The organism is Xanthomonas cissicola (genome assembly GCF_008801575.1).
GTDB classification, from domain to species: domain Bacteria; phylum Pseudomonadota; class Gammaproteobacteria; order Xanthomonadales; family Xanthomonadaceae; genus Xanthomonas; species Xanthomonas cissicola.
In genome coordinates, this window is the sequence record NZ_VZPL01000004.1 from 57,672 (window position 1) to 115,342 (window position 57,671).

49 protein-coding genes and 1 riboswitch (2 of these 50 cut by a window edge) are annotated in these 57,671 nt (G+C 64.5%); of the genes, 37 read left to right on the forward strand and 12 right to left on the reverse strand.

Features of this window, described 5'->3' with window-relative positions; all coding sequences use genetic code 11:
* Together crcB and F7R02_RS02930 are read right to left on the reverse strand one after the other, a co-directional pair.
* Positions 1–157, reverse strand: partial view of a fluoride efflux transporter CrcB gene (gene crcB / locus F7R02_RS02925; RefSeq protein WP_003482896.1) — the beginning only. 245 nt of this gene lie to the left of the window's left edge; only the first 157 of its 402 coding nucleotides appear in the window; it begins with the start codon at positions 155–157; its stop codon lies off the left edge, out of view.
* A gap of 108 nt (positions 158–265) precedes the next feature.
* Positions 266–333, reverse strand: a riboswitch (Fluoride riboswitch).
* A 2-nt stretch (positions 334–335) separates the two neighbouring features.
* Positions 336–1,709, reverse strand: coding sequence for a replication-associated recombination protein A (locus tag F7R02_RS02930; protein WP_078590965.1), 1,374 nt, complete (start codon positions 1,707–1,709; stop codon positions 336–338).
* Positions 1,710–1,878: 169 nt separating this feature from the next.
* Between F7R02_RS02930 and xopZ the strand changes: the two genes are divergently transcribed.
* On the forward strand, positions 1,879–6,114 hold the full coding sequence (gene xopZ, locus F7R02_RS02935) for a XopZ family type III secretion system effector (protein ID WP_167520954.1): 4,236 nt from the start codon (positions 1,879–1,881) through the stop codon (positions 6,112–6,114).
* Positions 6,115–6,229: 115 nt separating this feature from the next.
* Here the strand turns inward: xopZ and lolA are convergent, their stop codons facing one another.
* The 3 genes from lolA to F7R02_RS02950 all read right to left on the reverse strand — a co-directional run bounded on the left by lolA (position 6,230) and on the right by F7R02_RS02950 (position 11,402).
* Entirely contained in the window at positions 6,230–6,901 is a 672-nt protein-coding gene (gene lolA / locus F7R02_RS02940; RefSeq protein WP_039417145.1) for an outer membrane lipoprotein periplasmic chaperone LolA, read from the reverse strand.
* A 64-nt stretch (positions 6,902–6,965) separates the two neighbouring features.
* Complete coding sequence (locus F7R02_RS02945) at positions 6,966–8,873, reverse strand: DUF3857 domain-containing transglutaminase family protein (protein WP_033478956.1); 1,908 nt, start codon at positions 8,871–8,873, stop codon at positions 6,966–6,968.
* A 171-nt stretch (positions 8,874–9,044) separates the two neighbouring features.
* Positions 9,045–11,402: a DNA translocase FtsK gene (locus tag F7R02_RS02950; RefSeq protein WP_078590966.1), complete on the reverse strand. Its 2,358-nt coding sequence runs from the start codon at positions 11,400–11,402 to the stop codon at positions 9,045–9,047.
* Between the two features lie 283 nt (positions 11,403–11,685).
* On the opposite strand from F7R02_RS02950, the gene trxB reads away from it, so the two are divergent.
* The 5 genes from trxB to infA all read left to right on the forward strand — a co-directional run bounded on the left by trxB (position 11,686) and on the right by infA (position 16,327).
* The gene (gene trxB, locus F7R02_RS02955; protein ID WP_014090139.1) at positions 11,686–12,654 is read left to right on the forward strand and encodes a thioredoxin-disulfide reductase; all 969 of its coding nucleotides are present in this window, start codon (positions 11,686–11,688) and stop codon (positions 12,652–12,654) included.
* A gap of 57 nt (positions 12,655–12,711) precedes the next feature.
* Positions 12,712–13,833, forward strand: coding sequence for a GNAT family N-acetyltransferase (locus F7R02_RS02960; protein ID WP_011347302.1), 1,122 nt, complete (start codon positions 12,712–12,714; stop codon positions 13,831–13,833).
* Positions 13,834–14,101: 268 nt separating this feature from the next.
* On the forward strand, positions 14,102–15,145 hold the full coding sequence (locus F7R02_RS02965; RefSeq protein ID WP_078590967.1) for an NAD-dependent epimerase/dehydratase family protein: 1,044 nt from the start codon (positions 14,102–14,104) through the stop codon (positions 15,143–15,145).
* 130 nt (positions 15,146–15,275) lie between these two features.
* Positions 15,276–16,028, forward strand: coding sequence for a leucyl/phenylalanyl-tRNA--protein transferase (gene aat / locus F7R02_RS02970; protein WP_011347300.1), 753 nt, complete (start codon positions 15,276–15,278; stop codon positions 16,026–16,028).
* 80 nt (positions 16,029–16,108) lie between these two features.
* Positions 16,109–16,327: a translation initiation factor IF-1 gene (gene infA, locus F7R02_RS02975; protein ID WP_002813418.1), complete on the forward strand. Its 219-nt coding sequence runs from the start codon at positions 16,109–16,111 to the stop codon at positions 16,325–16,327.
* 276 nt (positions 16,328–16,603) lie between these two features.
* On the opposite strand, the gene clpA is transcribed toward infA, so the two are convergent.
* Positions 16,604–18,886, reverse strand: coding sequence for an ATP-dependent Clp protease ATP-binding subunit ClpA (clpA, locus tag F7R02_RS02980; RefSeq protein ID WP_003482920.1), 2,283 nt, complete (start codon positions 18,884–18,886; stop codon positions 16,604–16,606).
* Positions 18,887–19,028: 142 nt separating this feature from the next.
* Positions 19,029–19,355: an ATP-dependent Clp protease adapter ClpS gene (clpS, locus tag F7R02_RS02985; protein WP_039417147.1), complete on the reverse strand. Its 327-nt coding sequence runs from the start codon at positions 19,353–19,355 to the stop codon at positions 19,029–19,031.
* Between the two features lie 250 nt (positions 19,356–19,605).
* On the opposite strand from clpS, the gene F7R02_RS02990 reads away from it, so the two are divergent.
* The 5 genes from F7R02_RS02990 to F7R02_RS03010 all read left to right on the forward strand — a co-directional run bounded on the left by F7R02_RS02990 (position 19,606) and on the right by F7R02_RS03010 (position 23,519).
* Entirely contained in the window at positions 19,606–20,064 is a 459-nt protein-coding gene (locus F7R02_RS02990) for an NUDIX hydrolase (RefSeq protein ID WP_003482927.1), read from the forward strand.
* Positions 20,061–21,197 (forward strand): tRNA 2-thiouridine(34) synthase MnmA, encoded by a 1,137-nt coding sequence (gene mnmA / locus F7R02_RS02995; RefSeq protein WP_078590968.1) that lies wholly within the window; start codon positions 20,061–20,063, stop codon positions 21,195–21,197. Before F7R02_RS02990 ends, mnmA begins: the two co-directional genes overlap by 4 nt.
* Positions 21,197–21,811: a high frequency lysogenization protein HflD gene (hflD, locus tag F7R02_RS03000; RefSeq protein WP_007964280.1), complete on the forward strand. Its 615-nt coding sequence runs from the start codon at positions 21,197–21,199 to the stop codon at positions 21,809–21,811. Before mnmA ends, hflD begins: the two co-directional genes overlap by 1 nt.
* A gap of 60 nt (positions 21,812–21,871) precedes the next feature.
* On the forward strand, positions 21,872–23,149 hold the full coding sequence (locus tag F7R02_RS03005; protein ID WP_014090132.1) for a methyl-accepting chemotaxis protein: 1,278 nt from the start codon (positions 21,872–21,874) through the stop codon (positions 23,147–23,149).
* Positions 23,150–23,234: 85 nt separating this feature from the next.
* Positions 23,235–23,519 carry a hypothetical protein gene (locus tag F7R02_RS03010; RefSeq protein ID WP_003482934.1) on the forward strand — a complete coding sequence of 95 codons (285 nt, stop codon included), beginning with the start codon at positions 23,235–23,237 and terminating at the stop codon, positions 23,517–23,519.
* Positions 23,520–24,482: 963 nt separating this feature from the next.
* Here the strand turns inward: F7R02_RS03010 and F7R02_RS03015 are convergent.
* A complete protein-coding gene (locus tag F7R02_RS03015; RefSeq protein WP_170914522.1) occupies positions 24,483–27,269 on the reverse strand; it encodes a sensor domain-containing protein in 2,787 nt (928 codons plus the stop codon).
* Between the two features lie 120 nt (positions 27,270–27,389).
* On the opposite strand from F7R02_RS03015, the gene F7R02_RS03020 reads away from it, so the two are divergent.
* Positions 27,390–29,522, forward strand: coding sequence for a sensor histidine kinase (locus tag F7R02_RS03020; RefSeq protein ID WP_003482939.1), 2,133 nt, complete (start codon positions 27,390–27,392; stop codon positions 29,520–29,522).
* Positions 29,523–29,525: 3 nt separating this feature from the next.
* Positions 29,526–31,247 carry an EAL domain-containing protein gene (locus tag F7R02_RS03025; protein ID WP_003482940.1) on the forward strand — a complete coding sequence of 574 codons (1,722 nt, stop codon included), beginning with the start codon at positions 29,526–29,528 and terminating at the stop codon, positions 31,245–31,247.
* Positions 31,248–31,396: 149 nt separating this feature from the next.
* On the opposite strand, the gene F7R02_RS03030 is transcribed toward F7R02_RS03025, so the two are convergent.
* The 4 genes from F7R02_RS03030 to flgA form a co-directional block, all read right to left on the reverse strand.
* Positions 31,397–32,623, reverse strand: a complete 1,227-nt coding sequence (locus F7R02_RS03030; RefSeq protein WP_078590969.1) for an ATP-binding protein — start codon at positions 32,621–32,623, stop codon at positions 31,397–31,399.
* A 166-nt stretch (positions 32,624–32,789) separates the two neighbouring features.
* Positions 32,790–33,122, reverse strand: coding sequence for a flagella protein (locus tag F7R02_RS03035; protein WP_003482942.1), 333 nt, complete (start codon positions 33,120–33,122; stop codon positions 32,790–32,792).
* A 15-nt stretch (positions 33,123–33,137) separates the two neighbouring features.
* Entirely contained in the window at positions 33,138–33,449 is a 312-nt protein-coding gene (flgM, locus tag F7R02_RS03040) for a flagellar biosynthesis anti-sigma factor FlgM (RefSeq protein ID WP_003482943.1), read from the reverse strand.
* Positions 33,450–33,515: 66 nt separating this feature from the next.
* Positions 33,516–34,160 carry a flagellar basal body P-ring formation chaperone FlgA gene (gene flgA, locus F7R02_RS03045; protein WP_005914452.1) on the reverse strand — a complete coding sequence of 215 codons (645 nt, stop codon included), beginning with the start codon at positions 34,158–34,160 and terminating at the stop codon, positions 33,516–33,518.
* Positions 34,161–34,510: 350 nt separating this feature from the next.
* On the opposite strand from flgA, the gene F7R02_RS03050 reads away from it, so the two are divergent.
* The 24 genes from F7R02_RS03050 to F7R02_RS03170 form a co-directional block, all read left to right on the forward strand.
* Positions 34,511–35,455 carry a chemotaxis protein CheV gene (locus F7R02_RS03050; RefSeq protein WP_003482947.1) on the forward strand — a complete coding sequence of 315 codons (945 nt, stop codon included), beginning with the start codon at positions 34,511–34,513 and terminating at the stop codon, positions 35,453–35,455.
* 335 nt (positions 35,456–35,790) lie between these two features.
* Complete coding sequence (flgB, locus tag F7R02_RS03055; RefSeq protein ID WP_003482950.1) at positions 35,791–36,192, forward strand: flagellar basal body rod protein FlgB; 402 nt, start codon at positions 35,791–35,793, stop codon at positions 36,190–36,192.
* 3 nt (positions 36,193–36,195) lie between these two features.
* A complete protein-coding gene (flgC, locus tag F7R02_RS03060; RefSeq protein WP_003482953.1) occupies positions 36,196–36,603 on the forward strand; it encodes a flagellar basal body rod protein FlgC in 408 nt (135 codons plus the stop codon).
* A gap of 37 nt (positions 36,604–36,640) precedes the next feature.
* Positions 36,641–37,306, forward strand: coding sequence for a flagellar hook assembly protein FlgD (locus F7R02_RS03065; RefSeq protein WP_078590970.1), 666 nt, complete (start codon positions 36,641–36,643; stop codon positions 37,304–37,306).
* Between the two features lie 31 nt (positions 37,307–37,337).
* Positions 37,338–38,561 (forward strand): flagellar hook protein FlgE, encoded by a 1,224-nt coding sequence (gene flgE, locus F7R02_RS03070; RefSeq protein ID WP_003482957.1) that lies wholly within the window; start codon positions 37,338–37,340, stop codon positions 38,559–38,561.
* A 143-nt stretch (positions 38,562–38,704) separates the two neighbouring features.
* Positions 38,705–39,460: a flagellar basal-body rod protein FlgF gene (gene flgF, locus F7R02_RS03075; protein WP_019300290.1), complete on the forward strand. Its 756-nt coding sequence runs from the start codon at positions 38,705–38,707 to the stop codon at positions 39,458–39,460.
* Between the two features lie 775 nt (positions 39,461–40,235).
* Positions 40,236–41,021 carry a flagellar basal-body rod protein FlgG gene (gene flgG, locus F7R02_RS03085; protein ID WP_003482961.1) on the forward strand — a complete coding sequence of 262 codons (786 nt, stop codon included), beginning with the start codon at positions 40,236–40,238 and terminating at the stop codon, positions 41,019–41,021.
* A 38-nt stretch (positions 41,022–41,059) separates the two neighbouring features.
* Entirely contained in the window at positions 41,060–41,752 is a 693-nt protein-coding gene (flgH, locus tag F7R02_RS03090) for a flagellar basal body L-ring protein FlgH (RefSeq protein ID WP_003482963.1), read from the forward strand.
* 10 nt (positions 41,753–41,762) lie between these two features.
* Positions 41,763–42,881 carry a flagellar basal body P-ring protein FlgI gene (locus tag F7R02_RS03095; RefSeq protein WP_078590971.1) on the forward strand — a complete coding sequence of 373 codons (1,119 nt, stop codon included), beginning with the start codon at positions 41,763–41,765 and terminating at the stop codon, positions 42,879–42,881.
* Position 42,882: 1 nt separating this feature from the next.
* Entirely contained in the window at positions 42,883–44,061 is a 1,179-nt protein-coding gene (gene flgJ / locus F7R02_RS03100; protein WP_078517241.1) for a flagellar assembly peptidoglycan hydrolase FlgJ, read from the forward strand.
* An 11-nt stretch (positions 44,062–44,072) separates the two neighbouring features.
* The gene (flgK, locus tag F7R02_RS03105) at positions 44,073–45,947 is read left to right on the forward strand and encodes a flagellar hook-associated protein FlgK (protein WP_078590972.1); all 1,875 of its coding nucleotides are present in this window, start codon (positions 44,073–44,075) and stop codon (positions 45,945–45,947) included.
* Positions 45,947–47,152: a flagellar hook-associated protein FlgL gene (gene flgL / locus F7R02_RS03110; protein ID WP_078590973.1), complete on the forward strand. Its 1,206-nt coding sequence runs from the start codon at positions 45,947–45,949 to the stop codon at positions 47,150–47,152. Before flgK ends, flgL begins: the two co-directional genes overlap by 1 nt.
* A gap of 318 nt (positions 47,153–47,470) precedes the next feature.
* Entirely contained in the window at positions 47,471–48,670 is a 1,200-nt protein-coding gene (locus F7R02_RS03115) for a flagellin (RefSeq protein WP_039407711.1), read from the forward strand.
* Positions 48,671–48,943: 273 nt separating this feature from the next.
* On the forward strand, positions 48,944–50,269 hold the full coding sequence (fliD, locus tag F7R02_RS03120) for a flagellar filament capping protein FliD (RefSeq protein WP_039407713.1): 1,326 nt from the start codon (positions 48,944–48,946) through the stop codon (positions 50,267–50,269).
* Between the two features lie 150 nt (positions 50,270–50,419).
* A complete protein-coding gene (fliS, locus tag F7R02_RS03125; protein ID WP_014090121.1) occupies positions 50,420–50,833 on the forward strand; it encodes a flagellar export chaperone FliS in 414 nt (137 codons plus the stop codon).
* Positions 50,834–50,841: 8 nt separating this feature from the next.
* Complete coding sequence (locus F7R02_RS03130; RefSeq protein WP_008575949.1) at positions 50,842–51,135, forward strand: hypothetical protein; 294 nt, start codon at positions 50,842–50,844, stop codon at positions 51,133–51,135.
* Entirely contained in the window at positions 51,135–51,701 is a 567-nt protein-coding gene (locus tag F7R02_RS03135; protein ID WP_008575948.1) for a PilZ domain-containing protein, read from the forward strand. Before F7R02_RS03130 ends, F7R02_RS03135 begins: the two co-directional genes overlap by 1 nt.
* 68 nt (positions 51,702–51,769) lie before the next feature.
* A complete protein-coding gene (locus F7R02_RS03140) occupies positions 51,770–52,402 on the forward strand; it encodes a response regulator transcription factor (protein WP_003482986.1) in 633 nt (210 codons plus the stop codon).
* A 216-nt stretch (positions 52,403–52,618) separates the two neighbouring features.
* Positions 52,619–54,022, forward strand: coding sequence for an RNA polymerase factor sigma-54 (rpoN, locus tag F7R02_RS03145; protein WP_078590974.1), 1,404 nt, complete (start codon positions 52,619–52,621; stop codon positions 54,020–54,022).
* Between the two features lie 8 nt (positions 54,023–54,030).
* Positions 54,031–54,414 carry a response regulator gene (locus F7R02_RS03150; RefSeq protein ID WP_003482992.1) on the forward strand — a complete coding sequence of 128 codons (384 nt, stop codon included), beginning with the start codon at positions 54,031–54,033 and terminating at the stop codon, positions 54,412–54,414.
* A complete protein-coding gene (locus F7R02_RS03155; RefSeq protein ID WP_078590975.1) occupies positions 54,407–55,891 on the forward strand; it encodes a sigma-54 dependent transcriptional regulator in 1,485 nt (494 codons plus the stop codon). Before F7R02_RS03150 ends, F7R02_RS03155 begins: the two co-directional genes overlap by 8 nt.
* 118 nt (positions 55,892–56,009) lie before the next feature.
* Positions 56,010–57,119, forward strand: coding sequence for a DegT/DnrJ/EryC1/StrS family aminotransferase (locus tag F7R02_RS03160; RefSeq protein ID WP_078590976.1), 1,110 nt, complete (start codon positions 56,010–56,012; stop codon positions 57,117–57,119).
* 64 nt (positions 57,120–57,183) lie between these two features.
* On the forward strand, positions 57,184–57,405 hold the full coding sequence (locus F7R02_RS03165) for an acyl carrier protein (RefSeq protein WP_003482998.1): 222 nt from the start codon (positions 57,184–57,186) through the stop codon (positions 57,403–57,405).
* A gap of 4 nt (positions 57,406–57,409) precedes the next feature.
* Positions 57,410–57,671, forward strand: partial view of a ketoacyl-ACP synthase III gene (locus F7R02_RS03170; protein WP_033483627.1) — the 5' end (the start) only. 776 nt of this gene lie beyond the right edge of the window; 262 of the gene's 1,038 nt are visible here — the first part of the coding sequence; the start codon lies at positions 57,410–57,412; its stop codon lies beyond the right edge, outside the window.

The following is a 57,671-nucleotide window of genomic DNA, read 5'->3' on the forward strand; positions in this document are numbered from 1 at the left end:
CGAACGACCCGAGCAGGTTCACCGTCAGCGTTCCCCACGGGAAGACGGTACCGAAGCGCTGGATCAACGAGGCACCGATCGCAAAACGCAAACCGGATCCCAGCGCACCACCGGTCATCGCCAGCAACAGCTGTTGCCACCACACCGGTGCATTCATGCGCACACCCCGCGACCGGAGCGTGCTTTCGAAAAAATAGTGTGCGACATCGGCGTCATCCTTCCTGAGTCAAGAGCGATGCCGGGGCACAGACCTGCCGCCCCGGCGGGGTGGGCAGGCATCATCAGCGCGCGGGTGCGTGCGGTTCGAGGAGGAATGCCATCTCCTGTGCGGCCGATTATGCCGTGGGCTTGCCGGCCTTGTCAGCCCGTGCCTGCGCGCGCGCCTCGCGCAGCCGATCGAGCTTTTCCTTCAGCTTGATCTCCATCCCGCGCGGCACCGGGTTGTAGTACACGCGCTCGCCCATCGCATCCGGGAATCCGGTCTGATCCAGCGCGATACCGCCCTCGGCATGATGGTCGTACTGATAATCCTGGCCGTAACCCAGCGTCTTCATCAGCTTGGTCGGTGCGTTGCGTAGATGCAGCGGCACCTCCTGCGTGCCGGTGGCGCGCACTTCGGCCTTGGCCTGATTGAAGGCAGCATAGCCGGCGTTGGATTTGGCAGTGCAGGCCAGATACAGCACCAGCTGTGCGAATGCCAACTCGCCCTCCGGGCTGCCGAGGCGCTCGTAGATGTCCCAGGCTTCCAGCGCCATGCTCTGCGCGCGCGGATCGGCCAGGCCAATGTCCTCGATCGCCATGCGGGTCAAGCGACGCGCCAGATACGCCGGGTCGCACCCGCCATCGAGCATGCGCGTCAGCCAGTACAGCGCTGCATCCGGGTTGGAGCTGCGCACGGACTTGTGCAACGCCGAAATCTGGTCGTAGAACTGCTCGCCGTTCTTGTCGAAGCGGCGCGTACGGTCGGCCAGCACCTGCAGCAACGTCTGCGGCGTAATCTCGCCACCCTCGCCTGCCGCCAGTTCCGCACCAATTTCCAACAGCGTCAGGGCCCGACGCACATCGCCGTCGGCGGCGCTGGCGATTTCCAGCAGCGATGCTTCGCTGACCTGGATCGTCTCGGCCCCCAAGCCGCGCTCGGCATCGCGCAAGGCACGCTGCAAGGCTTCGACGATGTCCTGTGGCGACACGCCTTCCAGCACATGCACGCGGCAGCGCGACAACAACGCTGAGTTCAACTCGAAGGACGGGTTTTCAGTGGTCGCACCGACGAACAGAATCGTGCCGCGTTCGATATGCGGCAAGAACGCATCCTGTTGCGCCTTGTTGAAGCGATGCACCTCATCGACGAACAACACGGTGCGGCGGCCACCGGCAAAACGCTGCGCCGCCTCTGCCAGCACCTGCCGCACGTCCGGCAGGCCGGACAGCACGGCAGAGATCGCCTTGAATTCGGCGTCTGCGTAGTGCGCCAGCAACAAGGCCAATGTGGTCTTGCCGCATCCCGGCGGACCCCACAGGATCATCGAGTGCACGCGCCCGGATTCGACCGCGCGCCGCAAGGCGCTGTCGGGAGCCAGCAATCGTTTCTGCCCCACCATCTCGTCAAGCGTGCGCGGCCGCATCCGCTCTGCCAGGGGCCCCATGGCGCTGCGATCGACATGCAGCAGATCGGGTGTGATCGAGTCGGGACGTTTGGCTTTGCTCACCCGTTTATTCTACCGCCTGCGCCTGATGGACGTTCCACAACGCAGTGTTCGGCCGTCGCTGGCAGGGACGCCGACGTTCTCTTTCCAAGCGACCACTTCGCGCAGGTGCACCGCATCGACTGCGCAGCGCAATACTGTTACTGAGTAACGAGTGATCGCATGTCATCGCTTGCCTGCATCTCGCATCGGCCACGAGCTGCGCCAGCGCAAGCGGCACGTTCAGCGTACGGATTTCACCATGCCCCGCATTCCGCTTCGCCCCTCTGCCATCACCGCTTGCCTTCCAGGGATGGCCGAGACCATCTCGCATCCATCCAAGCCTTCTGCGCGGCGGCAGACGCACAACAAATTGGCGACTCCGGACCCATGCGCGTTCGAGGCGGAACTGATCCAGGCCCAGGACGATCCGCTGGGTTGGTCCGCGACGCTACTTGAGCAAGCAAGACAGCCAAGCGTCGTCGATCCCGGACTGAAGGCCGCTCCCAAACGCAAACACGCCCTCCCGCGTCCCTGCAGGAAGGCCGCAGAACGCTTGGGGCTCAGTAGCGGTTCGCCAGAACCACATACGAGCCTGCTGCGCTATTCCTCGGTGCAGTACGCGCGGGACACACCAGCCGGCCCATCGGATCGCAACGCCGATGCCGCCCGTGATCTGCGAGCAGCCCCGCTGCTGTCCAATGCCACCCAGCATCTCAATGAAGCCCTGATCGCCCGCCTGGAACAATCCAACAACGACCTGGCCGCACGCATCTGGCGGCGTCGCCAGGACGAGCTGTGCTACGCACATGCACAAACGCTACAGGCTGCGCGCGAGCAGTTGGCCCTCAGAGCCCGGCGCGCCGCCAACCTCAGCGACAGCATCAACGCGCTGACGCACGAACGTGCCGAACTGCTGCAACAGCTGCATGGATGCAATGCGCAGACTGATGCAGTGGCGGCCGCGATCCACGATCTCGAGTCGGACATCCTCTCCGCACGCGCCGCATTGAACGCGCTACCGCACGATCAGCCGTCGCGCGGTGTCGCAGCGCACGCGGGCCCATCCTCGGCCGACGCGCAGCAGGGCGTTGATCGCTTACAGCTGCAGCGCGCCTGCACTCGGCTCGAGCACGCAGTGCAGCAGGCGCGCGCACGCGGCGATGCGCTGGCCAAAGCGGTCTTTTTCGGCCGCGGCTCGGCACAGGCAGCACAAGCAGAGCAAGCACTTGCGGAAGCTAACGCGGAAATCGATCGATTGCGAAGTGCGTATGCGCAAGCACGCGATGCGTTGCAGTCGGATCAAGCAGGCAACTCTGCCAACAGGCCGGCTTCGCGCACGCTCGGCTCGCACCTTGCTGCAGAGCGAAACCGAGAAGTCGAGGCACTGCGCACACGGCTGGGACGCAACGAGAACATGCTGACCCTGCAACGCACGCATGCCGAGCGCTGTCGGCGGCATGCGCGGCGCCTACAGCAGCGCCTCGACCAGGTCGAGGCAAAACTGCAGCAGGCGCGGCATTCGTCGCGGATCAACACCGAGGAGGTGTGGCAGCACGAACAGACGGTCAACGCGCTGGAAGCTGCGAACGGCGACATGCAGCGCGTGGCGGAACATGCAGCCGCGCAGCCGCCGGCCGATGAGGCCCGGCCCGTCGCTGCCGAGATCGTCGCCGACACCATGGACGCACTGCTTGGCGCCCTGCCCGGCTTTCGCGAGGAAACCATCGACCCCGTGAGTCGACAGGTTCTGCGCGCCTGGGCTGACGGTCTGCATGGCCGCAGCGCTGCGTTCGGGGGCGACGCCTTGCAGCCGGTCGACGCCTTGCGCATCGCCCTGCAGGCCTTGGCGATCGCCAGCGAAGGCGATGCTGCCGCAGCGGCCGACGTGCTGCGACGCCTGGGCATGGTGCGGTTGCGTGAGCTGATTCCGCCGCCACAGGTCTCCATCGCTGCCGAGGCGGCCCAGCCAATGGAGATCGTCACCGCCTGCGTCGGCCTGTTGGCCAGCGTTCCGCGCGGCATGCAGGTTCTTTCGCACATGCTGCGCGAAGAAGCCACGCCCCCCTCCAGGGAATGGTTGGAGGCGGCGCAGGTCCATCTGCGTGCCAGCCACCGGCTTGCACTGACGCCGGACGCAGAACAGGCTGAACGCAGCTGGCTGGGCGATGCGCAGATGGGAGCGCGCCATGCCGTGCATGGAGACTCGCCGCTGCAGGGCCTGCAGTCTGCAACCGATGCCCAGCGCAGCGCATTTCACGCATTCCGCAATGGCTACGAAACCACCCGGGCAGGTTCACCCTATGCGCGCGTCAACGCATGCCTGCAGATGTTTGCGCAATGGGCGGTCGCAGGCAGTGGGCGGCGCGGCAGGCGCGCCCTCAATCCCTTCAACGCACTTGAGCTGGGAATGAAGGTTGGCGCCTCCGAAGCGCTTCCCACCGCCGTGCGGCGTGCCAACGACGCTTTTCGCGAAGCGGCCGGCCACCTGACCAGCTGGCTCGTCGCGCGCCGCCAGATCCAGCTGGCTGGCGGGCGAATGCCGTCGCAGGACGAGCTGGCAATGCAGGCACTGTTGGAATACGTGCAATGGCTCCCACACGAGCAGAACGCAACCGACCTGACCTTCACCGCCAAGGTGTTGGGCACGATCGAACGGCGTGCCCAGGAGCTTCAGCGCTCGGTGGCTGCCTCCGTGAACGAGACCGACGACCTGCAGCCGGCGGCGTGCCATCCGGCCATCGCATCCGCATGGGGTGCATTACGCGCCGGCCGCATGCGTCTGCCCGAAACGCTGCGTCTGATCCAGCGTGGCCTGCTCGACCACGCCGGACAGCCGAGCGACCTGCCGGTCGGTGCAGCAACCCTGGATGAAGAACTGGCGTCGGACGCGCGCACTCACTTTCATCAGGCCATCGGTCATGCAAGTCGCCTTCTGCACGAGGGCGACACCTCCCGCGTCAGATCGCCACGTGCGCTGTTCGAATGCCTGCGCAACCTGTTGGAACGGCTGGAATGGCGCGACAAGCTGCGTCTTACCGAGCAACGGGTGATCGGACTCAATACGACGCCGCTGTCGGCCGCGCTGGCGATCATCCCCAGCGGCCTGGGACTGAAACTCTCCGCGGGCGGCCAGACCAGTTCCGATCGCTCGGTGGAGATTTACATGGGGCGGACCGGGTTGTCGCTGCAGATCGGGCGGCAGAAGGCGCGGCAGTTCAACGCCAGTACCGGCATTAGCGCGGGCGTGCTGCTGCCGGGCACCGAACACGCACCGGTGGGTATCACGGGCGCAGCCGAATGGCGCATGAAAAAGGAATCGGGCATCGAGCATGGCGTGCAAATCCGCGTACCACGGCGGGGTAAGGGCCAGGAGCTGGAGCAGCGCGCGCAATTCCTGGCCATGTTCGAACACTTGCTGCAACTGGCCGAGCAATCCGGCGACGATGCAGGCCAGTTGAGCGAGCGCGACTTCCTGGGGGAGCTGCTGGCGCACCACCCCAGCATTACCGTTGGCTTGATCGGCCAGGCCGAACGCAACACTTCGGCCACCGAATCCAGCCTCAGCGTCGCTGCCGGCGTGCGCGTGGGAAACATGGATGGCCAACCGCGTCGCGCCACCCTGGGCGCGTCGCTCGGCGTGAAAGCGCGGCGCGAAACCTCCCGGTCGCAGACGCCGATCGAAGGCTACATGACCATGGTGCTGAAGGATTCGAGCGCGCAATCCAGGGTAGAGATCGCAGGGCGCGCATCGGCAAGTGTCGTCGCCCGGCAGTGGACGGACCCAGGCACCGGCAATGCGCCGCCCACACCAGTGGCGCGGCTGTCCATGGCCACGCTTGATCTCGGCTACAGCAGGGAACTGCGCTCGGCCGGCAGCACGACGTTCTCCACCTTGTGGATGTTCAACAACGAAATCGATCCCGTGCGCACCGATCGTGGCTTCGAATTCTTCAATTTCGCCTCATTCGAACGCGAAGTGAAGCGCAACTGGCAGTTATGGACCCACTACGGAATCTCCAAACTGCAGGGCAAGGTCGATGACCAGCGGCTCTATATGGTGGCCGAGCGCCAGTTGCAGGACTTCATCGACCGGGTCCGCCTCCACATGCAAGACAACAAGTTCGCCTCGCTGATCGTGGACTGGGTGTTGCAGGCAGAGGCTGCACCACGCCTGGACGCGCTGCGCGCGCAGGCCCAGCTATTGCGGGTCGCCGGATGCGAAGCGCAAGCGGCAGAAGCCGATCGCGCGTTCGATGAGCTGATCAGCCACCCAAGCATTTGGGAACCGACCATTTTGATCCTGCGCGAAAAGGGCAAACGCCAGCGCGAACGTGGCCTCGATTTCTTCATCAAACGCCAGACCAACCAGGCAGCGGAGGCGAGTCGGACGGTTGGTCAGTGGATCCCGTACGAGCCAGTCCCGTAGCGTGGTGGCATCGCTCCTGTGCGGGTGCATCTGTCAGGTCACGACAACTGCTGCGCACTCGCAGGCACAGCCGCTCGCTGCGCCATGCGTTCATCCCGAGAGCCCCGCAGACGCTTTACTGCGCGTCGCCCACCACATCCACGCCCTTGGCCGGCGTATAGCGGAAGGTGTCTGCAGCAAACGCCGGGTTGCGCTTCCAGCCGCTAAAGCTGATCGCGGTGCGTTGGCCGACTGCGTCCACCACTTCCATCCTGGCCAGGCCATCCTTGCTGAACCCCAGCGAGGCGATCTGGAAGCTGGCGTCGGTGTCCACCTTGGGCGTCAGCGACAACCATTGCAGGCCGTCGCGTGGCGCGGCTTCTTCGCTGACATCGTACTTCTTGTCCAGAAGCGCCGGGTCGATCAATGCAACCAGCGGGCTGTTCTGTTCTTCGCTGCCCTGTGCGCGCACGGTGACCTGCTCCAGATCCGGATCCAATACCCAGACCTTCTTGCCGTCGGCCACGATCAGCTGCTTATAGGGCTTGGCGTATTCCCAACGGAACTGACGCGGTGTCGCCAGTGCGACCCGCCCGCTCGAAGTTTCCTTGACCCGGCCTTTCGCGTCGGTCACCCGCTGACTGAACTGCCCATCCAGTCCCTTCAACCCTCGCGTGAAGGTGTCCAGCTCCTGGCGCGCACCGGCAAAGGCGGTACTGGCGAACAGAGCAGTGGCAAGGACGGCATAACGGAGCTGGCGATGCATCGCGGTCTTCCAGAAGGACATGCGTAGATTCTGATACTTCATAGATGAATGGGCGAGCGCTATCGCACGGCATGTTCAGATGGCGGCGTGTGCGCGGCAATTCGCCTCATCGTGCCGTCTGCACCCTGGACAGATCGCCATAGACGATCTGCCCGCGAAACCCGCGCCGCACCTGTTGGTAGAGCTCGCGAAACGCACGGTAATCCTGCGGCTGGCACAACGCCTGTGGCCCGCGCACGGCGGCACGCTGCAGGCGATGCACGGCGGTGACCGTCTGCCCCTGCCGTGTCCACTCAACCACGTATTCGCCGGCGGCATTGCGAAAGGTGCTGCTGCGCGGAATGGCGATGATCGGCACCGTCTCGGGAAAGCTCACCACGTAGGTTTCTTCGCGCACGCTGTCGTTGCAGTAAAACGGGGTCAGATTGTTTTCGGCCGAGGTGGTGGTGTAGATGGCGCGCGTTGACTCGGCACCTGGCATATCCGGCAAGGTCATGCCGCCGACCACCGAGAAATCCACCGCGTCCTTGGCCTGGAAGGTGTAGCGGTAGTTGAACGGTGCATCCAGATCCAGCGGGTCGCCCTGAATCAGCAGATCGCCGGTGCCGTCGAAACCGGACTGGGCAAGGATCGACTCTTCGATCCGGTTGCGATTCTGCGCATTGAGCTGCACGAACATCGCGCGCAAGCCCACTTCGCCGGTCTGCCCGCTGTCGAGCGTGGTGGTGCCCTGCAGATCGCCTTGCGGCGTGAACCGGTATTCGGTGCGGGCGACATAGCGATTGACCTTGCGGTCGTTCGGCGGCGTCTGCGTGACCTTGCCATCGCGCGTATGCACCACCGGCGCGCCGAGATCGCCGGCCGGCAACTGGCCGAAGCGTGCGTAGGGGTTGGTCGAGTCCACGTACAGATCGAATGCGGGAATGTAGGTGATGGCGTGGTTGAAGCGGCCCAGCACCGGGATCTGCGGCAAGGTCGGGCCGCCCTCTGCCCCAATCAGCACCGGTGTGCTGGCAATCCCCTTGGCGGCAAGCAGGGCCTCCAGAATCACGGTGTGGTCTTTGCAATCGCCGTAATGGTTGGCCAGGATGCTCTCGGCGCTGTTGGGTTCCAGCCCACCATTGCCCAGATACACCGCCACATAGCGGATGTTGCGCGCCACCCATGCATACAGCGCGGCAGCCTGCGCGCGCGGGGAATCGATACCGCGGGTGACCTCATCGGCCAGCGCCTGGATCGCCGGCGTCACCGCCGCAGCGCGCCCGCCTTTGACGTGGTACGCCAGGCCCATCTGCGACCAGCTGTCGAAGGTGCTGGCCATCAAGGTGGGGCTGAACTCCCAGGTCGCAGCGCTCCAGTTCTGGTTTTTCATCGGCGCGGTGCGCTGGTAGCGCCACTCCCAGCGTGCCTGGTCGCCGCGCACCACCGGCTTGGTGCTGCCCTGCAGCCCGCGTGCAGAAAGATGCATCGGCAGCCCCTTCGGCGCGACCAACGTAATCACCGCATCGTCGTACTGCGCGAAGACGCTGAAGGTCTCCCACAGGCTGAAGTAACCGGGGAAATACGGCGTGTTCTGTGCCCGCCGCACGCGGTACACAATGCGCGCGCCCGGCGCCAGATTCGGGAACACCACCACTTTCACCTTGCGGTCGGCATACATCGCTGCCGAGGCGCTGGAATAGCTTTCCTGGGTATAGATCTTGTCGGCCGCCACGTCCTGGCGCAGCCCTTCGGCCGTGACGGTATACGCCTGCAGCACATCGAGCGTTTCCATCTTCTCGCTATAGCTCAGCCGGACCTGGCTGAACTGCTCCACGGCCGACTTGGTCTTGAGCAGGATCTCGTATTCGTCGGTTTCGACGCTGCTGGCGTCGGCGCGCACCTCGTAGTCGGCGCGGTAGCGCACGAAACTGTAATTGGTGTCGGCCTGCGTGCGTGTTGCAGCACTGGCAGTGGGCGCGGGCCGTTGCTGTGCCTGGGCAAGCAGCGGGAGACAGAGGAGCAGCACGAGCACTAACGAGGGACGATGCAACATGGGTCTCGATCACGGCGGGCCGGAGCGGCCCTCACCCACAGGGTAGCCGTTGTGCCAGGCAATGACAGGCACGGGCTTCCAACAATGCGGCATTGCTGCAGGCGCCCGATCGGAAGCTGCACATAAAACGCGCCACGACATCGCCGGCGCCTACTTCGGCGGCGGCGGTGCCAGCACGGTACGGTCGCCATTGTGCTCGGGCGGGCTGACGACGCCGGCCGCCTCCATCGCTTCGATCAGACGCGCGGCACGGTTGTAGCCGATCTTCAAACGCCGCTGCACGCCGGAAATCGACGCACGCCGGGTCTCGGTGACGATGCGCAAGGCTTCGTCGTACAAGGGATCCGATTCGTCGCCGCCACCGCCGCTGCTTTCCGGCAAGCCGGTGGCACCGACCACGGTGCCATCGCCCATGGTCTGCACTTCGTCCAGCACGCCTTCGACGTAGGACACCGGCCCGCTGGCCTTGAGATGCTCGACCACGCGATGCACTTCCTCGTCGCTGACGAAAGCCCCGTGCACGCGATCCGGCAGCGCGGTGCCGGGCGGCAGGTACAGCATGTCGCCGTTGCCCAGCAGCGCCTCGGCGCCGGACTGGTCCAGGATGGTGCGCGAGTCGATCTTGGAGCTGACCTGGAACGCCACGCGGGTGGGGATATTGGCCTTGATCAGGCCGGTGATCACGTCCACCGATGGCCGCTGCGTGGCCAGGATCAAGTGGATGCCGGCCGCACGCGCCTTCTGCGCCAGGCGCGCGATGAGCTCTTCGACCTTCTTGCCGACGATCATCATCATGTCGGCGAATTCGTCGATGAAGATGACGATGAACGGCAGCGTTTCCAGCGGCCGGGGCGCTTCGCCCAGTTCCGGGTTCGGCTTGAACAGCGGGTCCATCATCGGCTGGCCGGCGTCGATGGCGTCCTTGACCTTCTTGTTGAAGCCGGCCAGGTTGCGCACGCCCACCGCGCTCATCAGCTTGTAGCGGCGCTCCATCTCGGCCACGCACCAGCGCAGGCCGTTGGCGGCCTCCTTCATGTCGGTGACCACCGGCGCCAGCAGGTGCGGGATGCCCTGATAGACGCTCAACTCGAGCATCTTCGGGTCGATCATCAGCATCCGCAGTTCCTTGTGCGAGGCCTTGAACAGCAGGCTGAGCACCATCGCATTGACCGCCACCGACTTGCCCGAGCCGGTCGTACCGGCGACCAGCAAGTGCGGCATGCGCGCCAGGTCGGCCACGGTCGGGCGCCCGGCAATATCCTTGCCCAGGGCCAGCGTCAGCGGGCTGGCCGACTTGTCATACTCCTTGGAGCGCAGCAATTCGGAGAGGAAGATCATCTCCCGGCTGACATTGGGAATTTCCAGGCCGATCACCGACTTGCCCGGGATTACGTCCACCACGCGCACCGATTTCACCGACAACCCGCGCGCGATGTCCTTGTCCAGCGAGCTGATCTGGCTGACCTTGATGCCCGGCGCCGGCTCGATCTCGAAGCGGGTGATCACCGGGCCCGGATAGGCCCCGACCACCTGCGCCTCGATGCGGAAGTCCTTGAGCTTGAACTCGATCTGGCGCGACAGCGTTTCCAGCGTCTCTTCCGAATAGCCCTTGGTCTGCGGCTTGGGGTCGTCCAGCAGCGCCAGCGGCGGCAGGTCCGAGCCGTCGGTGCTGACGCCCTGGAACATCGGAATCTGGATGTCGCGCTTGGCGCGCTCGCTCTTTTCCACCACCGGCGCCGGCGGCGGCTCGATCTTGACCGGCTCGCGCTTGGCCTGCTTGACCGCATCGACCTTGCGCACTTCCTCGCGTTCTTCGCGCATCACCCGGGTCTGCTGCCACTCGGTGGCCTGATGGGTCTTGCGCTGCATCAGCGGCCCCAGCGCCAGCACCCACTTGCCGATGCGCTCCATCACCGCAAACCACGACAAGCCGGTCGCCAGGGTGATCGACACCAGCAGCAGCACCAACACGAACAAGTTCGCGCCCAAGGAACCGAAGCCGGAACTGAGCGAGCCGGCGACCAACTTGCCCAGGATGCCGCCGGCCTCGGCCACCTCGCCCTGGAACAGGCGCAGGTGCAGGAAGCCGGTCGAGGAAATCAGGAACCCCACCATGCCGACCAGGCGCAGCGCCGGCCCCAGATCGCTTTGGCTCTGCTCCTCGCGCTCGCCGATCAAGGCGATCCAGGCGACCGCTCCCAACAGCACCGGCAGCAGGAAGGCCACATACCCGAACAGCTGCAGCAGCACGTCGGCCGCCAGGGCGCCGAATCGGCCGCCCATGTTGTGGATCGGCGCAACCAGATTGCCGGTGCGCGACCAACCCGGATCGGTCGCCGAGTAAGTGAACAGGCTGGCCAGCAGATACAGCAGCAACGGCGCTACCGCGATCAAGGCCAGATCGCGCCAGAGCTTCTGCCGCCGCGGATTGTCCGCCACCGCCGTCTTGCGCGACGACGGTTTGCCCTCTGCGGGCTTGCTGCTGCGTTCGGGAACCTGCTTTGCCACCTGTAGCCAGACCTTAGAAAAATGCTGTTAGTGTTTGATAATAAACGACTGAAGCCACGGTTTCAGCAGTTGCATGCGCCCTGGCCATCCAACCAAGCGCCGCTCAACGAAAAACGCCGCACAAGGCGGCGTCGAGCACGTGGTTGGAGCGGAGCATGCCATCTGCGGTTCAAGCAGTTCCATCGCGCCGCCTTGATTCACCGGGTGGGGACCGCCACTCTATGCCGCCACGGGGGCGCGAATTACTTCGCCTGCCCTACCAATTCCTAGATCGCGAGTATACATGAGCGCCTCTTCTGCCAGCCCCGCCAAGCACTCCCGCCTGTTGATCCTGGGCTCCGGCCCGGCCGGCTGGACCGCCGCGGTCTACGCCGCCCGCGCCAATCTCAAGCCGGTGGTCATCACCGGGCTGCAGCAAGGCGGCCAACTGATGACCACCACCGAGGTGGACAACTGGCCGGGCGACCCCCACGGCCTGATGGGTCCGGACCTGATGAGCCGCATGCAGGCGCATGCCGAGCGCTTCGAGACCGAGGTCATCTTCGACCATATCCACACGGCAGATCTGTCGCAGCGTCCGTTCCGGCTGATCGGCGACGGGGCCGAGTACACCTGCGACGCGCTCATCATCGCCACCGGCGCTACCGCCAAGTACCTGGGCATCCCCACCGAAGAAGCCTTCAAGGGGCGTGGCGTCTCCGCCTGCGCCACCTGCGACGGCTTCTTCTACAAGGACCAGGACGTGGTGGTGGTCGGCGGCGGCAACACCGCGGTCGAAGAGGCGCTGTACCTGTCCAACATTGCCCGCAAGGTCTACCTGGTGCATCGCCGCGATACGCTGCGCGCAGAGAAAATCATGCAGGACAAGCTGTTCGCCAAAGTGGCCGCCGGCAAGATCGAGACCGTCTGGCACCATGCCATCGACGAGGTACTGGGCAACGATGCCGGGGTTACCGGCGTCCGAGTGAAGTCCACCATCGACGGCAGCACCCGCGACATCGATGCGCATGGTTTCTTCGTGGCGATCGGCCATCACCCGAACACGCAGTTGTTCGATGGCCAGTTGGCAATGAACAACGGCTACCTGGAAATCCGCTCCGGCCTGAACGGCGCCGCGACCGAGACCTCGGTGGCCGGCGTGTTCGCCGCCGGCGACGTGGCCGACCAGCATTACCGCCAGGCCATCACCTCGGCCGGCTTCGGCTGCATGGCCGCGCTGGATGCCGAGCGTTATCTCGACAAGAGCGCCTGAGATGGCGCCTGATTGCCGGCCGCGCCACGCGGCCAGCATCGCCAAGGGGCTGCCCGCATGGGCATAACCGCACGCTGGTGTCGCCAGCTGGACGAGTTGCCGGCCGGCGCCTGGGATGCGCTGCACGATGGCACGCATCCCTTTATCAGCTACGCATTTCTGCAAGGCCTTGAACGTGAGGGTTGCCTGCGCCCGGATTGGGGATGGAACCCGCTGCACCTGACCTTGTGGGAGGGTGACACTCTGGTCGCCGCGGCTCCCGGCTACCTCAAGAACAACTCGCACGGCGAGTTCGTCTTCGACCATGCCTGGGCGCATGCGTACGCGCGCTATGGCCAGGACTACTTCCCCAAATGGCTGTGTGGGGTGCCCTACTCGCCCGTCACCGGCCCGCGCCTGCTCGGTGCGCCCACGTGGCGCGGCCACCTGCTGAAGGCGATGCGCGAGCTGGTGGAGCGCAGCGGACTGTCGTCGGCGCATGTGAACTTTTACCCCGCTGGTGAAGACGCCGCCTTCGATGCCGACTGGCTGGAACGCAACGACCTGCAGTACCACTGGCACAACGCCAGCGGCTGGGGCGACTTCGAGACGTTCCTGTCGGCGATGGATCACAAGCACCGCAAGAACATTCGCCAGGAACGCGCCAAGGTGCAGCGCGCCGGCGTGCAACTGCGCGTGGTGCACGGTGATGAGGCCAGCGATGCGGAGCTGGCCGCGATGTACGGCTTTTATCTCAAGACCTTCAACGAGTACGGCAACTCGCCCGCGCTGACGCCGCAGTTCCTGCAGCACCTGGCCACGGCCATGCCGCGCCAGCTGGTGATGTTCCTGGCCGACCTCGATGGGCAACCCATCGCCGGTGCACTCTGCCTGCGCGGGCAGCACACTTTGTACGGCCGCTACTGGGGCGGTGAAGCCCTGCCCGGCCTGCATTTCGAGACCTGCTACTACCAGGGCATCGAATATTGCCTGCGCGAAGGCCTGACCCGCTTCGAACCTGGCGCACAAGGCCAGCACAAGATCGCGCGCGGCTTTCTGCCGACGCTGGTGCGCAGCCGCCACTGGATTGCCGATCCGGGCTTTCGCGAGCCGCTGGCGGACTGGTGCGCGCAAGAGCGGGCCGAGGTCGAGCAGCACGCCGCCGCCCTGCTGCGCCATTCGCCGTTCCGCCAAGCGTGATCGCCCTGCGGCGGCTTCTCCACCCATCCCGGGTCGATACATCGCACCGCCGCCGCACAAATCCAGGCACCGCCTGACGTGGCAGGCCGACGTGGCAGGCCTCTGCGCCGTCGCGCGAGACCCGTTCATCAGTCCTCATCGTAGCCCTTGCGCAAGCCGCGCATTTGCCGTGCCTGGTACCCGATCATTCCGAACTTGCGGACGCTACCGCAGAATATGCTAGCGTTGACTATTGATTCGGGCATGTCGCCCGCACCGGAATCGGCCCATGAAGCAAACGGTGTTGGTCACCGGCGGTAGTGGCTATGTCGCCTGCCGGCTGGTGAAGCAGTTGCTGGAAGCGGGCGACACCGTGCACGCCACCGTGCGCAGCCTGCACGATTCGCCCAAGCTGCGGCCTTTACGGCAGCTGCAGGCGGACCACCCGGACCAATTGCGGTTGTTCGAAGCAGACCTGCTGGTACCCGGCTCCTTCGTCGGTGCGATGCAGGGCTGCTCTGTGGTGCATCACGTCGCCTCGCCGTTCCTGATGCCGGAAAAGATCAAGAACGGCCGCACCCAACTGCTGGAACCCGCGCTGCAAGGCGTCAGGAACGTGCTGACCACGGTGAACGCGACTTCCAGCGTCGAGCGGGTGGTGCTCACGTCCACCATCGGCGCGATCTTCGGCGACTACCGCGACATGCTGGACATGCCCGGGCAAACGCTGTCAGAAGCCTTCTTCAACACCACCAGCAGCCTCGATCACAATCCCTACCACTACTCCAAGGTGGTCGCCGAGCAGGAGGCGTGGGCCATGTACCGTGCGCAGCAGCGCTGGGACCTGGTCTGCATCAATCCCGGCCTGGTGCTCGGTCCGTCCCCGGCCGCAGGCTCGGATTCGGGCAGCCTGTTCCTGCTCGACGAACTGATGCGCGGCCTGTTCTTCTATGGCGTGCCGGACCTGAGCTTTGCCACGGTGGACGTGCGTGAAGTTGCCAACGCACACATCGCCGCGGCCAAGCGGCCCAGCGCGCACGGCCGCTACATCGTCGCCTCGGCACAGATGATCTCGTTCCTGGAAATCGCGCGGTTCCTGCGCAAGGTCCACCGCCGCCCTTACCTGTTGCCGCGTCTGCAGATTCCCGGTTTGGCGTTGCGGCTACTCGGCCCCTTCTTCGGGCTGAGCCCCAAGTACATTCGCAATCATCTCGGCATCCGCTTCGGCCTGGACAACCGGCGCTCGCGCCAGGAATTGGGCGTGGACTACCGTCCGGTCGAGCAGACCTTGCACGAGCACTACGCCAGCTGGGACCGGCAGCGACGGGCTTGAGCCAGCTGGGTGCTCCGCAGGCGCACCTGTACCATCGCCGGAACCGAACCAGGCACCTGCCCATGCCCTTTGCCGCTCCATTTCCATGCCTGCGTGGCGCGCCGTGGCGATCCGGCCGGTGGCCGGCGTGATGACGCCCTTTCGTCGTCCCACCGTGTTGGGCACTTCCGCCTCGGCCCCATTCCCGCCTGCCGAGGCCGCCCTGACCGATCCCGACGGACTGCTTGCCGTTGGCGGAGATCTGTCGCCCCAGCGCCTGCTCAACGCGTACGCGCACGGCATTTTCCCGTGGTATTCGGAGGGCCAACCGATCCTGTGGTGGAGCCCGGATCCGCGCATGGTCTTTCGCACTGACGGCGTGCGCCTGTCCTCTCGCTTCAAGCGCCAGCTTCGCGCAAGCACCTGGACGGTTCGCGCCGATACCGCCTTCGAACAGGTGATCGACGCCTGTGCTGCGAGTCCGCGCCCTGGCCAGGACGGCACCTGGATCACCGCGGAAATGCAGCAGGCCTATATCGCCTTGCACCGTCTCGGCCACGCGCATTCGATCGAGGTGTTCGACGGCGCGCGCCTGGTTGGCGGGATCTACGGCGTCGCGATCGGCCGGATGTTTTTTGGCGAAAGCATGTTCAGCGGGGAAAGCGGCGGCTCCAAGGTGGCACTAGCCGCCTTGGCCGCCAATCTGCATGGCCGAGGGTGGCCACTGATCGATGCGCAGGTGGAAAATCCGCACCTGCTGAGCCTGGGCGCCGAACGCTTGCCGCGCGCTGACTTTTTGCACCAGGTGCAACGCCAGGTTGCCCTGACGGAACCGCCGGGTAGTTGGTCTGCGCGTTACGGCGAACACGCCGCCAGCGGGCTGTGTGAGACCCGCTTAACATAAAATTTGCACCGCGGGGAGATGGCGCGTAAAATGCCGTCCCTTACGGCCCTGCCGGGCCAGCCGTGACTGCACAGGATTACATGTCGAAAGACGACTCCATTGAATTCGAAGGCAGCGTCAGCGAGACGCTTCCCAACACCACGTTCCGGGTCAAGCTGGAGAACGGGCATGAAATCATCGCCCACATCTCCGGACGTATGCGCAAGAACTACATCCGCATCCTGACCGGCGACCGGGTCAAAGTTGAGATGACTCCCTACGACCTGACCAAGGGTCGTATTACCTACCGCATGAAGTAAGCGGTGCTGAGGCGCGAGGCGGCCATTGGCCGCTTTTTGTCGTGCCCATAATTCGAGCAGTGATGCGTTTCTACTGCAGGCAAGTTCCGCAGAGCAACCGGTGCGAGACAGGGCGGCGGTTCTTCGGTCGGTGCCTTGCACCATGTGCTGCGTCCAGCATCCGGCACCCGCGTCAAGCACTGCCATCGTCGGCACGCGTGATTGCGAGGGCCGCTGAAAACGTAAAAAGCCGCTCTCTCGAGCGGCTTTTCTTACCTGCCAAACATCCTATGGCGATCAGTCCACCGTCGCGGGCAGCAGGCGCTCCGGTTCCGGATGCGCCTCGACCACCAGTTCGCCATCCTTGACGTCGATGTTGACCCGGCCACCGTCCACCAACTTGCCGAACAGCAGTTCGTCGGCGAGCGGGCGCTTGATCTTTTCCTGGATCACCCGCGACATCGGCCGCGCACCCATCAGCGGATCGAAGCCATGCTGTGCCAGCCAGTCGCGCGCGGTCGGGGTGGCCGACAGGGAGACGTGCTTTTCCTGCAACAGCATTTCCAGCTCGATGATGAACTTGTCCACCACCCGCAGGATGTGGTCGAACGCCAGCGGTTGGAACTGCACGATCGCATCCAAACGGTTGCGGAACTCGGGCGTGAAGCCGCGGCGGATCGATTCCATCGCATCGGTGGAATGATCCTGCTTGGTAAAGCCGATCGAACGCCGCGACGCCTGCGTGGCGCCGGCATTGGTCGTCATTACCAGGATCACGTTCTTGAAGTTGGCCTCGCGCCCGTTGGTATCGGTGAGGATGCCGCGGTCCATGACCTGCAACAGGATGTTGAAGATGTCCGGGTGCGCCTTCTCCACCTCGTCCAACAGCAGCACGCAGTGCGGCGTCTTGACGATTTTCTCGGTCAACAAACCGCCCTGGTCGAAACCGACGTAGCCCGGGGGCGCACCGATGAGACGGCTGATCGAATGCGCTTCCATGTACTCGGACATGTCGAAGCGCACCAGTTCAATCCCCAACTGCAGCGCGAGCTGCTTGGTGACCTCCGTCTTGCCGACACCGGTGGGACCGGCGAACAGGAAATTGCCGATCGGCTTTTCGGGGTTCGCCAAGCCCGAGCGTGCCAGCTTGATCGAACCGGCCAGCGTTTCGATCGCCGGGTTTTGCCCGAAAATCACCATCTTCAGATTGCGCTCCAGGTGCTGCAGCACGTCCTTGTCGGTCGCGCTGACCTGCTTGGCCGGAATCCGCGCCATCTTGGCCACGATGGTCTCGATCTCTTCGATATCGATCAGCTCCTTGCGCGTGCCTTCCGGCAGCAGACGCTGACGCGCGCCGGCCTCGTCGATCACATCGATCGCCTTGTCCGGCAGCAAGCGGTCGCCGATATGTTTCACCGACAGGTCAACGGCCGCCTGTAGCGCGTCGTCGGCGTAGGTCACGCCATGATGCGCCTCGTACTTGGGCTTGAGGCCCTGCAGGATCTCGAAGGTTTCGCCCACAGTCGGCTCGACGATATCGATCTTCTGGAACCGACGCGCCAGCGCACGGTCCTTCTCGAAGATGCCGCGATATTCCTGGAACGTGGTCGAGCCGATGCAGCGCAGCTCGCCCGACGACAGCGCGGGCTTGATCAGGTTGGAGGCGTCCATGGTGCCGCCCGACGCCGAGCCGGCACCGATGATGGTGTGGATCTCGTCGATGAACAGCACCGCATTCGGCACCTTCTTCAACGCGGCCAGCACGCCCTTGAGACGCTTTTCGAAATCGCCTCGGTACTTGGTGCCAGCCACCAGTGCGCCCAGATCCAGCGAGTAAATCACTGCATCGGCAAGCACTTCCGGCACGTCGTTGTCGACGATGCGCTTGGCCAGACCTTCGGCAATCGCGGTCTTGCCGACGCCGGCCTCGCCCACGTACAGCGGATTGTTCTTGCGCCGGCGGCACAGGACCTGGATGGTGCGCTCGATCTCGTCGCTGCGGCCGACCAACGGGTCGATCTTGCCGTTGCGCGCCTGCTCGTTGAGATTGCTGGCGAACTCGGCCAGCGCGTCGCCCTTGGCCTCGCCCTCTCCACCTTCGCTCTTGGACTCGCCATCCGGCGCGGACGGCTGTTCGCCGTCTTCACCCAGCTTGGCAATGCCGTGCGAAAGGTAATTGACGATATCGAGACGGGTGATGTCCTGTTGGTTCAGGAAGTACACCGCGTGCGAGTCCTTCTCGCCGAAGATCGCGACCAGCACGTTGGCGCCGGTGACTTCCTTCTTGCCCGAGGACTGCACGTGGTAGACGGCGCGTTGCAACACCCGCTGGAATCCCAGGGTAGGCTGCGTGTCGCGCCCGTCGTCCTCGGCCAAGCGCGAGACCGAGGCCTCGATTGCCTGCTCCAGGTCATTGTGCAGGCGCACCTGGTCTGCGCCACAGGCCTTGAGCACGGCCTGGGCGGAAGGATTGTCCAGCAGCGAGAGCAGCAGGTGCTCGACGGTCATGAACTCATGACGCGCCTCGCGTGCTCGCTTGTAGCACTGGCCGATGGTTTGCTCTAGGTCTTTGCTGAACATTGGTAACTCCGAACGGCTGTTGCCAACAATATGCGGCTTTTGTTGGGATTTTCCACAACCCTATCGGATAGGCATGTTCAGACAGCGTTAGCACGTGATCGCAGCCACACTGTTGCGCTGCTGGAATGATCTACAGCGCGTCTCAGGCCTGTTCCATCGTGCACAGCAGCGGGTGCTGGTTCATGCGCGAAAATTCGTTGACCTGGGCCACCTTCGACTCTGCAACCTCACGGCTGTAGACCCCGCACACGCCGCGCCCGCGGGTGTGGACGTGCAGCATGATCTGGGTGGCCTGCTCCAGGTTCAGGTTGAAAAACTGCTCCAGGACGGTCACCACGAAGTCCATCGGGGTGTAGTCGTCGTTCAGCAACAGCACCTGGTAGCGCGGCGGTGGCGCCACTTCGGGCTTGCTAGCTTCGACCATCAGGCCGTGGTCGTGTTCGTGTTCGTGTGAGGTATTCCGAGGCATCCGGCCATTATACGGTTCAACTTTGCATGCATTGGACGATTTGCGCTGTGCCCCGCACAATTTGTGTCCAATTTCCTGGCTGGCCCTTGATGACCGATTCCATGACCGCGCCGCTGCTGGCGCCGCCGTCTACCGCCGATGCCCGGACGCGCACGGCAGACGACGGCGCAACCGTGCCAGGGTGGCACCGCGGCGCTAGTCCCGCTGCAGAGGCAGCACACACGCCACCATTCGCGCTGGAGCAAATTTGATGAGTGTCACCGAGCAACGCTGGCATCCTGATGTGACGGTTGCCACAGTTGTGGTGCGCGATGGACGCTTTTTGCAGGTGGAAGAAGCCATCGGCGGCCGCTTGCTGTTGAACCAGCCTGCCGGACATCTGGAGCCGAACGAAAGCCTGCTGGATGCGGCCGTGCGCGAAACCCTGGAGGAGACCGGCTGGGACGTGCGCCTGACCCAGTTCATCGGCACCTACCAATGGGTTGCGCCCAATGGGCAGTGCTTCTTGCGCTTTGCGTTCGTTGCCGATGCGCTGACCCATCACCCCGACCGCAGCCTCGATACCGGCGTGGTGCGCGCGCTGTGGATGACCCCGGATGAACTGCGCGCCTCGATCGAGCGCCTGCGCAGCCCGTTGGTGTGGGAGGTGGTTGCCGATTACTTGGCCGGGCAGCGTCATCCACTCTCCCTGGTGCGGCACGTCGCATGAGTACGCCGCGCATTGTGGTGGGTGTGTCCGGCGGCGTGGATTCGTCGGTGGCGGCGTGGAAGCTGGCGCAGCAGGGCGAGCCAATCGCGGGGCTGTTCATGCAGAACTGGGCCGACGACGGCAGCGGTGATTGCCGCGCCGAAGACGATCGCCGCGATGCGGTGGCGGTGTGCGGCGTGCTGGGCATCCCGTTTCATTTCCGCGATTTCTCCGGCGAATACTGGAGAGGCGTGTTCGAGCATTTCCTGGCCGAATATGCGGCCGGACGCACGCCCAACCCGGACGTGTTGTGCAACCGCGAAGTGAAGTTCAAGCATTTTCTGGATGCAGCACAGGCGCTGGGTGCCGAGCGCATCGCCACTGGCCATTACGCGCAGGTGGCGCATCGCGGTGGGCGGTGGCGCCTGCTGCGTGGCGCCGACCGCGGCAAGGACCAGAGTTATTTTCTGCATCAACTGGGGCAGACGCAGTTGGCCGCCACCCTGTTCCCGATCGGCGACCTGGAAAAAAGCACCTTGCGCCGGATCGCCCAGGATGCCGGCTTGCCGACCCATGCCAAGAAGGATTCCACCGGCATCTGTTTCATCGGCGAGCGCGATTTCCGTGAGTTTCTGGGCCGCTACCTGCCGGCGCGCACCGGCGAGATCCGCGACCCGCAGGGGCAGCGCATCGCCGAGCATCCGGGGGTGTTCTATTTCACACTGGGCCAGCGCGAGGGGCTGAACATCGGCGGCGTGCGCGGGCGGGCGGCCGCGCCGTGGTACGTGGTCGGCAAGGATGTGGCGAACAATGTGCTGTATGTGGACCAGGACCGCGACAGCCCGCTGCTGCAATCGCGCTGGCTACAGTCCGAACAAGCCCACTGGGTGACCGGGGCGCCGCCGGCGCGCCGGTTCAGCTGCACCGCGCAGACGCGCTACCGTCAGCCCGACGAGTCCTGCACGGTGGATGTGCAGGACGATGGCAGCGTGCAGGTGCGCTTCGAACGGCCGCAACGGGCGGTGACGCCGGGACAGTCGCTGGTGCTGTACGACGGCGAGGAGTGCCTGGGCGGCGCGGTCATCGCCGCCACCGACGCGCCGCTGGAACGTCAGTTGGCGGGATCTTCTTTTTCCTCTGAGGTAGTGGCTTGATGAGTGTTTCCATGGATCATCGTGTGCTGGCGCTTGCCGGCGTCGCTCAGGCCCTGCAACAGGTGCGGCGGATCGCCGAGACCGGGCATTCGGAAGCTGCGACGGTGCGCACTGCCATGGACAGCGTGTTCCGTGTGGACGCCGCCTCGCCAGAGGCCGTCTATGGCTCGGCAGCGGCGCTGGCGCCCGGCCTGCGCCTGCTGCACAACTACTTCCGCAATCAGGGCCAAGACGAGGTGCTGCCGCGTCTGGCACTAGCCGTGCTGCAGCTGGAGCGTCGGTTCGTGCGCGATGCCAGCACCGTCGCCACTGTTGCCAGCGGAATCGACGCGGCAGCGCGGCAGGCCCAGCAGCTGGGCGACAGCAGCCATCCCGACGTGCTGGGTTCGCTCGGCGGGCTGTACGCGCAGACCATCAGCCACTTGCGGCCCAAGGTCATGGTGCAAGGCAACCCGCACTACCTGGGCCAGGCTGGCGTGGTCGCGGAGATCCGCGCACTGTTGCTGGCGGCACTGCGCTCGGCGGTGCTGTGGCGGCAGATGGGCGGCAGCCTGTGGGATTTCCTGTTCGCCAAACGCGCGATGATCGAGGCGGTGGACCGCGCGCTGCGCTAATCGGCGCGAAAAACCGCTTACATCTGCGCGCTGGCGGCCGCTGAGGCGCGCCAACGGCGGTTGAATGGACCAGGCGATGTGGCGATCGTCGCTAAAGACAATGGGGGCAGTGCCGATACAGCAACCGTGACTCTGCCGAGAACGCCCATGTATTCACGTCCACTCATCCGTCTAGCCGCTCCTTTGGCTCTGACCTTGCTGTTCCCCTTCGCTGTCGGATTCGACTGGCCCGCTTCGGTGCGCTGGGCGATCCTGGCGACCATGACCCTCAGTTGGTTGGGTTTCGCTGCCTGGGTGACGTATTCCCAGTTCCGGCCTAATCCGGACCAGGCCCGCATCCTGCGCGAGCAGGACCAACTGCTCAACGAACTGCGTACGTTCGTCAGCAACGAAGTCGACGGATCGCGCTCGGAAGTCGAGCGTGCCCGCGAACTGATCCGCCAGGCCGTGTCCGGCCTGGGTGGCAGCTTCGAAGCGATGAATCGCAAATCGCGTCAGCAAAGCCAGGCACTGGCCCGCATCGTCGACCGCGCCGGCGACGATGGCAGCGCCGGCGTCGACGTCGCCCGCTTCGCCCAGCATGCCAGCTCCCGCATGGAGCAGTTGGTGGAAGCGCTGGAACAGGTGAGCGGCCAAAGCACCAATACCGTCCATCACATCGACGAGATGGCTCAGCATCTGGATGGCATCTTCGCGCTGCTGGAAGACGTCAAGTCGATCGCCGACCAGACCAACCTGCTGGCCCTGAACGCCGCCATCGAAGCAGCGCGCGCCGGTGAAGCCGGTCGCGGCTTCGCCGTGGTTGCCGACGAAGTGCGCAACCTGTCCGAGCGTTCCACCACCTTCAACGAGCAGATCCGCAAGCTGGCACACAGCTCCAAGGAATCGATCGCCAAGGTGCGTGAAACGGTCTCGCAGCTGGCATCGCGCCATATGGACCGCTCCCGCGAGGCGCGCCATGAATCGGCCGCCATGCTGGAGAACGTCGCCCAGATCAACGCCTCGTTGGGCGATGGCATGCGCGAGATCTCCGAATGCGCACGCTCGATCGATGGCAGCGTGGCAGAAGCGGTGCGTGCCCTGCAGTTCGAGGACATCGCCACCCAGACGCTCAGTGGCATCCACACCCACCTTGATCGCCTGACCGCGATCAACCGCGAAGCGGTGGCGCTGCAGGAACTGCTGCATCGCAATGGCGGCGTGTACGACAGCGACCTGGTCGCCGCGCTGGCCAAGGTGTCCAACCGCCTGCGCGACATGCGCGTGGAGTGGGAACGCCCGCCGCACAAGCCGGTGGCACAGCAGGGCATGGGCGCCGGCACGGTCGAGTTGTTCTGAGACCGATGCCGCCACGCAGCTGCTGATTCCGACATTCCCCGGCCTTCCGGGGATTTGTCGTTCCGTTACGAATGGTGTTCCGCCCATGACACTTCTTGCCCCGACCATCGACGCCCCTACCGCTGCACTGCAGGCCGCTGCCCTGGCAGCCGCACAGGCCGAGCGCATCGCGCAAAGCGATTCGGCCAGGCCTGCACTGCGACGTGTGCGCATACCGGCCGCGCTGGAACGGCTGGAAAGCAGCGCACGCGCAGAGCTGCTGGCACTGATCAACCCGCGCCGCGCATGCAGCGAAGAGGAGCTGTTGTTCGCCACGGTGGCCTGGGATTTGGGTCTGGATGGTGCCGCGGTCAGCGGATCGGCGCGGTAAGCCCAGCGCCGTACAGCGGGGCGTGCCTCGGCAGGCGCCCCGCTGGTTGTCTCCACTGCCCGAGAGTGATGCTATTGCGCCACGCCTTGCCGCCAAGGTGGTTCTGCATCATGCCGTACCGATAAGCAGTGCCCTGCGCGCGCGGCACTGATCGACTGCAGCGTCAAGGTGAGCTCTCCCCTGCCCGTCTGCTCAGCGATTCTTATGACTGACGTGAGTCTTCGATCGGTACGGCAATATTGGAATGAGCATGTGCAAGGGAATTGCGCGTCTGCTACGTGGCTGCAGAACTCCTTCTCTCTATTGCGGTGCACACTCCAAGTGCGTCTTTGCCGCGTGAGTGACCCGAATCAGTCCAGCGGTGGACGTGGCCCCGTCAGTTGCAGCGACGCTGATTCGTAGTTTGGCTTCGGGGTGCTTGCGCGCGCCTGATCGCAGGACAGATGCAACTACACCCTGTAAGAGCTCATGCGGCATCCATGCCGTTCGAGGTACCGCAACGCTGGGCGGGCAGCGACTATCGAGATGGTAGGTGCGCGATGTGCGTGGCATCGATCCCTGCTTTTCACTTATCGACCAGCCAACTCTCCGGTGCGATGCCTCGCCCAGTGCGGGACCGCCGGCGCGGCATGGATGCGGCCATTGAGCTTCAATAGATGGGCCACACCGGGTCCCGCGAGCGGTGAGGCCTCGCGCCGCTTTCGACGCTAGTACGTGTTGATGGTCCTGCAGCTAGCGTCAGCTTGAGCGTCGTTGATGCCGCCACAAACCATGTGTGGACGCCCTCATGGTTTGCCCCGTCGCTGGTGAGGCGCTGCGTGCTCGACCCAACAAGTGATGAGCGGCATTCGAACGCCGCTACGGCTCGCCAGCTCTAATGTCTTCAAGCCATTGGGCAGTACACACCGACGACTTGCAGGACGGCTGCGCTGCGGCTCAAAGCACGCAACGCTGCACACTGCGTCAGTTGGCGATGACCAGACGCGCGCCCAACCGGATGCCGGCGTCGGCTTCGCGCAACCACTGCGCCATGTCGCGTGGCGACAACGGACGTGAGTAGAAATAGCCCTGGATTTCGTCGCAGCCCTGCTGGCGCAGCAACGCATCTTCCTGCACGGTTTCCACGCCTTCTGCGACCACCTGCATGCCTAGGGCATGCCCCAGATGCACGATGGCCTGAGTGACTTCGGCCGTATTGGCGTCGTCGAGCATGCCTTGCACGAAGCTGCGGTCGATCTTCAAACGCTGCACCGGGAACCGGTTGAGGTAATGCAGATTCGAGAAGCCGGTACCGAAGTCGTCCACCGCCAGCAACACGCCATTCTGTTCGAACAATTCGAAGCAGCGGCGTAGCGAATCGGAGTCGCGAATCAGGGCAGATTCGGTCAGCTCCAGCTCCAGGCGCGACGGCGGCCAGCCATTGTCGCGGCAGATTTCCAGCACGCGCTCGGCAAAACCGCGCTCGCGCAATTGCACGGCAGACACATTCACCGCAACGCGGCTGAAATGCAGGCCGGCACGATCCCAGACCACGGCCTGACGGCACGCTTCGCCGATGACCCACTCGCCCAGACGCACGATCTCGCCGCATTCTTCGGCAATCGGGATGAATTCGACCGGGCTGCAGGGACCATGGCCAGGGCGATTCCAGCGCATCAGCGCTTCGATCGCCGGCGATGCATCGTCCACGGTGTTGACCAGCGGCTGATAGACCAGCGTGAATTCTTCGCGGTCGAGCGCGCCTTGCAGCGCATGCTCCAGCTCCAGGCGGCGCTGCGCCCGCAGCAGCACGTCCTGGCTGTAGTAATGGTACGTATTGCGCCCGGACTCCTTGGCTGCGTACATCGCCGCGTCGGCGGCGCGCAGCAGGCTGTCGAAATCCGATAGCCCTTCGCCCTGCAGCGCGATGCCGATGCTGGCGCCGAGCTTGAGGGTGACGTGCTCCTTGCGTAGCGGCTCGCCGAGCGCAGCAATCAGTTTGCGCGCCACGTGGCCGGCATCTTCGGGCTCGGACATATCGCGCAGCAGCACGATGAATTCGTCGTCGCTGAAGCGGCCGAACAGGTCGCTATTACGCAGATGCTGATGCAGGCGCGCCGAGGCAAGCTTGAGCAGGTTGTCGCCGGTGGCATGGCCAAACGAATCGTTGATGCTTTTGAAGCCATCCAGATCGATCAACAGCATCGCCAGTGTCTGGCCGCGCTCGTTCGCTTCGCGAATGGCGTTTTCTGCCTGCTCGCGCAACAGGAAGCGGTTCGGCAAACCGGTCAGGCGGTCGTAATGGGCAAGCAACTCGATGCGCTCGTTGGCTTCGCGTTCGCGGGTGATATCGCGGAACAAGGCAACAAACCGCGGCGGCAAGCCCTCACGACGATCCAACTCGATCAGCACCTGCACCCAGACACGCTGGCCGGAGTTGCGATAGAAACACAGCTCCAGCTGTTCGGGCAGTCCGCCATCGGAGATCCGCAGCAGCGCCGCCTCGAAGGCGTCGCGCGAATCCTGCGTATACAGCGACAGCGCCTGCTCCAGGGTGATGTTTTCCTTGCGCAGGCCGTGAATGCGATAGCACTCCTCGGTCCATTGCATGCGCCGGGTGTCGACCTCGATCTCGCAGCCGCCGATCTTGCCCAGCGCGGACACGCGATTGAGCAATTCGGTGCGCCAACGGATCAGCGCGTCGGTCTGGCGTTGTTCGGTGACGTTCTGCAGCTGGCCAAGCACGCGCACCATGCTGCCGTCGCCATCGAACACCGGCTGTGCCCACACCCGCAGATGATGCGGGTTGGCACCGAGCAGGCCGTTGATTTCCAGTTCGAAATGTACCGGCATGCCTTCGTGCTTGATCTTGCGCCAGGCGCTGCGCAGTTGCGCGACCGAAGGCCCAGCCAGCAGGCGCAGGATGTCGCGGATGCCTTGCAGACGAACATGGGTCATGCCCAGTTGTTGCAGGAAATCCTGCGACACCCACAGGGCATCGTGATGCGAATCCCAGCTCCAGCTCCCCATGCTGGCGATGCGCTGGGCTTCTTCGAGCTGTGCCTGCTGATCGCGCAGCTGCTGCTCGAGCAATTTTTGATGGTGCACGTCGGTATGCGTGCCGACCATGCGCAATGGACGTCCGTCCGCGGTCCGCGATACCACGCGGCCGCGATCCAAGATCCAGCGCCACTGGCCGTCGTGCTGGCGCAGCCGGAATTCGGCCACATAGGTATCGGTGCGGCCTTCCAGATGCGCCTGCACCGCCGCGCTGACATGCGCGTGGTCTTCCGGATGAATCAGCCCGGACAAGGCAGTGAGATTGTTCGGCAGCGGCTGCTCGGAATAACCGAGCATGCGTGTCCAGCGCTCGGAGCGATACACCACATCGGCCGGAATATCCCAATCCCACAAGCCGTGGTCGGCGCTGTCCAGGCCCATCTCCCAGCGACTGGTGCCATCGGCACCCTTCGGTTCTGGAATGCTCAGGGTGAACGCCATGATCTGGCCCTGCTCGTCGCAGACCGCGCGCAGCCAGCCCTCCAGCCGCCCGCCGCCGCTGCCCGGCAACACGCAGGGCGCCATGCCCCCGCTGTCGGCCAGCTGGGCACGGCTGCTTTCCAACACGTCGGCGTATGCGCCAAGGGTTGCCGGCAATCCGAGGGATTGCGCAACGCGGTTGGCCGCCAGAGGCTGGCCATGCGCATCCAACAACACCACCGCCGAGGTCAGCGGGTGCTGCAGCATGCTTGCAATGACGCCTGAGTCCACTCTGGAACACTCCGAAGAATCGACCCCGGCCTTCGGGGTCGCAATGGATAACGGCAGTGCCGGCGAATAGTTGAGCCACCTGTTGCGAGCTGGACCGAACCGGCCCGAGTTACGGCTAAGATGGCCGCATCGCCAGCACTCAAGGTCGTCCGCGGATCCATGCAACAGCCCGTCGCCGCGCCCGCATTTTCGTCAGCCCCCGTCTCCTGTCTTCGTCTCGCCGAGCGCCTGCAGCAAGGCCTGTGGACCCTGACCGGCCTGTATCTGCTGGTTGGCGTGATCTGGCTGCTGCTGGGCAACCGGTTGCTCTACCTGGCCGGCGCCGCCATGCCGGAGCGCTGGTCTGATGCGAGCTTTCTGGTGCTGTCCAGCATCGTCATCCACCTGGTGCTGCGCCGCTTCACGGGCTTGATCGTGGACGAGTACGCCCAGCTGGCGCAGTCCGAGGCGTTGCTGCAAGCCAAGTTCATGGCACTGCCCAGCCCGGCCTTCATCTACGACCTGGCCACCATGCGCATCCTCGACGCCAATCCGGCGGCGCTGGAATTCTTCGGCTGGGAACGCGACGAGTTCCTGCAGCAGACGCTGCAGGCGATCTGGCCCAATGCCGATGGCGAGCGGCTGGAAGAGATCATTGCGCAGATCCGCAGCAAGGGAGATGCCACCTGCGTGTTGAACGAAGACCTGATGACGCGCAGCGGCACGCGGCATGTCGAGGTGCGGAGCAACCAGCTGCATCTGGCCAGCGGCCCTGCCCGCCTGGTCGTCACCGTTGACCGCAGCGAAGAGCGCCAGGCGCAAGATCTGCGCGACGAGGCACTCGAACGGCTGGAGGAGGCGCAGAGCATCGCGCGGCTGGGCTCCTGGCAACTGGATCGCACGACCGGCCTGGGCCGCTATTCGCCAGCGGTCTACCGCCTGCTGGGGCGCAGCGTACCGATGCATCGTCGCGAGCATCGGCTGGAAGAATTGCTGACCGCCTCCGACAGCGCGACCCAGGCGCGCATCGAACGCATGATCGAAGACATGTGTACCGGTGGCCAGGTGCAGATCGATGTGCTGCTGCCGCTGACCGGTGGCGATTCGCAACCGCGCACGGTGCATCTGCGCGCCGAAAGCGTGACCAGCCCCAGCGGCGTGCGCCATGTGCACGGCACCTTGCAGGATGTGAGCGAACGCGAGCAATCGCGCCGGCTGCTGCGCGAACGCGAGGAGCAGTTTCGCGAACTGGTGCGCGTGCTGCCCGACGGGGTGCTGATTCTCGCCGACGAGCATGTGATGTACGCCAACGCGGCCGGCTCGGCCCAGTTCGGCTTCCAGGGCGAAACCATCCTGGGCGAACCGCTGCAGACCCTGGTGGGCGACAACGACCTGCCGGTGGTGCGCGACTACCTGCGCGCAGGCAGCGATCGCAATGAGCCGGTCTCCAGCGCACGCGCGATGCGTCGTCGCGACGGCAGCACCTTCTACGCAGGTCTGTCGGCCGGCGACATCCGCTATGGCGGACGCAGCTGCAAGTTGCTGGTGGTGCGCGATCTGAGCGAACCCGAGCGCATGCGCGATGCCCTGGCCGAGAGCAATGTCGAGCTGCAGGCGATGGCCAAACGTCTGTTTTCGTTGCAAGAAGATGAGCGGCGCGCCATCTCGCGCGACCTGCATGACGACATCGGGCAAGCGATCACCGCGATGAAGTTGTCCGCGCACGCGGCCCTGGATGAGCCGGACGCGGACGCGCGCCGCGAGGACTTGCTGGAAGTGGTGTCGCTGGCCGATACCACGGTGACCAAGCTGCGCAATCTGTCGATGCTGTTGCGCCCGCCACAACTCGATGCCCTGGGCCTGGAGGCAGCGCTGCGCTGGCAGGCGTCGATGCTGTTCCGCGCCTCGCAAGTGCGGCTGGAGCTGGATATTCAGGCGCTCGACGAACGGCCGGGCAACGAGATCGAACAGGCCTGCTTCCGGATCGCGCAGGAAAGCCTGACCAACGCGTTGCGACACGCCTGCGCCGGCGAAGTGCACCTGCGTCTGCATTCGATCGACGGCGACAGTTTCCGCCTGGAAGTCAGCGATGACGGCGATGGCTTCGAGCCGGAGGGTCCGCGTGGGCTGGGGCTGATCGTGATGCGTGAGCGTGCGCAAACCGTCGGCGGCACGCTCGCGATAGAATCGGCTCCCGGAGCAGGCACGCGCGTGACGTTGCGCCTGCCCTATCACCCGGTCGGCGAGTCCGTCCACGACGATGGTGGACGTTGAGTCATGTGGAGCCCCGTAATCCCGCCCGGACTGGAAATCGTCAAGCCCACCCGGCTTGGCGCGGGCAATCCCGAATTGCTGCACCTGGTGGATGCGGCCGCGTCCGGCGGCCCGCCGCTGATGATCTTCCACGTCGATATCGATCACTTCGCCTCGATCAACGAGAACATGAGTGGCGAGGTCGGCGACCAGGCGCTGACGCTGGCAGCGCGCAGGCTGCAGGAATTTCTAGGCGCGCGCGGCAAGCTGTGGCGCCACGGCAGCGATGAAATGGTGGTCGTGGCGGTGCGCCGCGACGACACGCCCTTGCCGGAAGATTTTGCCGAGGAAATCCGCCAGCAACTGGAACTGCCGCTGTCGGTGCTGCCGTATACCTTGTTCATGACCGGCAAGGTCGGCATCAGCCTGTGTCCGGAACATTCCACCTCCTTGTCCACGCTGCTGGATTACGCCGAAGAAGCCAGCTACCAGGCCGCGCGCGAAGGCGGCAACACGGTGCGGCTGTACACGCGCAACTCGGCCACCAACGCGCATAGCGAAAGCATCATTGCGCGGCAGATCGTCGATGCGATTCCGCACGGCGAATTGCGCCTGCGCTACCAACCGCTGGTGAGTGCGCGCGATGGCCGCATCGTGGGCATGGAAGCGCTGCTGCGCTGGCAGTCGCCCACCCTGGGCATGCTGGTGCCGGAACGCTTCATGCGTACCGCCGAGCGCCTGGGCGTGATCGTGCAGATCGGCGAATGGGTATTGCAGAACGCGGTGCGCCAGGCGCGACTGTGGCGCGACCAGGGTTTCGACGATTTCAGCATCGCAGTGAATGTTTCCACGCTGCAGTTGCTGCGCCCGGGCTTCTTCAACGAAGTGATGGCGATGCTGCAGACTGCCGGTGTACCGGCGCAGTTCGTCACGCTGGAGATCAACGAAAGCGCGTTGACCAACAACGTCAACTTCGTCCACGAGACGATGGCCAACCTGCGCAACGAAGGCATCAGCCTGAGCCTGGACAACTTCGGCACCGGCGATTCCAGCCTGAGCGCGCTGGTGCGCTACCCGGTGGACCGGCTCAAGATCGACCGCAGCTTCATCAAGAGCGCACCGGCCGGCAGCCGCGAGGCGGCGATCGCGCGCGCCATCATCGCCATGGGCCACCAGCTCGGCATGACGGTGATTGCCAATGGCGTGGAATCGCAGGCGCAGCTGGGCTTTTTGCGCCGTAACGATTGCGACATCTTCCAGGGCTACCTGTTCGGCGAGCCGATGTCGGCCGAGTCGGCGGGCATGGCACTACGGCGGCGCTACCTGCGCCCGGAATCGTTCGCCGAAAGCCGCCCCGACCGCACGCTCTTGCTGCTGGACGACGAAGAAAACGTGCTGCGCTCGCTGGTGCGCCTGTTCCGCCGCGACGGTTACCGGATTCTGGCGGCCGGCAACGTGCGCGACGCCTTCGACCTGCTGGCCACCAACGATGTACAGGTGATCCTGTCCGACCAGCGCATGAGCGACATGAGCGGCACCGAATTCCTGGGACGGGTCAAGATGCTCTACCCCGACACGGTGCGCCTGGTGCTCTCCGGCTACACCGACCTGGCCACCGTCACCGAGGCCATCAACCGCGGCGCGATCTACCGTTTCCTGACCAAACCCTGGAACGACGACGAACTGCGCGAGCATATTCGCCAGGCGTTCCGCACGCATGATGAGTTGCGTAACGGCCGGGAATAGGGAATCGGGATTGGGGAATCGGTAGAGCAGACCTCTGCGTCTTGTTGCTTCTCAGACACGCAGCCAGATCAAGCGAGCGAAAAGCTGCTTTACTGATTCCCGATTCCCCATTTCCCATTTCCCGATTCCCCATTCCCAGCGCGTCAGCGCTACCGCGGCTGCCGGATCGGTAGCGTGATCCTGAAACTGGCGCCCTGCCCCGGCGTGCTTTCCACGTCGATGCGGCCGTGGTGCTTGTTGATGATGCCGTAGGAAATCGACAGACCCAGGCCGGTGCCGCTGCCGACCGGTTTGGTGGTGAAGAAGGGGTCGAAGATGCGCTGCAGCAGATCCGGGGCAATGCCGGCGCCGCTGTCCTGGAACTGGATCCAGACGTTTTCTGCTTCGTCGCGACCGGTGGTCACGGTGATCGTGCCGCGCTCGACGATGGCCTGGCCGGCATTGAGCAGCATGTTCATGTAGACCTGGTTGAGCTCGGATGGCAGGCACTCCACCAACGGCAGCTCGGCGTAGTTGCGCTCCAGCGTGACCTTGTACTTGAGCTCGTTCCAGATGATGTTGATGGTGGATTCGAGGCCCGCATGCAGGTCGACCATCTTCCACGACTCGGACCGGTCCGAGTACGAGAAGTCCTTGAGGTCGCGCACGATGCGGGTCACCCGCTCGATGCCTTCGCGCGATTCGGCCATCAGTTGCGGCAGATCGCGGCTGATGAAGTCGATGTCGGCGCGGCTGCGGATCTCGTCGATTTCCGGAATCAGCGCCTTGGGGTCCGGCGCCTGCAGCGCGCGCTCATACGCTTCGATCAGGGTGAACAGGCTACGCAGATATTCCTGCAGACTGCCCAAATTGGAGTGCACATAACCGATCGGATTATTGATTTCGTGCGCCACGCCTGCGGCCAACTGGCCGATGGACGCCATTTTTTCCGATTGCAGCAATTTGTCCTGCGCACCGTTCAAGCGCAGATAGGCCTGGCGTAATTCGGCGTGGCGCTGTTGCAGCTCGCGCTCGTAATCCTGCTGGCCTTCGATGTTGTGGAACAGCGCCAGAAAATGCCCGGGCCCGCACTCTTCGTTGTAATACAGGTGCGCAATGACCACCCGGTCGGCGACCGGCAGGCTGCCGGTCCAGCTGCCCTTGCTGCGCGCTTGATTGAGTGCGTCAGATGGCAATACCTGCGAGATGCGCTCGCCCAGATTGCGATCGTCGGTGGGGTCTTCATTGCACAGGCTCTGGCGTGCGATGGCATTGGCCAGAATCAGCTTTCCGTCTGCGCGGAACAGCAGCAGCCCCTCCATCATCTGGTCGCCGAAGGCGCGCAGGATATCCGGGGACGGCAATAAGGCTTGATTGAGAAAAAACTTGGCGGTCACGGGAGCAGGCGGCGTAGAGGATGCCTCAATATACGCCGAACCATTGACGCTCCGTATTGTCGTTTTGCATTAGCCGGCGGCGCGTCGCAGAGCGAACGGCACCTGCCTGCTCGCCTAAGCCTGCCGCACCATCTGCCACCGGGTGTGCCACGAAACAGCGTGCAACTCAGGCCACGGCCAACGAACGCCCGCCGCGCAGTACGCTCGATTGCCCCTTGGCATCGTAGGACGGCGCACTTTCGGTGCGGCCGAGGTGGCGCAGCGCCCAGTTCACTTCGCGGCGACGGCGTGCCAGCAGCGCACCATTGGCGCGATTGGCTTCGGCCAGCTCACGCAGCCGCTCTTCTTCGCCTGCAGGCATCGCCGCTTCCAGCGCTTGCAGCGCCGACAGCTTGTCCTGCGTGTGTCGCATCAGCCCGTCGATGTCGTTCTCGAGTAATGCCTGGCGTTCGCCGGCCAGCGCATCGCTGAGACGTTGCAGGAACTCGTTCACGTTCATCCTTTCAGTCGGGGATCAACCCGCCAGTTGCTGATTCAGATCCATCATGCGGCTGGCGATGGCGTCCGGGTTGATGGAATAGCTGCCGTTCTGCAATGCATCCTTCACCGCCTGGACGCGACCGGTGTCGATCGCCGAGGACTGCGAAAGCTCGCGCTGCAGGTTCTGCAGGTTGGTGGCTTCGCCGGTCAACTTGACGCTGTCGGTCGGCGGGGTTGCGGCAACCGGGGACGCGCGATCTTCGCCGGCCGAAGCGATCTTGCTGCTGGTGGCCGTGGTGCGAAGGGTGGCAGCGGTCGGTAGATTGCCTTCGATTTTCTGGGTCATGTCAGGAACTCCTCTACAGGTCGTAGGGGATAACGGCACCCAGAAAAAAAACTTTATAGAAATTTTTTACCTGGAGACCACAACGGTTCCGCTCGCTTCAACGATGCCCTGCACCACCCGGCGCGAGGACGAATTTTCCACCGACACGCGCTCGTTTTCGCCGGCGTCCGACAGGGCGCGCCCAGTCATGCGCACCTCCAGCCCGCCATTGCGCGAGACCAGCGGCACGGTGTCGCCGCGCCGGACCAGCCGCTGCGTGACCAGATCGTTGGCCGAAAGCAGCGAGCCGGCCGGAAGGATGCGACGGGCGGTCTTGCCCACGGCAGCGACCGGGTCGGCCAGCACCGCGCCGACGATGCGCGCGGCGTCACGCTTCTCGATACTGATATCGGCCAGCGAGATGGTTTCTCCAGCGCCGATGCCGCGCCGCAAGACCAGCACGTCCTGGTTGCGACGCACCTTCAATGGCACGAACAAGCGCCAGCCGGCAGGCTGCGGGCAGGCCACTTCCACCGTATTGGTGCCGGTGGGCTGCGCCTGCAGCGCGACCGGACACGCCGGCATGCGCAGGCCCGGATCGAGCGTGGCCTCGGCTTCGGCGTCCGGGCCAACGGTCGCCAGCGCCGCAGCACGGATGGAATCGACGGACTGATAGCTCTGGGCCCAGGCCGGAGCGGCAGCCAACAAGATGACAAGCAGGAGCAGGCGCATGGGACCGGATCCGGAGGAAGACGGGACAGGCGTTGCAAGCGGCGTGCCTGTTTTTGCCGGGATTGGGGAATCGGGATTGGGGATTCGTAAAAGCGGCCTTGCGGGTGATTCATTTATCCACTGCCGAAGCCCCTTCACCGACCGGATCTCTTCGACAACCATACCGAGCTCTCAAGAATGCAGAAGCAGCAGCGGCAGACAAACTCGCTAATGCACGCTTTAAGCGAATCCCTAATCCCAAATCACCTCATCCCGGCGCTTGAGCGAATCCCCAATCCCCAATCCCAACAGCGCCCCTGACCAACCATAAAGCCCTCAAGTTTCCCGAGGGCGCTGTCGATATCTGCCCCATGACCCACGATCTGCTCAACCGCATCGACCAGCGCACGCGACTGGCTGGCCACAACCGACTGGCCCTGCTGCTGTTCCGGCTGGGCGGACGCCAGCTTTTTGGCGTCAACGTCTTCAAGGTGCAGGAAGTGCTGCGCCGGCCGGAACTGTTCCAGGTGCCTGGCCTGCCGACCGAGTTCGCCGGCGTGGCCGACGTGCGCGGGCGCTCGGTGCCGGTGCTGGATCTGGGCCTGGCCATCGGCCACCCGGAACGCGACTCGCATTCGGAAAACGGTCCCGGCTATCTGGTCGTTGCCGAGTTCAACCGCTCGGTCCAGGGCTTCTTGGTCAGCGGAGTGGAGCGCATCGTCAATATCGCGGTGGAAGATATCCACCCGCCGCCGGAACTGGGCGCCGAAGCCACTTATTTGACGGCGGTGACGCGCTTCCAGGGCGAACTGATCCAGGTCATCGACGTGGAGAGCGTGCTGGCCGATATCGCCAAGGTCAGCAAGGATGTGCAACTGGATCCCTCGCTGCAGCTGGTGGCCTACGACCGCCAGTTCCAGGTGCTGGTGGTGGACGATTCGCGCGTGGCGCGCCAGCAGATCCGCAGCGTGCTCGACCAGTTGGGCGTTTCGGCGACCCTGCTGTCGGACGGCCGCCAGGCGCTGGACCACCTGCTGCAGGTGGCTGCCTCGGGCGAAAACCCGGCCGACCGCTACGCCATGGTGATCTCCGACATCGAGATGCCGGCAATGGACGGTTATACGCTGACGACGGAAATCCGGCGCACCCCGGGCCTGCAAGGCCTGTATGTGCTGTTGCACACCTCCTTGTCGGGCGTGTTCAACAACGCCATGGTCGAGCAGGTGGGCGCCAATGCCTTCGTGGCCAAGTACAGCGCCCACGAACTGGCCGACTATGTGCTGGCCCGCCTGAAAGTGGTCGCCGAAGCGGCCTGAGCAAGACCAAGCGGCTGCCGGGTCGGAGCCGATGGCAGCCACAAGGTGCTGCCCAGCTGCAGAAGCACTGCAGCGCAGAAAGGTGAGGCAAGCGCGTCCACGCGATTCCGACGTCACATCTGCTGACGCCAGACTGCGCCTCGGGACTGTCGAACCTTTCGGCCTGTCGAGTTTGACCGCGCCAATTCCGCGACGGATGGCGTGGCCATCGCGTTTCCGGACAGCAAGCTGCCGTGCGTCGGTAGCGCCGATCATTCTCCGCGCTCCATAGCCCGTACCACCTCGATTGGCACAAACATTGCTTCCTCCCTGGCAACACTTCGCGGGAGAGCACCGTGTCCAGTCCCTTCTCTTCGTTCCTCGGCGTCCATGGCGACGCGTTGACGCTGCGCGAGCAGCGCATGAAGCTCATTGCCAGCAACCTGAGCAATGTGGACACGCCCGGCTACAAGGCCAAGGACCTGAACTTCGAGGCGGCGCTGAAGTCGGCGCAGGGCGAGCAGGATGGCGGTCTGCTGCAGACTACCGACGCCAAGCATTACGAAGTAGGCGGCGGCGCCGGGCTCAACCCCTTCCAGTTCACCCGCGAAGCCGATCAGCCCAGCCTTGACGGCAATACCGTCGATCCCGATGCCGAACGCGCCGCCTACGGCCGCGCCGCGCTGGAATACCGCGCGTCGCTGAGCTTCCTCGAATCCAAGGTGCGCTCGATGCTCACCGCGATCACGGGCCAATAAGTCATGAGCAATCTTCCCATCTTCGATGTGGCCGGCTCGGCCCTGCACGCGCAGTCGGTGCGCCTGAGCACCATCGCGTCCAATCTGGCCAATGCCGATTCGGTCGCAGGCTCGGCCGAGGCCACTTACAAGCCGATCGAGCCGATCTTCCAGGCCCAGCAAAGCCGCCAGGACCCCAGCCTGACCTCGGTGAACGTCAAAGAGATCACCACCACCAATGCGCCGCCGATCCGCCGCTACGAACCCGGCCACCCGCTGGCTGACGCCGAGGGCTATGTGTTCTCGCCCGACGTGGACCCGGTCTCGCAGATGGTCAACATGATTTCCGCCTCACGCAATTACCAGGCAGGCGTGGAAATGCTCAATACCGCCAAGGAACTGGCGCTCGCGACACTCACCATGGGTCGCTGACCCTTCCTAGCTGACCCTCACCAACGGAACACTCCACATGAGCACGATCGGCAGCGATCTCTACAAAAGCCTTGGCCTGAGTACCAGCAGCACCGTCGCCAAGAAGGAGGATGCACTCGGCCAGGCCGACTTCCTCAAATTGATGACCGAACAGCTACAGCATCAAGACCCGCTCAAACCGATGGAAAACAGCGCGTTTCTCGGGCAGTTGGCGCAGTTTTCCACCGTGCAGGGCATTGGCGACCTCAATACCAAGGTCAGCAACTTCTCCGACTCCATGAACAGCGACCAGGTGCTCAAGGGCGCAGCGCTGGTTGGCCACGACGTGCTGGTGCCCTCGGCGCAGGTCGCGATCGATGCCACCGGCTCGGCCAAGGGCGTGGTCGCCGCGACCTCGGCCGGTTTCGTCAATTTCGAAATCACCGACGCCAACGGCACCTTCGTCAAACAGATCAGCGTGCCGGCCAGCGCTGCCGGTGAAGTGTCGTTTGACTGGGATGGCACCGACGCAAACGGCAATCGCATGGCGGCCGGCAAGTACGGCGTGACTGCCACCCAGACCGACACCGCCGGCTCCAAAAGCAAGTTGTCTACCTATGTCCAGGCACCGGTGGACAGCGTCACGATCGGCTCGGACGGTCTGTATCTCAACCTGACCGGGCTAGGCACTTCCCCGCTCGCCAACGTGCTCCGCGTCAGCTGAGCCGGCAACCAACACTTAAAGGAACTCGTCCATGGGCTTCAATACCTCGTTGTCCGGCATCAACGCAGCCAATGCCGATCTGAACGTCACCTCCAACAACATCGCCAACGTCAACACGACCGGGTTCAAGGAATCGCGCGCCGAGTTTGCCGACATGTTCCAGAGCACCAGCTACGGCCTGTCGCGCAATGCGGTCGGTTCGGGCGTGCGCGTCAGCAACGTGGCCCAGCAGTTCTCGCAGGGCAATATCGACCCGACCGGGCGCAGCCTGGACCTGGCGGTCTCCGGCGAAGGCTTCTTCACCGTCTCGTCGAACGGCGCCAAGATGTATACCCGCGCCGGCAATTTCCAGACCGATGCCAACGGCTATGTGGTCAACCCGCAGGGCGCACGCCTGCAGGTATTCGCACCCAACCCCAGCGGCAACGGTTTCGACGTGGGCCGCCTGTCGGACCTGCAGTTGCTGACCACCGACAGCCCGCCGAAATCCACCTCCACGGTCAACCTGGCCTTCACCCTGCCCGGCAATGCCACCGCGCCGACGGTGACCCCGTTCAATCCGGCCGACGACAAGACCTATAGCCACTCCACCGGCGGCATCAATGTCTACGACTCGCTGGGCGTCAGCCATGTGCAGACCTCCTACTTCGTCAAGACCGCCAACCCCAACGAGTGGCAGGTCTACAACTACGTGGACGGTGCTGCGGTCGGCGCCCCGACCACCCTGCAGTTCTCCGATACCGGCGCGCTGACCACCCCGGCCAACGGCATCATCGCGATGGACCCGTTCACCCCGAGCACCGGCGCGGGCGTGCTGAACATGCAGCTCAACGTCACTGGCTCCACCCAGTACGGCGAAGCCTTCGCCCTGCGCGACACGCGCCAGGACGGCTACGCCAGCGGCAAGCTCAACGAAATCAGCATCGACACCAGCGGCGTGGTGTTCGCACGCTATTCCAACGGCGCCGACAAACCGCTGGGCCAGGTCGCGCTGAGCAGCTTCGTCAACCCGCAGGGCCTGCAGTCGCAGGGCAACAACATGTGGGCCGAGAGCTACACCTCCGGTGCCGCCCGCACCGGCGCGCCGGACACCTCGGACCTGGGCCAGATCGAATCCGGCTCGCTGGAAGCCTCCACGGTGGACCTGACCGAGCAGCTGGTGAACATGATCGTGGCCCAGCGCAACTTCCAGGCCAACTCGCAGATGATCTCGACCCAGGATCAGGTCACCCAGACGATCATCAATATTCGTTAAAGCCGGGATTGGTGATTCGGGATTAGGGATTGGTAAAAGCCGGCACTCCGTCAATCGGTGACCGGCCCTGCCCCCTCAAATCCCGAGTCGCAACAGTCCGCCTTTACGAATCCCCAATCCCGAATCTCAAGTCTCGGTGTCCCATGGATAAAGCCCTCTACGTCGCGATGACCGGTGCCCGCGCCTCACTGCAGGCGCAAAGTACCGTCTCGCACAACCTCGCCAACGTCGATACGGTGGGATTCAAGGCTGCGTTGGCCAACACCGAGGCGTTCAAGATCCAGGGCAAGGGCTATCCGTCGCGGATCGATGCGCTGCATGTGGACCAAGGGTTCGATCGTAGCCAGGGCCATCAGAAGGTCACCGGCAACCCGCTGGACGTGTCGCTGCAGCAGGACCGCTGGTTGGCGGTGCAGTCGCCCGACGGCAGCGAGGCCTACACCCGCAACGGCGAATTGGCGCTTACCGCCAATGGCCAACTGGTCACCGCCAACGGGCATGCGGTGCTGGACGAAGGCGGCAACCCGATGACGATCCCGCCGCACCAGGCGATGGAGATCGGCAGCGACGGCAGTATTTCGATCATTCCGCAGGGCGAAGGCCCGCAGACCATGGCCATCGTCGGCAAGATGAAGGTGGTGGATGCGCCCGCCGACCGTTTGACGCGGCGCCCCGACGGGCTGATGCGCAACACCAGCACCGACCCGGCGCAGGCATTTGCAGTAGCCACCGGCAAGACCATCAACAGCGGCATGCTAGAAGGCAGCAATGTGGACGCGGCCGGCGCACTGGTGGAAATGATCCAGCTGCAACGGCAGTTCGAAATGCAGGTCAAGATCATCAAGAACGGCGACGACAACGCGCAATCGGCCAATTCGCTGCTGCGGGTGAGCGGCTAAGCGCAGCTCATGCGGGCTGCGCCTTCGTGCCAGCCAGCGCTGTTGGCAATCGAAAGCCAGCTTGGCAGGTTTTCTGCAGAGCGAATGATCTGGGCTTACGCTGCAGACGAGCTGATCTTCGCCCTCGCTGCAGGGCCCTTGCCCCCGCCCACCATCGCCAGACACGCGGCAAGTAGGTCCCTACAAGCTCAATGGCTGCATACAAGCCGCCAAGGGTCCCACGACGGTGGGCGGGCAAGGACCAGTCAAATTGGTCGATGGGTCGAGCTTTCAACAAAGCAGTAGGCAAACCGTGCAACGCGGTGTCTTCGTTCTTCGGTAGAACCACCAGCCAACTGTCTGGTGCGGTGCCCTTGCTGCTTGCGGGACCGTTGGCGGCATGGATGCCGCCATCGCGCCCCCATGGATGGGTTCACGGTGTGTCCCGCAAACGGTGAGGGCACCGCGCCCTCGACAGACCCAGCTTTTGCCTCAAGCCCGGACCAAGCTCAAGCAAGACACGGCCAACAACGCACCCGCTTGCCGCCAAGCGCGCGATCCGCCCCTGATCGAGCGCTCAACCGGCAACAGATTTCAAAGCGGATCCATGCCCAGCCCCACCGCTGCCGCTGACACCTGCTCCCAGCTGCCGCCCCTGCCCTACGCACCCGCAGCAACCCCCACTCCACGTGACCCACCGCACACCCGGCAGAAAACCGGCGCCGCTTTGGCACGGCACGTGCATATACCCAGCCGTGCCCGGAACACATCCCCGGGTCTAACGAGGAATCGGGTCATGAATCAGGCTTTGTGGGTCGCCAAAACCGGACTGGATGCGCAGCAGACGCGCATGTCGGTCATTTCCAACAACCTGGCCAATACCAATACCACCGGCTTCAAGCGCGACCGTGCCGCGTTCGAAGACCTGTTGTACCAACAGGTGCGTGCGCCCGGCGGCTCGACCTCCGCGCAGACGCAGCTGCCGACCGGCCTGCAACTGGGTACCGGCGTGCGCGTGGTGTCCACGTTCAAGGGCTTCGACCAGGGCAGCCAGCAGCAGACCGGCCGCGCGCTGGACGTGATGGTCAACGGCCGCGGCTTCTTCGAAGTGCAGATGCCCGATGGCACCTCCGCCTATACCCGCGACGGCACCTTCCAGATCAATGCCCAGGGCGAACTGGTCACCAATAGCGGCTACCCGCTGCAGCCCGGCATCCAGGTGCCGGAAGGCGCGCAGTCGCTGACCATCGGCAACGACGGCACCATCAGCGTGACCCTCGCCGGCCAGGCCGCCGCGCAGGAAATCGGCGCACTGACGCTGACCGACTTCATCAACCCCTCGGGCCTGCAGGCCAAGGGCGAGAACCTGTTCGTCGAAACCACCGCTTCGGGCCCCGCACAAAACGGCACCCCCGGCCTCAACGGCCTGGGTACCACCGTGCAGGGCGCACTGGAAGGCAGCAACGTCAATACGGTGGAAGAGCTGGTGAGCATGATCGAGACGCAGCGCGCCTACGAAATGAATGCCAAGGCCATCTCCACCACCGACTCGATGCTCGGTTACTTGAACAACAACGTCTGATCGACTCGCCGCTCCTCGCACTCTCAGGAATCAACGCCATGTCACGCCTGCCTTCTCTCTCCCGCCCGTGCCTCGCCATTGCCTGCAGCGCGCTGCTGGGTGGCTGCGTGGCCGCCGGCGATGTACGTCCGTTCGCCGAAATGGCGCCGATCGTGCCGGTCGTGGCACCGGTGGCGCAGCCGACGGCCGGTGCGATCTACGCCGCCGGCCCCGGCCTGAACCTGTATGGCGATCGCCGTGCCCGCGATGTCGGCGATCTGCTGACGGTGAACCTGGTCGAAAGCACCACCGCCTCGTCCACCGCCAACACCAGCATCAGCAAGAAGGACGCCACCACCATGGCCGCGCCGACCTTGCTGGGCGCGCCGCTCACCGTCGGTGGCTTGAACGTGCTTGAGAACAGCACCAGCGGCGACCGCAGCTTTGCCGGCAAGGGCAACACCGCGCAGAGCAACCGCATGCAGGGCAGCGTCACCGTCACCGTGATGCAACGCCTGCCCAACGGCAACCTGGTGATCCAGGGGCAGAAGAACCTGCGCCTGACCCAGGGCGACGAACTGGTGCAGGTGCAAGGCATCGTGCGCGCCGCCGACATCGCCCCGGACAACACCGTGCCCTCCAGCAAGGTGGCCGACGCCCGCATCGCTTACGGCGGCCGCGGCGCAATCGCGCAGTCCAATGCGATGGGCTGGCTGAGCCGCTTCTTCAATTCCCGTCTGTCGCCCTACTGAGCCTGCGACCATGAACCTGTCTTCCCTGCCCTTCCGTCTGCTGGCTGCCGCCGTCGCGCTGTGCGCGATTTCCGCGCCGGCCAGCGCCGAGCGCATCAAGGATCTTGCCCAGGTCGGCGGCGTGCGCGGCAACGCGCTGGTCGGCTACGGCCTGGTGGTTGGCCTGGACGGCAGCGGCGACCGCACCAGCCAGGCGCCCTTTACCGTGCAGAGCCTGAAAAACCTGCTTGGCGAACTGGGCGTCAATGTTCCGGCGAACGTCAACCCGCAGCTGAAAAACGTCGCGGCCGTGGCCATCCATGCCGAATTGCCGCCGTTCGCCAAGCCCGGCCAGCCGATCGACGTCACCGTCTCCTCGATCGCCAATGCCGTCTCGCTGCGCGGCGGCTCGCTGCTGATGGCGCCGCTGAAAGGCGCCGATGGCCAGGTGTATGCGATGGCCCAGGGCAACCTGGTAGTCGGCGGCTTCGGTGCGCAGGGCAAGGACGGCTCGCGCGTCTCGGTCAATGTGCCCAGCGTCGGTCGCATTCCCAACGGCGCCACCGTCGAACGTGCGTTGCCGGACGTGTTCGCCGGCACCGGCGAGATCACCCTCAACCTGCATCAGAACGATTTCACCACCGTCTCGCGCATGGTCGCGGCGATCGACAGCAGCTTCGGCGCCGGCACCGCGCGTGCGGTCGACGGCGTGACCGTGGCGGTGCGCTCGCCGACCGACCCGGGTGCGCGGATCGGCCTGTTGTCGCGACTGGAAAACGTCGAACTCTCCCCTGGCGATGCACCGGCCAAGGTGGTGGTCAATGCACGTACCGGCACCGTGGTCATCGGCCAGCTGGTGCGGGTGATGCCGGCCGCCATCGCGCATGGCTCGCTGACCGTCACCATCAGCGAAAACACCAACGTCAGCCAGCCGGGCGCCTTCAGTGGCGGCCGCACCGCGGTGACCCAGCAATCGACGATCACGGCCACCTCCGAAGGCAGCCGCATGTTCAAGTTCGAAGGCGGCACCACGCTCGATCAGATCGTACGTGCAGTCAACGAAGTAGGCGCCGCGCCCGGCGACCTGGTGGCCATCCTGGAAGCGCTCAAGCAAGCCGGTGCGCTCACCGCGGAGCTAGAGGTGATCTGACATGCGTATCGCAGCCTCGCCCATTGATCTCAACCCGAGCACCAAGGCCGATCCCGCAAAGATCGACAAGGTCTCCCGTCAGCTCGAAGGTCAGTTCGCGCAGATGCTGGTCAAGAGCATGCGCGATGCGAGCTCCGGCGACCCGATGTTTCCGGGCCAGAACCAGATGTTCCGCGAAATGTACGACCAGCAGATGGCCAAGGCGTTGACCGACGGCAAGGGGCTGGGTCTGTCGGCGATGATTTCCAAGCAGCTCAGTGGCGATACGGGCGGCCCGGCCTTGAACACCTCGTTGAGCACCGCCGAAGCGGCGAAGGCGTACGCCCTGGTCGCCGGCAAGCGCGATGCCTCGTTGCCGCTGCCCGCCCGCGATGGTGCGGCCACCGGCACCACGACCGGCAGCGTGGCGAAGGCGGCCCTGGGCGCAGGCAACCTGAGCGGCATCGGCATGAGCCAGGTGCTGGATCTGATTGCCGGGCGTACCGGCGCTGGCGAAGCCGGCAGCGACGATGCTGCCGCGCTGAGCTGGCCGTCGGCCAACGATCGCTGGGCCGACGTGGCCGCCAGCGATGCGGCCGATGCCAATGCCGCGGTGAATGCGAGTGCCGCCAGCAGCGCCGCTGCCAGCCTGGGCGAGCGCACGCCGGAAGGCTTTGTCGCCAAGATCTGGACGCATGCGCAAAAAGCCGCGCGCGAACTGGGGGTGGACCCGCGCGCGCTGGTGGCACAGGCCGCATTGGAAACCGGCTGGGGCCGTCGCGGCATCGGCAACGGTGGCGACTCCAACAACCTGTTCGGCATCAAGGCCACCGGCTGGAGCGGCGACAAGGTCACCACCGGCACCCACGAATACGTCAACGGCGTCAAGACCACCGAAACCGCGGATTTCCGCGCCTATGGCTCGGCCGAGGAGAGCTTTGCCGACTACGTGCGGCTGCTGAAGAACAACAGCCGTTACCAGACCGCGCTGCAGGCCGGCACCGATATCAAGGGTTTTGCACGCGGCTTGCAACAAGCCGGGTACGCCACCGATCCGGGCTATGCGGCCAAGATCGCGGCGATCGCCAACGGCCCGACCATCGACCGTGCGGTGGCCGCCATCGGCAACGCGGCGGCCGATCTGTCCAACCGCTATGCCAGTACCGCCGAGCCGGCCGGACTCGGCACCATCCGTCGCTGAGGTAAACGCTCATGTCCATCATGTCCACCGGGACCAGCGCGCTCATCGCCTTCCAACGGGCGTTGTCGACCGTTAGCCATAACGTCGCCAACATCAATACCGAAGGCTATAGCCGCCAACGTGTGGAATTTGCAACGCGCACGCCCACCGACATGGGCTACGCGTTCGTGGGCAATGGCGCCAAGATCACCGATGTGGGCCGGGTCGCCGACCAGCTGGCCATCTCGCGCCTGCTCGACAGCGGCGGCGAACTCTCGCGCCTGCAGCAGCTGTCCTCGCTGTCCAACCGCGTCGACGCGCTGTACTCCAACACCGCCACCAACGTGGCCGGGCTGTGGTCGAATTTCTTCGATTCCACCAGCGCGGTATCGTCCAACGCCTCCTCCACCGCCGAGCGCCAGAGCATGCTCGACAGCGGCAATTCGCTGGCGACGCGCTTCAAGCAGCTCAACGGGCAGATGGACAGCCTGAGCAACGAAGTCAACAGTGGGTTGACCTCCTCGGTGGACGAAGTCAACCGCTTGACGCAGCAGATCGCCAAGCTCAACGGCACCATCGGCAGCAGTGCCCAGGCGGCAGCGCCGGACATGCTGGATCAGCGCGACGCGCTGGTGAGCAAGCTGGTCGGTTTTACCGGCGGCACCGCGGTGATCCAGGACGGCGGCTTCATGAACGTTTTCACCGCCGGCGGCCAGCCGCTGGTGGTCGGTACCACCTCTTCCAAACTCGTCACCGTTGCCGACCCGTATCAGCCGACCAAGCTGCAGGTGGCGATGCAGACCCAAGGCCAGAACGTCAGCCTCAGCGCCAGTTCGCTGGGCGGCCAGATCGGCGGTCTGCTGGAATTTCGCAGCAGCGTGCTGGAGCCGACCCAGGCCGAACTCGGCCGCCTGGCCGTGGGCATGGCCAGCACCTTCAATGCCGGCCACAGCCAGGGAATGGACTTGTATGGCGCGATGGGCGGCAACTTCTTCAATATCGGTTCGCCTACCGTTGCCGCCAATCCGAGCAATACCGGCAGCGCATCGTTGAGCGCCAGTTTCAGCAACGTGAGCGCCATTGACGGCCAGAACGTCACGCTCAGCTTCGACGGCACCAACTGGAAGGCCATCAACGCCAGTACCGGCTCTGCCGTGCCGATGACCGGTACCGGCACCGCCGCCGACCCGCTGGTGCTCAATGGCGTCAGCATGGTGGTGGGCGGCACGCCGGCCAGCGGCGACAAGTTCCTGCTGCAGCCCACCGCCGGGCTGGCCGGCAGCTTGTCGGTGGCCATTACCGATCCCTCGCGGATTGCCGCCGCCACCCCGGTCAAGGCCACCGCCACGGTCGCCAACCTGGGTACCGGCAAGATCAGCGACGTCAAGGTCACCAATGCGCAGAACCCCGCGCTGCTGACCCCCTCGTCGATCGAGTTCATCGACGCCAACCAGTACACCATCGACGGCGCCGGCCCGTTCGCCTACACCGCCGGCCAGACCATCAGCGCCAACGGCTGGAGCTTCACGCTGGACGGCGCGCCCAAGGCCGGCGACACCTTCGGCGTCGGCCCGATGGGCGCAGGCTCCAGCGACAACGGCAATGCCAAATTGCTGGCCAACATCGACGATGCCAAGGCGCTCAGCGGCGGCACGGTCACCCTCAATGGCGCGCTCTCCGGTCTGACCACCTCGGTCGGTTCGGCCGCGCGTGCGGCCAGCTATTCGGCCGATGCGCAGAAGGTCATCAACGACCAGGCGCAGGCCAGCCGCGACTCGATTTCTGGCGTCAATCTCGACGAGGAAGCCGCCAACATGCTGAAGCTGCAGCAGGCCTACCAGGCCGCCGCACAGATGATCTCTACCGCCGACACCGTCTTCCAAGCCATCCTGGGTGCCGTACGCTGATGACCGACCGTATCTCCACCAGCATGATGTACAGCCAGTCGGTCGCCTCGATGGGCGCCAAGCAGTCGCGGCTGAACCAGCTCGAATCGCAGCTCTCCAGTGGGCAGCGCCTGGTCACCGCCAAGGACGACCCGGTGGCTGCGGGCACGGCGGTCGGCCTGGACCGCGCCCTGGCGGCGATCACGCGCTTCGGCGAAAACGCCAACAACGTGCAGAACCGGCTCGGGCTGCAGGAAAACGCGCTCTCGCAAGCCGGCGACAAAATGGCGCGCGTCACCGAATTGGCGGTGCAGGCCAGCAATTCTTCGCTCAGCCCCGATGACCGCAAGGCGATCGCCTCGGAACTGACCGCGCTGCGCGAGAGCATGGTGAGCCTGGCCAACAGCACCGACGGCACCGGGCGCTACCTGTTCGGCGGCACCGCCGATGGCAGTGCGCCTTTCATCAAGAGCAATGGCGGCGTCACCTACAACGGCGACCAGACCCAGAAGCAGGTCGAAGTGGCGCCGGACACCTTCGTCAGCGACACCCTGCCCGGCAGCGAAATCTTCATGCGCATCCGCACCGGCGACGGCACCGTGGATGCGCACGCCAACGCCGCCAACACGGGGACCGGCTTGCTGCTGGATTTCAGCCGCGATGCGAGCACCGGCAGCTGGAACGGCGGAAGTTACAGCGTGCAGTTCACCGCCGCCGACACCTACGAAGTGCGCGACAGCACCAATACGGTGGTCGGCACCGGCACCTACAAGGAGGGCGAAGACATCAACGCCGCCGGCGTGCGCATGCGCATCAGCGGCGCCCCGGCGGTAGGCGACAGTTTCCAGATTGGCGCCTCCGGTACCAAGGATGTGTTCTCCACCATCGGCGACCTGGTCGGCGCGCTCAACTCCGATACGCTGACCGCGCCACAGAAGACAGCGATGATCAACACGCTGCAGTCGTCGATGCGCGACATCACCCAGGCGTCTTCGAAGATGATCGATGCGCGCGCCTCCGGCGGCGCGCAGTTGTCGGCCATCGACAATGCCAACGCATTTCTCGAATCCAACGAAGTCACCCTCAAGACCAGCCTGTCGTCGATCCGCGATCTGGATTACGCCTCGGCGATCGGGCAGTACCAACTCGAGAAGGCCTCGTTGCAGGCCGCTCAAACGATTTTTCAGCAGATGCAGTCGTCGTCGTTGTTCAACATCATCCGCTGATTTTGCCGCAGAAAACCTGGGTTTTCTTCGCTCCTGCGCGTGAGCGCTTGCGCAGGCGGACGGAGTTTATTTTTCGAAGATTTATACCAACGCTAAAGATTGGCGGGGTGCTGCCGAATAAACCAAACCCCGTGATACACAACGCTTACGTATTTCGTCCCGACGCAGAACGACAGTAAAAAATACTGAATTTCGCTAAAGGTTCCCGACGCAACGCCGTTATTCATCTCAGCAGCGGCAACGGCCAACTTGATGGCCCCCCTGCGGAGGCTCCAGGCAAGTCCCCCTTGCCGGAAAAATCGCTTAGGAGAAATCAAAATGGCACAGGTAATCAACACCAACGTAATGTCGCTGAACGCTCAGCGGAACCTCAACACCAACAGCTCCAGCTTGGCGCTGAGCATCCAGCAGCTCTCGTCTGGCAAGCGCATCACCAGCTTTGCCGTAGACGCAGCCGGCGGCGCAATCGCCGAGCGCTTCACGACCCAGATCCGCGGCCTGGACGTTGCCTCGCGCAACGCCAACGACGGCATCTCGCTGTCCCAGACCGCCGAAGGCGCGATGCAGGAAATCGGCAACAATCTGCAGCGTATCCGCGAGCTGTCGGTGCAGTCGGCAAATGCAACTAACTCGTCCACCGACCGCGAGGCCCTGAATTCCGAAGTCAAGCAGCTGACCGCGGAAATCGACCGCGTCGCCAATCAGACAAGCTTCAACGGCACCAAGCTGCTGGACGGCTCGTTCTCCGGCGCGCTGTTCCAGGTCGGCGCCGACGCCGGCCAGACCATCGGCATCAACAGCATCGCCGACGCCAACATCGATTCGCTGGGCAAGGCCAACTTCGCTGCCGCCGTTTCCGGCGCCGGCGTGAGCGGCACCGCCACCGCCTCCGGTTCTGTCAGCGGCATCAGCCTGTCGTTCAAGGACGCCAGCGGTTCGGCCAAGAGCATCACCATTGCCGACGTCAAGGTCGCTGCCGGCGACACCGCTGCCGACGTCAACAAAAAGGTTGCCTCGGCGATCAACGACAAGCTCGACCAGACCGGCATGTACGCCTCGATCAAGAGCGACGGCTCGGTGCAGATCGAATCGCTGAAAGCTGGCCAGGACTTCACCTCGCTGTCGGCCGGCACCTCCAGCGCCGCTGGCATCACCGTCGGCGCCGGCATCACCACCGCTTCGGCCGCTTCCGGCTCCACCGCTTCGACCTTGGGCAGCCTGGATATCTCCACGTTCTCGGGCGCACAGAAAGCACTGGAAATCGTGGACAAGGCGCTGACCACGGTCAACTCCTCGCGCGCCGACATGGGTGCGGTGCAGAACCGCTTCACCTCCACCATCGCCAACCTGAGCGCAACCTCGGAAAACCTGTCGGCCTCACGCAGCCGGATCGCCGATACCGACTATGCCAAGACCACCGCCGAACTGACCCGCACGCAGATCCTGCAGCAGGCCGGTACCGCGATGCTGGCCCAGGCCAAGTCGGTTCCGCAGAACGTGCTGAGCCTGCTGCAGTAACTGGCAGCCACCTGCCGCCGCAACGCGGCAGTGCTCCGCAGCAAGTCCAAAGCCCCTCTTCGGAGGGGCTTTTTTTGTGGCCGCAGCCCGTCCACGCCAGCCATGGACGGTTTATTGACGCGCGCCGCCGGCCACCACGGGCATGGAACTTGCATCGATAGCCGTCGTGCGCGTGACCCCTCGCCGCCGCTAAAGTCCTCGCGGATGCGGCCGATACCCGTCACGTAATCCCATGCGTCCGTCTGTTTCGGGCGCCCAGACGAGGAATGCAAGATGGCATCGGTGATCAGCACTTCCGCCTCCGGACTGGACATCCCTACCGTGGTGTCCACCCTGGTGTCCCGGCAGAGAGACCCCGAGCAGGCACGCATCAACAAGGCCGGCACCGCCGCGACCACGCAGTTGTCGGCGATCAGCCAGATCAAGAGCAGCATGACCACGCTCAAGTCTGCGCTGGACAAGGTGATCAGCAGCGCCGACACCAACGCGTACAAGGCCACGGTGCCGACCGATGCCGGTTTCACCGCCACCACCACCAGCTCGGCGGCGCCGGGCAACTATTCGGTGGAAGTGGTCTCGCTGGCGACCTCGCAGAAACTGGCCTCCCGTGCATTCGCTGCCGATGCCACCGTGGGTAGCGGCACGCTGACGATCGGCTATGGCGATCAGAGCGTCACCGTGGACATCAGTGGCACCGACAAGCTCACCGACATCGCTGCGGCCATCAACAAGGCTGCCGGCGGCAAGGGCGTGACTGCCAGCGTGGTCACCGCCAACGATGGCCAGCACCTGGTCTTCAATGCGGTCGATTCCGGCACCAAGGGCGCACTGACCATCAGCGCCAGCGACCCCAGCCTGAGCAGCCTGACCTACGGCCCCGGCGTCACCGGCGGGCTGAATCAGACCGTCGCCGCCGCCGACGCGCTGGTACGCGTGGACGGTTTCGAGCGCACGTCCAGCTCCAACACCGTCAGCGACATCGTGCCCGGCGTGGTGCTGACCCTGACGAAGGCCGCTGAAGGCACCAAGTTCAATCTGGGCGTGGCCGCCGACACCAGCGGCCTCAAGGGCAACCTCACCGCCTTCGCCGCGGCCTACAACACCGCTAACACGCTGCTGGCCAAGAGCAGCAGCTACGATGCCACCACCAAGACTGCCTCGGCGCTGACCGGCGATTCGCTGGTGCGCAGCCTGCAACAACAGCTGCGCGGCCAGGTCAGCGGCAACGTCAACGAACTCAAGGCGGTCGGCCTGACCATCGACAAGGATGGCGTAATGAGTTTCGACGGTAGCAAGTTCGACACCGCCATCGCCTCGGACGGCGGCGCCGCGGCCGAGGTGTTCGGCAAGGACAGCAAGTTCGGTGGCAACCTGACCAAGCTGCTGGACAGCAACGTCAATGCGACCAACGGCACGCTGACCCTGCGCTCGGACAGTTTGAACAAGACCATCAAGGGCTACGAATCGGACCTGGACGATCTCGATGCGCGCATGGAAAAACTCAGCGACCGCTACACCGCGCAGTTCGCCGCGATGGACGCCATGATCAGCAAGTTGCAAGGCAGCACCAGCTCGCTCAGCGGCCTGCTGACAAGCTGATTTCCGTGATGACGATCCTCAAGTCCTGTCAGGATATTGCCGATACAAGTAAGGCCTATCGTGATTTCGGCCTTGCCTTCCGGCAGGAGCGTCGTCGCAGGAGCGCAGCGCTCCGGGACCAGCGAAGGTCAGCCCATTGAGGAGTCATCCATGTACGGTTCCAATCGTCAGTATGCCGAGCAATATCGCAAGGTCGGCGTGTCCACCAGCGTGACCGAAGCCGATCCGCACAAGCTGGTCTCGCTGCTGTTTGCCGGTGCTTGCCAACGCATCCGTCTGGCCCAGGCCTGCCTGGCGCAGGGCGACCAGGCGCGCAAGGGCAAGGCCATCGGCGAGGCTTGCGCGATCGTCGGTCACTTGAACGGCTCGCTCGATCACGAAGCCGGTGGCGAGATCGCTGGTAACCTCTCGGCCCTGTACGACTACGTGATGCAGCGGCTGACCGCGGCCAACCTGCACAACGACGAGACCGCGTTGACCGAAGCGCTGGGGTTGCTCAGCGAAATCGACTCGGCGTGGAACTCCATCCCCCTCGAACAACGCGGCCTTTCCGCCGTTTCGTGAGTCCTGCCATGCATAGCGTGCAAAGCCTTCAAGCAGAAATCGCCGACCTCCGCCTGGCCATGGCGCAAGAGGAGTTCGAGGCGATGCCGCAAATGCTGGACAACCACGACCTGCACCTGCGCGAATACGCGCAGCAGGTGGACATCCAGCAGGACCGCGACGCGCTGCAGGCCTTGCTCACCATGCATCAGGACTTGATGCGGATGATGCGCGAGCGGCAGCGCAAGCTGCTGGAACTGATCCGCGCACAGCGCACCTCATCGTCGGCCAGCCGCGCCTACGCGCGGGTCGGACGGATCTGATGAGCGCGCTCGGCACACTCGCGCCATCGGCCGATGCCGAGCTGTTTGCCGACACGCTCAGTTGCCAATTGCAGTTGCCGGCCGGCTTCCGCGCCGGGAGCGATGCCGGCGCGCACAGCGCCGCTGAAACCCTGTTGCGCAGTCTCGGCCAGGTTGAAGACCTGCGTAGCGAAGAAACCAGCGAAGACCGCGGCGAACTGCCGCTGCTGGTGCAGCGCATGGACGCCAAACTGGATTTGATGCTGGCGCTGATCGGCCGCCTGGTGCGCCAGGGCGACAGCGGTCTGAGCCAGGGAATGGTGCACTGGTCGGTGCGCGGGATCCGCCTGAGTTGCGCAACCAGTCACCCGCCCGGCACAACCGGCGCCGTTTGCCTGCAGCCGTCCGACTGGCTTCCTGAACTTGTACAGCTTCCTGCTACCGTCCTGGCGAACGCGAGCGATGGCCACGATGTCTGGCTGTGGCTGCGGTTTGCCCCGCTCGCGCCAGGCCTGCAGGACGCGCTGGAACGCCACCTGTTTCGCTTGCACCGCCGTCAGATCGCCGACGCCCGCCGCCAGCGTTGATCCGATAGTTGGCGCCGGGCGCCGGGTCAGCTAAGGTGCCCTTTACTGAAAAAGGTCTCTTCTGCGCCGTGCGAGTCATCATCGTCGACGATCACACCCTTGTCCGTGCCGGCCTGTCCAGGCTGTTGCAAACCTTCGCCGGCATCGATGTCGTGGGCGAAGCCAGCAATGCGCAACAAGCCCTGGACATGACGTCCCTGCACCGGCCCGACCTGGTGCTGATGGACCTGTCTTTGCCCGGCCGCAGCGGCCTGGATGCCATGACCGACGTGCTGCGCGCCGCGCCGCGCACGCACGTGGTGATGATGTCGATGCACGACGACCCGGTGCATGTGCGCGATGCGCTCGATCGCGGCGCGGTCGGCTTCGTGGTCAAGGACGCCGCGCCGCTGGAGCTGGAATTGGCGTTGCGCGCTGCCGCCGCCGGGCAGGTGTTCCTGAGCCCGCAGATCTCGTCCAAGATGATTGCGCCGATGCTGGGCCGCGAAAAGCCGGTCGGCATTGCCGCGCTGTCGCCGCGTCAGCGCGAGATCCTGCGCGAAATCGGCCGCGGCCAGAGCAACAAGGAAATCGCGGCCGATTTGGGCATCAGCGTCAAGACCGTGGAAACCCACCGCGCCCGCATGATGGAATCGCTCGGATGCCGTCGCGCCAACGATCTGGTGCTGCTGGCCGCCAAACATCACAACGAGTTGGTCTGACGCGCCATCCGGGCAAGCGTGGGCCAGCGACGCTGAAAACAGTGACGGGATTCCGGCGGGCACGCTTGAGCCCGCCGGCAACGTCAGGAAGTTCCTGACAAACTGTCGGGAAAATCATGAGTCACCTCACCTGACTCCCTGATTAGAAACCCGTCGCGTTGTCCTGCAAGATGCATTCCATCGCTGCTGCGTGCAGCGCCCATCGGAAGCGCTTCCATGAAGACGACCATTTCCGCCCAGCTTGGCCAGCAACTGCACCTTACCCCGCAGTTGCTGCAGTCGATCCGTCTATTGCAATTGGACGGCATGCAATTGGAACTGGAAATCCGTCGTGCCCTGGAAACCAATCCGTTGCTGGAGTTGGAAGAGCTGGCCGATAACGGGGATCAGGCCGCCACCAACAACGATGGCGCCAGCGATATCGCCGCGTTCGACGAGCTGCCGGAAAGCACGATGTGGGACGTGCAGGGCGGCAGTTGGAACGATGGGGACGACGATCGCATGCAGCGCGTGGCCGCCGGCGAGTCGACCGACCCGCATGTGCGCATCCTGCGCGAGCTGGCGCTGGACCTGGACGAGGCGGCATTGGGGGCCGCTGCGTTCTGGCTGGAGCAGACCGACGACGCCGGTTATCTGACCGAAGCGCTGTCGACGCTGCAACAGCTGGGCGCCACCCGTCTGGGCATGACCGTGCAGGCGGTCGAAGCGATCCGGCAGCGGTTGCTGCACGGCGACCCGGCCGGTCTGGCCGCCTGCGACCTGCGCGAGTGCCTGCAGGCCCAGTTGAGCGCCCTGCCCGGCCGCGTGCCGGCGCGCCACCTGGCTGCGCGCATCCTCGACGGCGATCTGGAGCTGCTGGCCGCGCACGACTACACGCTGCTGGCGCGCGCGCACGATGCCGAAGTGGACGATGTCCGCGAAGCGGTGCGGCTGATCCTGTCGCTGCAACCGCGCCCCGGCGACGACCTGCTGCAGGAGAGCAATGCCAGCGTGATCCCGGATGTGCTCGCCTGGCATGCCGACGACAGCTGGCGCGTCGCACTCAACCCGGCCACCACCCATCGCGTCAGCATCAACCCGGTGCACGAACGCGCGCTGGCCGACGCCGGCGAGACCGCGCAGCCGTTGCGCGACATGCTGCAGGAAGCGCGCTGGCTGACCCGCGGGCTGTCGATGCGCTATGAGACCCTGCTGCGCGCCACGCGTGCCATCGTCGAACGCCAGGCCGCCTTCCTGGCGCGTGGCGAAGAAGCGATGGCACCGCTGACGCTGAAGGAAATCGCCGACGAGATCGGCATGCACGAGTCGACCATTTCGCGCATCACCACCGGCAAATACATCCAGACTCCACGCGGCACTTTCGAGCTCAAGCACTTCTTCGCGGTGCGGCTGGAAGGCGCCAGCGTCTCCGGCCAGGCCGTCAAGGCGATGGTGCGCCGCTTGATCGAGAGCGAGCCGGCCGGCCGGCCGCTGGCCGACGAGGCGATTGCCGGCTTGCTGTCGCGGCAAGGCGTTAACATTGCGCGCCGCACCGTGGCCAAGTACCGCGAACAACTTGATATCGCACCGGCACGCGAGCGCCGCCGCACCACTAAACCGCTGCTTGCCCGGGCAGGATAAGGACTACTATGAGCAAACTCACCGTGCTGCTGGTCGACGACCACGAGGGCTTCATCAACGCTGCGATGCGTCATTTTCGCAAGGTCGATTGGCTCAATATCGTGGGCAGTGCCGCCAATGGGCTGGAAGCGATCGAGCGCTCTGAGTCGCTGCGCCCCAATGTCGTGCTGATGGACCTGGCCATGCCGGAGATGGGCGGCCTGCAGGCCACGCGTCTGATCAAGACGCAGGACGATCCGCCGTATATTGTCATCGCGAGCCACTTCGATGATGCCGAGCATCGTGAACACGCTCTTCGCGCGGGTGCTGACAATTTTGTCAGCAAGCTGTCCTATATCCAGGAAGTCATGCCAATCCTGGAGGGCCTGACGGAAGGAGCCAGGAATGAGTGAGTCCCGCATTCTGTTGATCGACAGTGACGCCGTGCGCGCCGAGCGCACCGTGTCGCTGCTCGAGTTCATGGACTTCAATCCCCGCTGGGTCACCGACGGCGCCGACATCAATCCTGGCCGTCACCGCCACGATGAGTGGATGGCGGTGATGGTGGGCTCGGCGCAGGACGCCGCACAGGCCGACAAATTCTTCGACTGGCTGGCCGATGCCAAGCTGCCGCCACCGGTACTGCTGATGGAGGGCAGCCCGAGCGCGTTTGCGCAATCCCACGGCCTGCACGAAGCCAATGTGTGGGCGTTGGACACTCCCCTGCGGCATGCGCAGCTGGAAGCGTTGCTGCGCCGTGCCAGCCTCAAGCGGCTGGACGCCGAGCACCAGGCCGGTGTGCAGCAGGACTCCGGCCCAACCGGCAACAGCGAGGCAGTGACCCGCCTGCGCCGGCTGATCGACCAGGTGGCCGCGTTCGACACCACCGTGCTGGTGCTGGGCGAATCCGGCACCGGCAAGGAAGTCGTGGCGCGCGCCATCCACCAGCATTCGCCGCGGCGCGACGGGCCGTTCGTCGCGATCAATTGCGGCGCGATCCCGCCGGATCTGCTGGAAAGCGAACTGTTCGGCCACGAAAAAGGCGCCTTCACCGGCGCGCTGACCACCCGCAAGGGTCGCTTCGAGATGGCCGAGGGCGGCACGCTGCTGCTGGACGAGATTGGCGATATGAGCCTGCCGATGCAGGTCAAGCTGCTGCGCGTGCTGCAGGAGCGCAGCTTCGAGCGCGTTGGCGGCGGGCAGACCATCCGCTGCAACGTGCGCGTGATCGCCGCGACCCACCGCAATCTGGAATCGCGCATCAGCGATGGCCAGTTCCGCGAGGACCTGTTCTATCGCCTGAATGTGTTTCCGATCGAAATGCCGGCACTGCGCGAGCGCGTGGACGATCTGGCCATGCTGGTACAGACCATTGCGGGCCAGCTGGCACGCACCGGTCGCGGCGAAGTGCGCTTTGCCGACGAGGCCCTGCAGGCGCTGCGCAGTTACGATTGGCCGGGCAATGTGCGCGAGCTGACCAACCTGGTCGAGCGCCTGGCGGTGCTGCATCCCGGCGGGCTGGTGCGGGTGCAGGATCTGCCGGCGCGTTATCGCGGCGATTTCGCTTCCGCCATTCCGGTCGAGCTGCCGCCGGAGCCGGAGTTGGTGGCCGCACCGGTGGAGGTCAGCGCACTGCCGAGCAATGTGGTGACGCTGCAACCGAAGACCGCCGATGCCGAGCCGGCGGCGACGTCCAGCCTGCCGGACGACGGCATCGATCTGCGTGGGCATATGGCCAATATCGAGTTGGCGTTGATCAACGAAGCATTGGAACGCACGCAGGGCGTGGTGGCGCATGCCGCTCAGCTGCTGGGCCTGCGCCGCACCACGTTGGTGGAGAAGCTGCGCAAGTACGGCATCGATCGCGAGCAGACCGAGCTGGCCAACTGAGCCAGCACGCGCTCGGGTTCCGCTCGCTGGCATAGCGCTTGCTTTAGCAGGATCACTCCGTTCGCAGCCGCCGGCTGCGACGGAATCCCGACCTTCACCAGCACTTGCCGAGGCATTGATGCCCATCCCCGTCACCAGTCCGCTGCTGCCGCCGCTGGAAGAATTTCTGCCCTATCTGGAGCGGATCTGGACCAGCCGCATCGTCAGCAACGGTGGCGAGATGCACCATGCACTCGAACGCGCACTGTGCGAGTACCTGGGGGTGCCGCACCTGGCATTGCTGACCAACGGCACTACCGCCCTGATCACCGCGCTGCAGGCGCTGCGCATCACCGGTGAAGTGATCACCACGCCCTACTCGTTCGTTGCCACCGCGCATTCGCTGTTGTGGAAAAGCATCAAGCCGGTGTTCGTGGACATCGACCCGGTGACGCTCAACATGGACCCTTCGAAGATCGAAGCGGCCATCACCCCGCAGACCACCGCGATCATGCCGGTGCATTGCTACGGCACTGCCTGCGATACGACAGCCATCACGCGTATCGCCGACATCTACAACCTCAAGGTCATCTACGACGCTGCGCATGCATTCGGTGTGCGCGACGACGGCGGCTCGATCCTGCGCCATGGCGACCTGAGCGTGTTGAGCTTCCATGCGACCAAGGTCTTCAATACCTTCGAAGGCGGCGCGATCGTCTGTCCCGACGAAAGGAGCTACCAGCGCATCGGGCATCTGAAGAACTTCGGCTTCGTCGACGAAACCACGGTGGTGGCACCGGGCATCAATGGCAAGATGAACGAGATCAGCGCGGCGTTCGGCCTGCTGCAGCTGCAGCACATCGACGACGCCATCGCCCAGCGCAGCGCCATCGATGCGCAATACCGCCAACGGTTGAGCGATGTGCGCGGCATCCGCTGCGTTGCGCGGCCGGCACATTCCCGCCCCAATTATGCGTATTTCCCGGTACTGGTGCAGGACGAGTACCCTCTGTCGCGCGATGCGCTGTACCAATTGATGCGCGAGCACGGCATTCTGGTGCGGCGCTATTTCTATCCGTTGATCAGCGACTTCCCGATGTACCGTGCTCTGCCCTCGTCGGCGCCGGCATGGTTGCCGGTGGCGCGCTCAGTGGCGGCGCAGGTGTTGTGCCTGCCGATTTTTCCTGGCTTGAGTCGCGATCAGGTCGATACCATCGCCGATCTCATCGCCGGCCAACAGGCGACATGACCGTACAACGCTGCACCTGCATTTCAACCTCACATCTCCACAACAGGCACCCAGGCGAGCTCGCATGACCCAGGCAACATTTATCGAGAACTTCCTCTCCGCCACCGACTTCCAGGAGCCGGTGGAGGTCACCATGGACACCGCGCTGGCCGACTTGCCTGAGTGGGATTCGCTCTCAGCGTTGGGGGTAATCGTCATGTTCGACGTGGATTACGGAAAGGTCATTACCGGCGACGATCTCAAAAACTGCGTCACCCTAAACGATCTCTACAAACTGCTGGGGTAAAGCCATGGGACTGTCCACTCTTAGTAATGTCCGCTTTGCGGGCATGGCGAGTTGCGTGCCCAAGCGGATCATTTCCAACCTGACCGATTGTCCGCCGAAGATGCGCTCAGAGCGCGAGCGTCTGGTGCGTAACATCGGCATCGAGTTTCGTCGCATTTGCCCGAGCTGGCAGACATTTTCCGATCTGGCGCTCATCTCCACGGAAAAGCTGCTTGCAGAGCTGCAATGGGACAAGGAAGAAATCGATGCACTGATTGTCGTGACGC

Coding starts and splice junctions, on each gene's coding strand:
- F7R02_RS03095 (WP_078590971.1), top strand. CDS start 41,763: ATGAACCTGTCTTCCCTGCCCTTCCGTCTGCTGGCTGCCGCCGTCGCG.
- flgG (WP_003482961.1), top strand. CDS start 40,236: ATGAATCAGGCTTTGTGGGTCGCCAAAACCGGACTGGATGCGCAGCAG.
- flgL (WP_078590973.1), top strand. CDS start 45,947: ATGACCGACCGTATCTCCACCAGCATGATGTACAGCCAGTCGGTCGCC.
- F7R02_RS03050 (WP_003482947.1), top strand. CDS start 34,511: ATGACCCACGATCTGCTCAACCGCATCGACCAGCGCACGCGACTGGCT.
- F7R02_RS03115 (WP_039407711.1), top strand. CDS start 47,471: ATGGCACAGGTAATCAACACCAACGTAATGTCGCTGAACGCTCAGCGG.
- F7R02_RS03150 (WP_003482992.1), top strand. CDS start 54,031: ATGAGCAAACTCACCGTGCTGCTGGTCGACGACCACGAGGGCTTCATC.
- F7R02_RS02960 (WP_011347302.1), top strand. CDS start 12,712: ATGGGCATAACCGCACGCTGGTGTCGCCAGCTGGACGAGTTGCCGGCC.
- F7R02_RS02990 (WP_003482927.1), top strand. CDS start 19,606: ATGAGTGTCACCGAGCAACGCTGGCATCCTGATGTGACGGTTGCCACA.
- rpoN (WP_078590974.1), top strand. CDS start 52,619: ATGAAGACGACCATTTCCGCCCAGCTTGGCCAGCAACTGCACCTTACC.
- flgK (WP_078590972.1), top strand. CDS start 44,073: ATGTCCATCATGTCCACCGGGACCAGCGCGCTCATCGCCTTCCAACGG.
- F7R02_RS03130 (WP_008575949.1), top strand. CDS start 50,842: ATGCATAGCGTGCAAAGCCTTCAAGCAGAAATCGCCGACCTCCGCCTG.
- flgE (WP_003482957.1), top strand. CDS start 37,338: ATGGGCTTCAATACCTCGTTGTCCGGCATCAACGCAGCCAATGCCGAT.
- trxB (WP_014090139.1), top strand. CDS start 11,686: ATGAGCGCCTCTTCTGCCAGCCCCGCCAAGCACTCCCGCCTGTTGATC.
- flgC (WP_003482953.1), top strand. CDS start 36,196: ATGAGCAATCTTCCCATCTTCGATGTGGCCGGCTCGGCCCTGCACGCG.
- clpA (WP_003482920.1), bottom strand. CDS start 18,886: ATGTTCAGCAAAGACCTAGAGCAAACCATCGGCCAGTGCTACAAGCGA.
- clpS (WP_039417147.1), bottom strand. CDS start 19,355: ATGCCTCGGAATACCTCACACGAACACGAACACGACCACGGCCTGATG.
- F7R02_RS03035 (WP_003482942.1), bottom strand. CDS start 33,122: ATGAACGTGAACGAGTTCCTGCAACGTCTCAGCGATGCGCTGGCCGGC.
- infA (WP_002813418.1), top strand. CDS start 16,109: ATGTCGAAAGACGACTCCATTGAATTCGAAGGCAGCGTCAGCGAGACG.
- mnmA (WP_078590968.1), top strand. CDS start 20,061: ATGAGTACGCCGCGCATTGTGGTGGGTGTGTCCGGCGGCGTGGATTCG.
- F7R02_RS03135 (WP_008575948.1), top strand. CDS start 51,135: ATGAGCGCGCTCGGCACACTCGCGCCATCGGCCGATGCCGAGCTGTTT.
- flgH (WP_003482963.1), top strand. CDS start 41,060: ATGTCACGCCTGCCTTCTCTCTCCCGCCCGTGCCTCGCCATTGCCTGC.
- fliD (WP_039407713.1), top strand. CDS start 48,944: ATGGCATCGGTGATCAGCACTTCCGCCTCCGGACTGGACATCCCTACC.
- F7R02_RS02965 (WP_078590967.1), top strand. CDS start 14,102: ATGAAGCAAACGGTGTTGGTCACCGGCGGTAGTGGCTATGTCGCCTGC.
- hflD (WP_007964280.1), top strand. CDS start 21,197: ATGAGTGTTTCCATGGATCATCGTGTGCTGGCGCTTGCCGGCGTCGCT.
- lolA (WP_039417145.1), bottom strand. CDS start 6,901: ATGAAGTATCAGAATCTACGCATGTCCTTCTGGAAGACCGCGATGCAT.
- flgJ (WP_078517241.1), top strand. CDS start 42,883: ATGCGTATCGCAGCCTCGCCCATTGATCTCAACCCGAGCACCAAGGCC.
- F7R02_RS03160 (WP_078590976.1), top strand. CDS start 56,010: ATGCCCATCCCCGTCACCAGTCCGCTGCTGCCGCCGCTGGAAGAATTT.
- aat (WP_011347300.1), top strand. CDS start 15,276: ATGACGCCCTTTCGTCGTCCCACCGTGTTGGGCACTTCCGCCTCGGCC.
- F7R02_RS03010 (WP_003482934.1), top strand. CDS start 23,235: ATGACACTTCTTGCCCCGACCATCGACGCCCCTACCGCTGCACTGCAG.
- F7R02_RS03020 (WP_003482939.1), top strand. CDS start 27,390: ATGGCCGCATCGCCAGCACTCAAGGTCGTCCGCGGATCCATGCAACAG.
- F7R02_RS03155 (WP_078590975.1), top strand. CDS start 54,407: ATGAGTGAGTCCCGCATTCTGTTGATCGACAGTGACGCCGTGCGCGCC.
- flgM (WP_003482943.1), bottom strand. CDS start 33,449: ATGACCCAGAAAATCGAAGGCAATCTACCGACCGCTGCCACCCTTCGC.
- F7R02_RS03165 (WP_003482998.1), top strand. CDS start 57,184: ATGACCCAGGCAACATTTATCGAGAACTTCCTCTCCGCCACCGACTTC.
- F7R02_RS03065 (WP_078590970.1), top strand. CDS start 36,641: ATGAGCACGATCGGCAGCGATCTCTACAAAAGCCTTGGCCTGAGTACC.
- flgA (WP_005914452.1), bottom strand. CDS start 34,160: ATGCGCCTGCTCCTGCTTGTCATCTTGTTGGCTGCCGCTCCGGCCTGG.
- fliS (WP_014090121.1), top strand. CDS start 50,420: ATGTACGGTTCCAATCGTCAGTATGCCGAGCAATATCGCAAGGTCGGC.
- F7R02_RS03025 (WP_003482940.1), top strand. CDS start 29,526: ATGTGGAGCCCCGTAATCCCGCCCGGACTGGAAATCGTCAAGCCCACC.
- flgF (WP_019300290.1), top strand. CDS start 38,705: ATGGATAAAGCCCTCTACGTCGCGATGACCGGTGCCCGCGCCTCACTG.